Here is a 55,632-nt window from a genome sequence, read left to right on the forward strand (position 1 = left end):
GCGGATGTGGTGGAGGAGGAGGAGAAGTCGGCCATAAAGTCTCAATAAGTTTCAGAAAGTATCATGCGGTAATATAAGACGCTGATATAATTGAATAATGCTGAATCGGGGGTTTCTGGCGGCCCTGTTTCGGTTCAGACAGTCCTTCAATTTCTGTAATACCGGAAGTGATAATCGATGAAACGGCCGAGTCGACTATCGACAACGTTCGTGAACAAAATCAGCCGGCCGGGCCGCTACGGTGACGGTCGTGGCGGCTTCGGGCTGAGCCTTCTCGTAAAGCCGAGGAGCACCGGCGGACTGTCCAAGACCTGGTCGCAACGAATGATCGTGTCGGGCAGGGCGCTCAATATCGGGCTGGGCGCGTATCCCATCGTGACGCTGGCGGAGGCTCGCGAGCGGGCGCTGAACAACCGCCGCGCCGTCGCGAACGGCCACGATCCGCGCCAGAAGCCGCGCTTCGTTCCCACGTTCGCGGATGCGCTGGAAGAAACGATCCGGATTCAGGCCCAGGCGTGGAAGCCGGGGGGCAAGAGCGAACTGCAGTGGCGTTCGAGCATGGGCACTTACGCGCTGCCGCAACTGGGCAAGCGGCCGGTCGATTCGATCGAGCCGCGCGACGTGATGAACGTGCTGCTGCCCATCTGGAGCACCAAGCCGGAATCGGCGCGGCGCATTCGCCAGCGCATCGGTGCGGTCATGAAGTGGGCGGTCGCGCAGGGCTACCGCAGCGACAATCCGGCGGGCGATGCGCTGGGGGCGGCGCTGCCGAAGATCTCGAACGCCCAGACGCACTACCGCGCGCTGCCTTACCGCCAGGTTGCCCCCGCGTTGCGCAAGGCCTGGGCCGCGGGCGCCTACCCGGCGAAGGTACTTTGCCTCGAGTTTCTTACCCTTTGCGCGGTGCGCAACAGCGAAGCCCGCCTGGCGCTGTGGGACGAGATCGACGAGGAGAACGCCACCTGGACGATACCGGCCGGGCGGATGAAGGCCAACCGCGAGCATCGCGTGCCGCTGTCGAGCCGGGCGCTGGAGGTGCTGGCCGAGGCGCGGGCGCTGCGGGACGACACGGGCTACGTGTTTCCGTCGTCACGGGGCCGGCCCATGGGCGAAAACACGCTGGCGAGGTTCTGCCGCGAGCTGAACCTGGGCTGCGTTCCGCACGGGATGCGCAGCAGTTTCCGGGACTGGTCCGCCGAGTGCTCGGACGCGCCGCGCGAGGTTTGCGAAATCGCGCTGGCGCACGTGAACTCGGATCGCGTGGAGCGGGCCTACCGGCGCACCGATCTGTTCGAGCGCAGGCGGACGCTGATGGAGGAGTGGGCGCAGTACCTGAACGGCTCGGGTGGCGCTGACTCCTAGTCGTTCGGGCTTTCCGGCGCGGGCATGCGGTAGCCGACGCCGCGTTCGCTGAAGATCCAGGCGGGGTCCTCGGCGCTGTCGCCGAGCTTGCGGCGCAGGTTCCTCACGATCACGCGCACCCGGTTGACGTCGGCGTCGTCGCCCCGTCCCCACACCCGGTGCAGGAGCGTGTTGTGGCGGACCACGCGGCCGGCCTGGCGCGAGAGCAGGGCGAGGAGTTCGTATTCGGTGGGTGTGAGCGCAACGGGGCGCCCGGACACGGTGACCTTGCGCGACTCGTAGTGAATGGCGAGCCGGCCGTGCACGAACGGCCTGGGGTCTTCGCGACGGCGCAGCGCCGCGCGCACGCGCGCCACGAGCTCGGCCCGGGAGAAGGGTTTGACGATGTAGTCCACGGCGCCTGCTTCGAACGCGCGCACGATGGTCTCGTCGCGGCCGTAGCCGGAGATGAAGATGACCGGCAGGTCGGAAAGCTCCGGAACCTGGCGCAGCAGTTCGATGCCGTCGGCCGCGGGCAGGACCAGGTCGAGCAGCGCGAGATGGGGCCGCTGGGCGCGCACGATGGGGCCGAGGTCCTGCGGCGTTCCGGTGACCAGCGGTTCGAAGCCGGCTTCCGCCAGCGCGTCGCGGGCGAAACGCAGCGTGCGCGGGTCGTCGTCGAGCACCAGGATGCGCGGGGGTTCCGCGGTTCCTGCTTTTCGCGGATCGGAAACGGGTCTGTCGCGAGCGTCCGCCTCCGCTTCCGCAGGGACGGTAAAGGTAATGGTCGTGCCCCGGCCGGGGCCGTCGCTCTCGGCGCGGATACGGCCGCCGTGCGCCTCGACCAGGCCGCGGCAGATCGCGAGCCCCAGGCCGTGGCGCGCCGTGCTGCCGGCCACGCGCTTGCGGAACAGGTGCGGCAGCAATTCCGGAGCGATGCCGCTGCCGGCGTCGGCGATCGAGATGGCCACGTGCGCGCTGTCGCTTGCGGCGGTGATGCGGATGGGCGTGGATTCGGGCGCGTGCCGGGAGGCATTGGCGAGCAGGTTGTCGAGCACCTGCGCGACGCGCCGCCGGTCCGCCATGACCAGGGGCAGGCCGGCAGGAAGGTCCACGACGATTCCATGGCGGCCGCCGCCGGCCAGGAAGGCGGAGCGGGCGCGCTCCACCAGGTCGGCGACCTTCGACGGCTCGGGAAACACCGACAGCGTGCCCGAGTCGATGCGGCCCGCGTCGAGGAGGTCGCTCACGAGGTGGCGCATGTGTCTGGCCTGCTCGGCGATGATGCGGAAGAACTCCCGCATCTCGGCCTGGTCGAGGTCCGAAATGTCCTCGAGCAGCGTGTCCGCCGATCCCTTGATGGCGGCCAGGGGTGCGCGCAGCTCGTGGCTGACGAGCTCCAGGAACTCCGCGCGCATGCGCTCGATCTCGTCGAGCGGCGCGAGGTCCTGCATCGTCACGACCACCGACGCGCCGCGGCCGTCTTCGGCCTCGATCGGGGTGACGTTGATGAGCGTGCGCACGCTGCGCCCGTCCGGAGTGGAGAGAACCACTTCCTCCGAGCGCACGGTCTCGGAGTTCATGAACCGCTCCTCGTGCGGCAGGTCCGCGGGCGATATCTCGCGGCCGTCGCCGCGCCGGAAGGACAGCACCTCCAGTACCTCCTCGACGTTGCGGCCGGGTGTGCGAAGACTCTCGACGATGCGCCGCGCCTCGCGGTTTATCGACAACACCTGGCCGGTGTCCGCTTCGAACACGGCCACGCCGACCGGCGAAGTCTCCACCAGCGCCTCGACATTGGCCCTGGCGCGGCGCTCGCTGCGGTGCGCGCGGGCGTTCGCGACCGAGACCGCCGCCTGGGACGCGAACACCATGAGCAGCTCCTCGTCAGCCTCGGTGAATTCCCCGCCGCCCACCTTCTCGTAAAGGAAGAAGTTGCCCACGTTGACGCCGCCATGGAGCATCGGCGTGTACTGGAAGGCAGTGTCGGGTATCGGCGGCGGCTCAAGTCCGAGCGAGCGGCAGTATTCCGTGGAGTTCGCGTGGCGCACCGGCGCCTCCAGCACCCTGAAGTGCTCGAAAAGGCTCGCGCCGCCGGGCCAGGCCAGGAATTCGCGGTGTTTCTCGGAGGCGACGCCCGAGAAATAGAAGTCGGCGGGAGCGCCCGTTTCGTCCACGGTGGCAATGATTCCCACGCTTGCGCCGGTCAGCGCGCAGGCGCTGTCGATGATCTCGCGCAGCACGGTGTCCAGGTCCAGGCTCGCGCCGATGCGCAACATGGCGTCAGTGAGCGAAAGGTCGTGATCGTTAGGTTTTGGCACTTCTACATGAAATAAACACGAAAAGGGAGATTCTATACATATAAAGCTAACGATATAGCAGGCAAAATCGTAATTGGCACGAAAGGTGCCTGTTTGCGGGGGAAACGCATGTTGAGGAGACGCCGATGAGGAGTAGGTGTGATGCGTTCGGTTCCGGCGCGTCCGTGTTTTGTGTCCGGCGCTTTGCCGCCGGTTCGGGTGCCTGAGCCATGACTCAGGAACGCATGCTGGGCCTGCGGTCGGTCGTGTTGAGGACCGGCCTGAGCAAGAGCACCCTGTACCGACTGATCAAGCAGGGGAGCTTTCCCCCACCGTTGCAGTTGGCGGCCCGCGCCGTTCGATGGCGCTCCGACGAAATCGACGAGTGGCTGTCGAACCGCCCCCGCAGCGGCGGCCCCCCCACCTCCCACAAAATGAACTAACCCCTCCTGATTGACAGCCCGCGCCGCCGGGGGTTATAAAGCGTTCCAGCATCAAGGAAGGACGACAGGCGTTCTTCCAGGGAACTTTCAAGGAGGAATGAGATGCCTCAGGTTTTATTCGATACCCATGCAGCGGCAAGGAAACTGGAAAAGGCCGGCCATACGGCGCAACAGGCCGAGGCAGTGGTGGAAGTCATGAGTGAAGCTACGGAATTCGGTGCGCGGATGCAGCACGATCTGGAGCGCATCAAGTATGTGGTGGAAAACCATATGGCCACGAAGGACGACCTCGCCGACCATCGGGCGGCCACGCAGAACGACATCGCGGAACTCCGGATGGCCACGAAAGAGGACATCGCCGAGCTTCGGGCGGCCACGAAGGAGGACATCGCCGAGCTCCGGATGTCCACGAAGGAGGACATCGCCGAACTTCGCACGGAAATTCGCACGGAATTCGCGAAAATACCGCAGATAGTTCGCGAGGGTGTGAGGCAGGAGACCCCGGTGATACAGCTGCGGTCGGCGATGGCCGCCGGTTCGTTAACGTTCTCCCTGGGCGGGTTTGCCGTGATGGTGTTTACGAATGAACGCCTTGCCGCGATGGCGCTGGAGCACGGGTCCCTCATAGGGCTGATGATGATTATGGCGGGCTCGGCGGTCATGATGTTCCTTGCCTTGGCGGGCAGATCCGGATAGAGCCGCATTGCCGCAAGCCCTCGCTACTCCTTACGCCTGCTTGAATCGGGGTATCGCAGCCCCATATCTCCGCTAGAATCCTTACTGTCGGCCCCGCGCGACAGCCCGGCGCCGCCTTTTTCTAGTCTCTATGGGAGAAACGCCGGATGAGCGATACCAAAATCTTTGTTGACGGTCTGATGGCCGCGGTGCTGCGAGACGGCGTCGTTCGGCTGGAGTTCGGGGAATTCGAAGCCGAAACCGAAGGCGCCGGGGACGACGCGCCGCCGAAAATGATCCCCAAGACCCGGATCGCAATGCCCTGGCCCGGCTTTCTCCGCACCCTGCGCATGATGCAGGAAGTCAACGAGCGCCTGAAACAGGAAGTCGAGAAGCAGCGGGCCGCCCAGGCCAACGGCGGCACCGCCACCTGAGGCGCCTGGGAGCGAGGGCGTCTCGCCCTCGTAAAAACCGGTGAGCAAGCAGCCCGAAAAATCCAACGACGCGGAACGTCCCGCAACGCCGCTTCGCGCCGCGCTGAGCAAATACCGCGGCGGCTTCATCGCCATCGCGGTGTTCAGTTCGCTGGTGAACATCCTGATGCTGGTGTCGCCGGTGTACATGCTGCAGATGTACGACCGCGTGCTCACCAGCGCCAGCGCGGAAACGCTGCTGATGCTCACGCTGATCGCCGTGTTCCTGCTGGCGTGTTTCGGCCTGCTCGAGTGGGTGCGCCAGCGCCTGATGCAGCGCATCGGCCTGGCGCTGGGCCTGAACATGGCCAACGACGTGCTCACCAGCGCCTTCCGCAGCAACCTGGCCAGCCAGGGGCAGGCGGCCAGCCAGCCGGTGCGGGACATCGACAACATCCGCCAGTTCATGGGCAGCCCCACGATATTCGCGTTCTTCGACATTCCGTGGACGCCCATATTCACGGCCGTGATATTCATGTTCCACCCGCTGATGGGCGCGGTGGCCGTGTTCGGCGCGGTCGTGATATTCACGCTGGGCATCCTGGCCGAGTTCCGTTCCCGCCTGCCCATGCGGGCCGCGGCCATGGAGGGACTTCAGTCGCATCAGCTTCTCGAGTCTTCGATGCGCAATTCCGACGCGCTCAAGGCCATGGGCATGTTCGACGGGCTGCTGGGCCGCTGGCAGGGGCGGCACCGCCGTTCCGCATCGTTCCAATCGGCCGCCTCCGGACGCCTGAGCGTGCTGCTTTCCGCCACCAAGGCGTTCCGCTTTTCGGTGCAGGTGGGCATGCTCGGCACCGGCGCCTACCTGGTGCTGGGCGGCGACCTTACCCCCGGCATGATGATCGCCGGCTCCATCATCATGGGCCGGGCGCTGGCGCCGATCGAGCAGGGCATCGGCGCCTGGCGCGGTTTCGTGGGCGCCCGGCAGGCCTGGCGGCGCGTCAACGCGCTGCTGGAGAACTTCGGCGACGAAGACCAGGGCCCCGGAACGGAACTGCCGCGTCCTGCGGGCAAGGTCGAGGCCGAGAATGTCACGGTCGTACCCCCCGGGGCCGAGGTGCCGGTCGTGAACGGCGTCAGTTTTACGCTTGAGCCCGGCAGCATTACCGGGCTGATCGGCCCCAGCGGCAGCGGCAAGTCGTCGCTGGCCAGCGTAATGATGGGCGTGTGGCAGCCGGTGGAAGGCGCGGTGCGGCTCGACGGCGCGGAAATCGACGGCTGGCCGGACCGCCTGCGCCTCAAGCACTTCGGCTACCTCCCGCAGACCGTGGAACTCTTCGACGGCACCGTGGCCGAGAACATATCGCGCCTGGAGGAGCCGGACGACGAAGGCGTGATCGGCGCCGCCCAGCGCGCCGGTTGCCACGAGGTGATCATGCGCCTGGCGAAGAACTACACGACGCCGATCGGCGCCGGCGGCCGCGGACTCTCCGCCGGCCAGCGCCAGCGCGTCGCCCTGGCCCGGGCGCTGTACGGCGATCCGGCTTACGTGGTGCTGGACGAGCCGGACTCCAACCTCGACAGCGAGGGGCAGGAAGTGCTGGGCAAGGTGCTGGAGGCCCTGAAGGAACGGAGCATTACCACCGTGCTGATCACGCACAACGTGCGCCTGCTGAGGCGCGTGGACCAGATCGGCGTAATGCAGGAGGGCAAGATCGTGAACTTCGGCCCGCGTGACGAAGTGCTGGGGCAGTTCGGCGCAGCCAGGCCGCAGGCCGCCCGTCCGGCGCAGGCGCCCGCGGCCCCAGCGGCACCGGCGCGGCCCATACAGGTGAAATACACGCAATGAATATTCAAGTGCAGTCGGCGCCCGACAACTGGCGGACCAAATTGCTGGCGTTCCTGACGCGCATCCTGGAGACGCCGCCGAAGATCGAGGACAACGAGTCGATCGATCCGCTCAAGGACCGCGCGATGTGGATAGGCGGGACCGTCGTGAGCGTGGCCCTGGGCTCGTTCATCCTCTGGGGTTCGCTGGCCCCGCTGGCGCAGGGCGTGGTCGCGATGGGCCTGGTGGAGGTGGACGGCGAGAACAAGACCGTCCAGCACCTGGAAGGGGGCATCGTCAAGATCCTGCACGTGCGCGAAGGCGACAACGTGGCCGCCGGCGACCCGCTGCTGGAACTCGACGACACCAAGCCGCGGGCCGAGCAGGAACTGCTGGAAGCCCGCTACTACAGCGCTCTGGCCCAGATCGACCGGCTCAACGCCGAACTGTACGGCCGTGAGGAAGTGGTTTTCTCCTCGGAGTTCGAGAGACTTGTGGGCGATCCGCGGATCGAGGAAATCAAGCAGGCGCAGGTGGACCTGTTCAAGGAGCGGCGCGGCCAGCACGCCGGCGAAATCGAAATCCTCAAGGGCCGGGTGGAGCAGCTCGGCGAACAGGTCAACGGGCTGACGGCGCGGCGCGACGCCGCCCGCCAGGAGCAGGAGTTGCTGGAGAAGGACGTGGCCGCGCTGGCCAGCCTGGCCGAACGCCAGCTCGTGTCCGAGGACCAGCTCACCCAGCGGCGCCTGAACCTGGCGCAGACGCGCGGCCAGGTGGGGCAGATCATCGCCGAGATCGCCGAGGCGCAACTGTCCATCGGCGAAACGCAACAGCGCATCATCCAGTTGCAGAACGATTACCGCACGGAGCTTTCCACCGACCTGACCGAATCGCAGAACCTCTACTTCGAGACCGGCGACCGCCTGTTCGCCGTGCGCGACCAGGTGGCCCGCACCCGTATCCTGGCGCCGCTGGAAGGGAAGGTGATCAACATGCAGGTGCACACCGTGGGCGGCGTGGTGCCCCCCGCGCAGCCGATCATGAACATCGTGCCGGAGGACGACAAGCTGATCGTGGAGGCCAAGGTCATGCCCACCGACAGGGACAACGTGAACGTCGGACAGCAGGCGCGCCTGCGGATCACGCCGCTGAACCAGCGGGCGACGCCCGAACTGCTCGGCGAAGTCGTGCTGGTTTCCGCCGACATCCTGACCGACAACGAAGCTCAGCAGCAGTATTACATCGCGCGCATCAGCATCCCCGACTCGGAGTACGTCAAGCTGGGCGACAAGGACATCCGTCCCGGCTTCCCCGTCGAAGTAACCTTCAGCGGAGGCAAGCGCACGATGATGCAATACCTGGCGGAGCCGCTGTTCGGCACCCTCCGCCGCGCCATGAAAGAAGAATGACCACTCCGACTCATACCTGGGTGGGAGGGCGTCTCGCCCTCCTCATACTCACTGTCTGCGCTTTCCTCGCAGCCCCCACCACTTACGCTCAACAAGGCGTTGCCGGCGACGCCCCCTACACCCTGAACGAGGCCTTGCGCGACGCCCTCCAACGCGACCCGCGCATCCGCGCCGCCGGCAGCCGCGTGCAGGAGGCCGGCGAAGAGTTCGCCGAGGCCCGCAGCCTGCGCTTCCCGACCGTCAACCTCACCGGAGGCCGGGGCTACGGCTACAACCGCAACGAGGCCCGCAACATCGGCATCTACGAGGGCGAATCGCGGACTTCGGGCCTGCAGGTCACGCAAACCATCTATTCCTTCGGCCGCATCGGGGCGCGCGAACGCGAGGCCCGCGCGATGATCGAGGCCGCCGGTTTCGATGCCGAGGACGTTCGCCAGTCGGTGCAGCGCGACGCGGCGGTGGCCTACGCGGAGCAGATCTACACGCGCAGGATTCTCAACCGCCGTATCGAGTTCGAAAACCTGGTCGCCGAGCAGGAGACCTCGGTGCGCGAGCAACTGGAGCTGGGCAGGTCCGACCAGACGCAGGTGCACGAAGTGCTGCGCTACCTGCACCAGGCGCGCGCGGAGCGGATCGAGGCCGACACCGCCTACCGCCGCGCGCAATACGAACTGGCGCGGCTTACCGGCGCGATCCGCGAAAACCTCGATGCCGAGGGCTTGGTAATGCTGGACCGGGTGCTGCCCGAGACGCTGGACGCAGCCAAAAACCTGGGGATGGACGGCGCGCCGATTGCCGGCAAGGCACGGCAGAACCTCGTGGTGGCGCGCAGCCGGATGGAATTTCAGCGCTCCGAACTCTGGCCCCAGCTTGAACTGAAGCTCGGCGGCTCCGACGGTTACGTGGGCGAGATCCAGACCCGCGACGCCGACGCGCAACTGATGTTGCGCATGCCGATATTCGAGGGCGGCCGGAAGTTCGCGCGTGTGCGCAAGGCGCGCTACGCGATGGAAGCGGCCGAATACGACATGGACGCCGACCTGGAGCAGCTCGAACTGAACATCATCGTGTCCTGGAACCTGGTCAACGGCCTGGCGCAGGCTTGCGAGGAACTGGAGCGCTCGCTGGAAGATGCCGGCGAGATCGTATCCATCGTGGAAGAGAAGCTGCTGATGGGGCGGGGCACGGTGCTCGATCAGCTCGAGGCCGAAGAGATCGTCGCCCAGACCGACGTGACACTGCTCGAGAAACGCATGGAACTCGCCCAGGCCCGCGTCGGCCTCCTGCGCACCCTCGGCACCCTCCGTCCCGCGTTGTAACCTGGGAGTGGGGGCATGTCCCCCACAGCGTCCCGTCCTCCCCGGCGAAGGCGAGACGCCTTCGCTCCCAGGCCCTCGCTACAGCCTTCGGATCGCGTCGCCGACGCTCACCCGGCCCGACTGCACGATCTTCGCATTGATGCCCCGAAAGCAGTGCTTCTTCCCACGCCGCGAGTTCACGAACTTCATCGCTTCCAGCCCGAACCGGGCCGTGAACTTCTTGCAGCCGAGGTGCGGAATCGCAGTGACCTCGATGACGGCCGATCCCATGGCAAGCCGCGTGCCGGCGGGAAGGTTGTCCTTGCCGAGGTCGAGGTCCACGAAGAACTGATCGCCCGCGAGCGCCCAGCGCTCCCTGGACCTTGCCACGAGCGAGATGACCCGCGAGTTCATGATATTGAGCTGCATCTCCGGATGAGCCGATCCATCGGCCGTCATCCGGCTCCCGCGCGAGCGCCAATTGTCTCCGACGAGTCCCTCGGCGACGTCCAGCTCGCCTGAATCCAACACCTCCCGCTGGTCGGTGTCCGGCCGGCGCACGATCATCGAGACGACCCCGTCGTCTTTGGGTGACGCGAGGATTTCCGGCAGCCCCGCTTCGAGTTCGTCCGCGTTCAGAAAAAGCATGATCCTATTCGTAAGTTTCCAGCAACTCCGCCGTGTGCGCCGTCGTCCAGCAGGGATTGTACGAATACCCCCGGATCACCTCCACCGGCTTGAGCGGCAACAATTCCTCGTTGTCCGAATAACCGAACTCGACGCTGCCTTCTCCGGAAAACACGTTGATCGCGCGCGTGTTGCTGATCCGGTTGCGGATCAACTGTTTCGTGGCCGGCACGCTGGGGCTCATGGCCGGGTAGTAGCGAACCGAGTACAGCCAGCCGAACTTCGGCGCGGCATCGTCGTCCTCGCGTTTCTCCAGGCGGACCGACAGGTCCACGATGCGATAGCCCTCGCGGTCCACGACGCCCCTCAGGTTCGAGCCCACGCCCAGCGGCCTGATCACGGGATGGTTGGGCGGGATATGGGTCAGGTGAATGCGGGCGATCTTCTTCGGCCAGCCCATGAAGTTGCCGAAAGTCATCGACCAGTCCTTCGACACCCACATCGCGTTCATGAAGGTGCCGGGCTCGCCCTTGTACGAGCACCGCAAGCCCACCACGCCTTCGGTGTAGCGGGTGCGTTCGGGATTGTCATAGACGAGTTCCGGGTTGTCGCCCGGCACGCACACCAGTTCGTCCACGATCGCGAAGGCGCGGCCGGTGGGATCCGGCTCCAGCGGCGCCGGCAGGTAGCGCGCCACCTGTTCGGGGTCGGCGCGGTAGTCCACAAACAGGAAGTGTCCGCCGTAATGGTGCGGCGTGGGCGTGACCAGCGCCGCCTTGCCCTCCGGCGAGAGGGGATTGCTGTAGCCCTTTAGGTTGAGTTTCCGCATGTTGTACTCCTGGGAGCGAGGGCGTCCCGCCCTCGACAATACCCGCTTTTTTTGTGGAGGGCGGGACGCCGCGAGGGTCATGCCCTCGCTCCCGGGCTAGGTATCCGCTAACTCGGCGAGGATTTCTTCGGTGTGCTGGCCGGCGGTGGGCACGTCGCGGAACAGCGTCGGGCGGCTGCCGCCCACGGACACCGGCAGCGCCGGCAGGGAAGCCTTTTCGCCCGCGTATTCGCCGTCCGGCACGGTCACTTCAAGCAGCCCGCCGGAAGCCGTCAGGTGGGCGTCGTCGAACAGGTCCTCGGGCCGGGTGATGGGCGCGAACGGCAGGCCCGCCTGCGCGCATCGCTCCATCAGTTCGGCCGGCGTCATGGCCGCGAAGGTCTCCTTGATCTTGGGGATGAATTCGTCGCGGCGCGCCACCCGCCCGGAGTTGGTCTTGAGGTTCTCGTCGGCGCCCAGATCGTGCAGCTCGAAGGCCTCGCAGAACCGCACCCACTGCACGTCGCTCACGACGCCCACGAAGATCTGCTCACCAGTCTTCGTGGCGAACACCTCGTAGATGGCCCAGGCCGAAACCCGCGCCGGCATCGGCGTTGCCGCGGTGCCGGTCACGGCCTTCTGCGCCATGTGCTGACCCACGAGGAACACCGCGCTCTCGTAGAGCGTGGCCACGACCTCGCAGCCGCGCCCGGTGCGCTCGCGCTCGTGCAGCGCCGCCAGCACGCCCAGCGAGCCGAACATCCCGCCCTGCACGTCGATCACCGAGGCCCCGGCGCGCAGCGGCTTGCCCGGCGGCCCGGTCATGTAGGCCAGCCCCCCCATCATCTGCGCCACTTCATCCAGCGCCGCGCGGTTCTCGTACGGACCCGCCTGAAAGCCCTTTTCGGTGCAGTAGATCAGGCGCGGATTGCGCTTCGACAGCGTCTCGTAGTCCAGCCCCAGGCGCGCCATCGCCCCGGGCCGGAAGTTCTGTACCAGCACGTCCGAGCGGTCGGCGAGCTTGAGCGCCGCGTCCATGCCCTCCGGCGACTTCAGGTTCAGACAGATGCTCCGCTTGTTGCGGTTGTACATCGGGAAGTAACCCGCGCCCGAGCCCGGCAGCCTTCGGGTCGGATCGCCGCCCGGCGGCTCCACCTTGATCACGTCCGCCCCCAGGTCCGCCAGCACCAGCCCGCACGCCGGCCCCATCACCATGTGCGTAAGCTCCAGGACCTTCAGCCCCGCCAGCGGCCTGCATTCACCCGTATTCACAGCCCGGCAGCGTACCGCGTTTCCCGCCGCCCGCGCAACCACCTGCCGCCGACTCCCCCCGATCGATCGCGCGTGATAGGCTTGCCCTGCCACGGGGAAGAGAACACACGGTGCATTCATGCATACGCGTGCGCGTCCTTGAGACCACGGCATATCGCCCGCCCCGCTCTTTCCACTCACTTCTCAAGGAACTTCACTATGAAACAAATGATGATTGCCGTGGCTCTGCTTTCATTGATTCTTGCTGCTTGCGACGATGCGCGGCTAGCTTCCAATAATTTGTCGAGAGCGGCGGATAATTTTGAAATCGATCGACGCATCGTGTTCTACAACGGCATTACCGATACCTATATGCTCACCATCGAAGGCCGATGCGCGATAACAGATGAACAGAAACAACTGGAAGTGACCTGCAAGATTGGCGAAGACGCCTACAACAAGCATTTTTTGGGACTGTCCGACAACGTAACGTATTTCGCGGAGCAATTGGAAACTGCGGACGTCAGCGCATACCACCACCGGATTGTGTTCAAGCCCCAGGCCATTATTCCCGATTTCGACTTCCGCGGCAGCGCCGAAGAACTGCTCGAAAACGCTTCGGAATTGAATCAGCGATAGTCTCTCAAACCTGGCAGCAGCGGGCCATGTCCAGCTCGTTGATCTTCTGTCTGATCGCGCGCGGCGAGGCGGATGTCTATCCGCGCATGCGACAAAACAATATAAGATACCCATTATGGGGATAACAAATGAGACCACTTTGCCACTGCGCACTGATGCTGCGCGATCCTTGAACGACGCGTTGTTCACTCGCTCGCAACAGCGCGTGTTAGGAATCCTCTTCGGCCAGCCGGAGCGCAGCTTCCACGTCAACGAGATCATCGAGTTGGCCAATATCGGCCGCGGTACAGTCTCGCGCGAGTTATCGCGGCTGCAGTGCAGCCGGATTGCGAAAGTCACAAGGAACGGCAGGCGAAAACTGTATCAGGCGAATCCCGAATCAGCCGTGTTCCCGGAACTATGCTCCCTGGTCAACAAGACGCTTGGCTTTGCCAATTCCATCCGAGAGGCGCTTCAACCCTGCAGGGTCAAAATTGATTTCGCATTCATCTACGGATCGGTCGCAAAGGGAATGGATACCGCCACAAGCGACATTGACCTGCTGGCCGTATCGGATCACCTGCATTCATTTGAATTAAACGTGCCTCTGTTCCCCGCAATGCACGACCTGGGGCGGCAAATTGAACTGCACCATTACACCCGGCGCGAGTTTTCCTCGCGCAATCGATCCAGCGACTGCTTCCTAAGGCGGGTGCTGGACGGCCCCACGATTTTTGTCGTGGGGTCTATGGAAACCGTGCATGAAATCTGCCGAACTTGATAATCTCGTCAAGACAGGACATCTGGTCGAAGAGCCGCCTTTGCCGGGCGAGATTCGAAATGCCCTGGAGCGGGCGGAAAACTTGTTGCTGGATGCCAGCCGCGCTGTTACGCAGGATGGCCGGTTCTCACTAACGTACGACTCCGCGTACGCGTTCGCGCAGGCGGCTCTTAGGAGAAACGGCTATAGAGCTTCCGCGCGCTACATGGCGTTTCAATGCCTGATACACACAACGAACACCTCAGCGGAAGACTGGCGAGTGTTCAACGACGCGCACAAGGCGCGCAACAGAATTGCCTATGACGGCGAACCCTTGGACAAGTTCTCGCTCACAAACACCGGCCTGGTCGAAACCCTGTTGCAGGCCACCGACCGATTAGGCAAATGCCTGCAGGAGTTGGAGCGGGACCGGGAGCAGTAGCTCCGCCTGAATCTCGTTCACAGCGGGCGATGATTAGGGAAGCCAGGGTCAGGCCCAGGGGCGGGCGGTGCGGTCGGATTGCTCGAAGGCTTCGATGGCGGCGGCGTGTTCGTTGAGGGTGAGGGCGATGGGGTCGAGGCCCTTGAGGATCATCTCGCGATCGCGGGGCTTGATGGAGAAGGGCAGGGCCTGTTCGCCTACGCGCTGGACTTCGCAAGTGTGCAGATCGACCGTCAGGCGGAGTTCGCGGCGTTCGGCTTCGGCGCCGAGTGCCTCCACCTGGGATTCCGGCAGGACCACGGCCACGAGGCCGTTCTGCGCGCAGTTGGCCTGGAAGATTTCGCCGAAGCTCGGTGCGATGATCGCGCCTATGCCCCAGTCGGCCAGCGCCCAGACGGCGTGTTCGCGCGACGAGCCGCAGCCGAAGTTATCGCCGGAAATCAATATCTTCGCTTCCCGGTAACGGGCCCGGTTCAGCACGAAGTCCGGCGCTTCCTCGCGCGTCGCAAGGTCGGCGTAGCGCCAGTTGGCGAACAGGCCTTCTCCCAGCCCCTCGCGCGACACGCGCTTCATCTCGCGGCTCGGTATGATCGCGTCCGTGTCCACGTTGCGCCGCATCAGCGGCGCGGCCACGCCGGAAACAACGCCCCTCACGACACGGGCCCCATCAGCTCAGTTTGCGCGGGTCCGTCAGGCGGCCCGCGACGGCGGAGGCGGCCACGGTGGCGGGGCTGGCCAGGTGGGTGCGGGCGCCGGGGCCCTGGCGGTTCTCGAAGTTGCGGTTGGTGCTGGAAACGGCGCGCATTCCGCCGAATCCGTCGCCGCCGGCGTAGAAGCACATCGAGCAGCCGGACTCGTGCCACTCGAAGCCGGCGTTCTCGAACACCCGGTGAAGGCCCTCGGCTTCGGCGGCGGCGCGCACGGCCATGGAGCCGGGAACGCAAATGGCCTTGACGCCCTCGGCCACGCGCCGGCCGTCGAGAAGCTTCGCCGCCGCCCGGAGATCGGACAGCCGCGCATTGGTGCAGGAACCGATGAAGGCCGCACCGATCTCAAGTTCCTCCAGCTTCTGGCCCGGCGCCAGGTCCATGTAGTCCAGCGCCCGGCGCATCGCCTCGCGCCGACCGGCTTCCCCGGAAGGCTCGGGCACCTGCGCGTCCACGCCGATGGAGTGCTCGGGGCTGGTGCCCCAGCTCACCTGCGGCGCCAGGCCTTCGCAGTCCAGTTCCAGTTCGCGTTCGAACCCGGCGCCTTCGTCCGTCTTCAGCTCGCGCCAGGCCGCCATCGCCTGGTCCCACAACGCGCCGCGCGGGGAAAACTCGCGTCCGCTCACGTATTCGAACACGTCTTCGTTCGGCGCCACCATGCCGGTCCAGGCGCCGAACTCGATGGCCATGTTGCAGAGCGTCATCCGGCCTTCCACGCCAAGCGCGTCGATCGTATCGCCGGCGAACTCGACCGCGCAGCCCAGGCCGCCTGTCGCGGAGTGCTTCGCGATCACGGCCAGGATCAGGTCCTTGGCCGTGACCGCCGGGTCCGGGCGGCCGACAAAGTTCACGCGCATCGACAACGGCTTCTCCACCCGCAGCGTGCCGGTGGCCAGCGCGTGTTCGGCCTGAGTGGTGCCGATGCCCCAGGCCAGCGCGCCCAGGCCGCCCACCGTACAGGTGTGGCTGTCGGGACACACCAGCGTCAGGCCGGGCAGGGCGATACCCAGCTCCGGCGAGATGACGTGCACGATGCCCTGGCTGGGGTCGTCGATGTCGAACAGCCGGATGCCGGCCTCGCGCGCCGCCTCGCGCGTGGCGGTGATGAACTCGGCGCCGCCGGGCATGCGGGTCAGCCCGGGCCGTCCGGGCACCGTATCGACGATGTGGTCCATGACGCAGAAGGCGCGATCGGGATGGCGTATCGCCCGGCCGGCCTTCTCCAGCGCCTGCAGCGCCAGCGTGCCGGTGCGCTCGTGCAGGAATACCCGGTCGATGGCGATCAGCGACTGCCCGTCATCGGTCCGCGCCACCTCGTGGGCGGACCAGAGCTTCTCGAACAGCGTGCGCGGCGTGGCGCTCAAGCCGGGCGTCCTCACGGACGCCCCCTCCTGCGGATCCGGAACAGGCCTTCCTGGGCCATGGTCGCGACCCGCGTGCCGTTGCGCGCATAGACCGACGCCCTGGCGAAGCCCCGCGCTCCGCCGGCGCGCGGGCTGTGCAGGTCGAACAGCATCCACTCGTCCACCCGCACCGGGCAATGGAACCACATCGCGTGATCGAGGCTGGCCAGCTGAAAGCCGGTGGGCGGCAGAACGTGCGGGAAGGTTACCGTGCCGATCAGCCCCATGTCGGAGGCGAAGGCCAGAAAAGCCTGGTGCGCCTCGATGTCGTCCGGCAGGCGCGCCGAGGTTCGCATCCACACCATCTGGCGGGGCTCGCGCGCGCCCGTGCCCAGCGTGTGCTCCGGGTCCACCGGCCGGAAATCGAGCGCCTGCGTGAGCCTCAGCAGCTTGAAATAACGGGGCGGCATCCAGTCCGCCTCACCGGCAGTCAGCTCGCGCAGGTCCTTGCATTCCTCGGGCGGCGGCGCGTCGGGCATGGGATCCTGGTGCTCGGGGCCTTGCTGGACGGCCTGGAACGAAGCGGTCATGTTGAAGATCTGCCGGCCGTGCTGAACGGCCACTACCCGGCGGTTGGAGAAACTGCCGCCGTCGCGCGCGCGCTCCACTTCATAGACGATCGGCGCCTGGAAGTCGCCCTCGCGCAGAAAATAGGCATGCAGCGAGTGCGCGACGCGCCCTTCCACCGTGCGCAGTGCGGCGTACAGCGCCTGCCCCAGCACCTGGCCGCCGAACACCCGGCCGGTGCCGAAATCGCGGCTCTGACCCCGGAACAGGTTCTGCTCCAGCGGCTCCAGTTCGAGCTGATCGATCAGTCCGCGCAATGCATCGGCGGTCATTACATCAGCCTCCGTATCCATGGCCGCAAGCGTACCGCATCCGCCGATTCACAGTCCAAGTTCGGCATGCGATCCTATTCGGACGAGCCGGAGCGTGTGCGCATCCGGCTTCTGATAGATGAGTATCAGATCCGGTCGTAGGTGGCAGTCCCGGAAGTCGGTCCAGGGACCGCTGAGCGCATGGTCATGGTGACGCGGATCAAGTGGGGTATCGGCGGCAAGCGCCTGAACAATCTCGGCCAGTCGTTTATCGAGGTCGGCGCGATGCCGGCCGCGGGACTCCCGCTTGTAGTCACACTTGAATCGACGGGTTCGCTCAATCGCCCTCATGCAGGTCGTCGAGAAGACTCCCGACGTCGTCGAACCGCGCGAGATTGCCGGCTCGCGCCTCCTTCATGGCGGCAATGGTTTCGGCATTGGGAACAAGCGGCGCGAACGGCAGCGCTTTCTCTCGCGCCACCCGCGTCAGCAGCAGCCGAACGGCATCGGAGACCGAGAGTCCCATGGCGGCCAGCACGGCCGAAGCCTCTTCCTTGATGTCGCTGTTAACGCGCGCTTGAACGAGTTGATTAGCCATATCGGTTAGCGGAAACGATTCAATTGGTGCATGACATTGTCATACAAAAATGCTGGCCGTTCAAGTCGGCAAGGATTATGAACTCCTTGAGAATGCCGTAAGATAGGTCGCTCGCGTTGGGAGAGGCTCGGGTATGGCCAGACACGGCAGGATGTCCGTAACGCTCGCCAGGATCGGCGTATGGATCTGGGGGGTGGGCGCCGTTGTCGTGGCGGCCAGCATCGGCGGATACCGGCTCGAGATGCTCACCCTGATACCCGCCTTTATCGGTTACGTGGCCAGCGTTGCGATCATGGCCGTGGCGACGCTTTTCCTGCTGGTGGGGATGATCGGCGGGCGCGGCCGGATGGGGGGCTGGGCGTTCAACGCCGTCAGCTGGATCGCGCTGGTCCTGTGCGTCGGAATGACCTTGAACAACCTGCTGTGGCTGCGCCAGGGGCAGGTGTCCCCGCCGATCCACGACATCACGACGGACACGGTTAATCCGCCCGAGTTCGTGGACATCCTGCCGCTGCGCGCCGACGCGCCCAATCCGCCGGATTACAGGGGCAGCGAGGACGCCGAACAGCAGCTTGCGGCCTACCCCGAGATCAAACCGCTGGAACTGGACGTGACGCCGGCCGAGGCGATGGCGCTTGCCGAGAGTGCCGCGCGGGCCATGGAGTGGGAGCTGATCACGGTGGCGCCGGGCGAGGGACGCCTGGAAGCCGTCGCCACGACCGCCTGGTTCGGGTTCAAGGACGACATCGTGGTGCGCATCGTCGAGACCGGCGACGGTTCGCTGGTGGACGTGCGCTCCAAGTCGCGGCTGGGCCTTTCCGACGTCGGGACCAACGCCCGCCGCATCCGGGCGTTCATGGCGCAAATGCAACCGAACTAGCCCGCATTTCTCGCCCTTCGTGCTTCCTCGCCCTTCGTTCGTCCCCCTCCTCGCTGGAGACGCCATCCTGGCTCGATTCTCGCTGTCCTGCTTCAACGCTCCCGCGAGGAGGGGGACGAACAAAGGGCTTTAGCTGGCGCGTTCTCGATTGCGCACCAGGCTGAAATGAAAGACAGAGCCGCGTATATCGACTTTATCGAGCGCCGCTATTTCGGCGGCGTTTCGGCGGGCGACCTGGCCGGGGTGCGGGACTGCTTCGCCGACGATGCCGAGGTACTGATACGCCACGGCGACAACCCCGAACGGCGCTACTCGCCGTCACCGGGGCCCGGGCAGGAGCCGCTGCCGAGCTTTTTCGAGCACCTGTGCGGAAACTACGACTGCTGGTTCGGCGAGTTCCGGCACACGATCGACGTGGAGGGTCAGCGCGCGGCCAGCCGCTTTGTCGTGCGCCTGACGCCCAGGCCCGGCGGGCTCTACGCGGACCAACCGGTGCAGAAGCTGCTGAACTCGAACTTCTTCGAGTTCGCGAACGGGCGGATCACGTTCATGATGATCAACTACTCGAACGCCGCCGGACCGGACACGCCCACCGGCTATCCGCGGGGTTGAGGGCGGGACGCCCTCGCTCCCAGGTTAGATCATGTAGAGGGCGAGGGTCTCGGCGGTGCAGGCGGGCTTTTTCTGGCCCTCGATCTCGACCCTGTGCCGGCAGGTCATCTGTATGCCGCCGAGGCGGGCCCGGGCCTGCAGTACCGTGGTGCGCACCCGCACGCGGCTCGGGCACACGACCATGTTCGAAAAGCGCACCTTGTTCAGTCCCCAGTTGATCGCCCGCTTGAGCGTGGGCATCAGGACGAACTCCTCGGTGGCGCCCGGGATCAGCGACAGCGTGAGGTAGCCGTGGGCGATGGTGGCGCCGGTGTCGAGCTCCTGCGCCGCCCTCTCGGGATCGACGTGGATCCACTGGTAGTCGTCGGTGGCCTTGGCGAAGCGGTCGATCCGGTCCTGGTCCACCAGGATCCAGTCGGATACGCCCACCTCGACGCCTTCCAGCGCCCTTGCGTCTTCGATCGATCGGACCTCGTGAGCCAAGTGATATCCCGCGGCACCCCGTAGTGCCGCGTATTATCACCGGTCGCGTCTGATCAAGGCCAGGAACTCGGCGCGCGCCCGCGCGTCGTCGCGGAATACGCCCAGCATCCTGCTGGTGACCGTTCTCACGTTGCGCTTGCCGACGCCGCGCGTGATCATGCACTCGTGCCCTGCCTCGATGACCACCGCCACGCCGCGTGGCTCCAGCACGGACGTGATGCAGTCGGCGATCTGCGCCGTGAGCTTTTCCTGCACCTGCAGGCGGCGCGCGTAGGCGTCCACCACCCGCACCAGCTTGCTGATGCCCACCACCTTGTCGCGCGGCAGGTACGCCACGTGGGCGTGGCCGATGATCGGCGCGATGTGGTGCTCGCAGTGCGAGTCGAAGTCGATATGGGTTAGCGCCACGATCTCGTCGTAGCCGTTCACTTCCCTGAACGTGCGCGAGAGAAACTCGTACGGGTCCTCGTCGTAGCCGGCGAACCATTCCTCGTAGGCGCGCACGACACGCTTGGGCGTGTCCACCAGGCCCTCGCGCTCGAAGTCGTCGCCGGCCCAGCTCAACAGAACGCGCACAGCCTCCTCGGCCTCATGGCGTGTCGGCTTCTTACGGTCTTTGTCGCTCATAGGGTCGTGGCTCCGCTGCGCTGGTACTTGCGCAGATCGTCAGGACTATTGATGTTCGTAATGTGCATCGGAATCAGTTTCAGTGGCCGGCTTTCCAGGTAACCGCGCGGCGAGGGGCCGGTCCCGCGGGCCGTTTCCTTCGCCAAACCCGCAAGGGTAGCGGGTTCGTAGATCGCGCACAATGGCTGCAGCACTCCGGTGGACGGGTCGCAACAGGCGGTGGCGGCGGCTTTCGGGTCGCGTTCCGCCACCAGGCGCTCAAGTTCCGCGGCGCTGAGAGAAGGCTGATCGCAGGCCAGCGCCAGCCAGGCATGCCCGGGCGCCGAGGCGTGCGCCGCCTCCAGACCGGCCGCCGGCCCCTGGCCCGGATGGCGGTCCAGAAGGCAGCGGTAGCGCGAGCGCAGCGCGTCGGAGGCCTGGTCCGGGCGCACCGATACCCATACGTCGTCGAGGACCGATTCCAGCAGGCGGACCGCGCGTTCCAGCAGGCTCACTCCGCCGATCTCGGCGGCGGCCTTGTCGCTTCCGAAGCGCGTGCTCAGCCCCCCCGCCAGCACCACGCCGGAAATCGGCGCGTCAGCCGGCGCCGTCATCGCGGTAGTCGCTCTTGCCGCCGGTTTTCCTGACCAGCCGCGCCGCCCTGATCTCGATGCCATGGGATACCGACTTCAGCATGTCGTAGACGGTCAGCGCGGCGACCGTGGCCCCGGTGAGCGCCTCCATTTCGGCGCCGGTCTTGCCGGTGACCTTCACCGCGCACTCGATCTCGATCTCGTTGCCGTTGAGCTCCAGTCCGATCCGGCAGCCCTCGAGCTTGAGCGGATGGCAGAAGGGGATCAGCTCGTGGGTGCGCTTGGCCGCCTGGGTGCCGGCAATGATCGCGGTCTGGAACACCGGCCCCTTGTGGGTGTTGATTTCGCCGTTTTCGGCCTGTCCGGCTGCCTCGGCGGGCAGCACGACGACCGCGCGGGCCGTGGCCGTGCGCTCGGTCACGGCCTTGTCGGCCACGTCCACCATGCCGGGGCGGCGCTTCGAATCCATGTGCGTGAGCATCAAATGGGAATTATAGGCGGGCCGGTGTGCTTTGGTTGAGAATATCACTCTTTTTTCAAGAAAAACAAAGTGATAATTGATAAAATATCCGTGTGCACCGCAACATCACGTATCGTCTAATCCCAGGAACTCGGGCCAAGGCTCAGAAGCTCAGTCAGATTGCCGGCGCTTGCCGGTGGGTGTGGAACTACTTCTTGGGCGAGAACAAGCGGCGGTATCGCGAACATGTTGAGACCGAACGTTTCTGCGAGGACACCTTGCTGGGACTGATGTTCGAGCAGCCCGCGAAGCCACCGCTGACGTTCTTCGAACTGGGCAAGCAATTCACGATATTGCGCTCACAAACCGGGTGGCTGCAAGAGCTTCCCTTTACGGTCGTGCGCTATACGCTGAAACGTCAGGCCGACGCATGGCAAAGGGCATTTGCCGGCGGCGGATTTCCAAAGTTCAAGGCTCGGGACGGAAACGACAGCTTCACGCTCCCTCAGGATGTCAGGATACGCGGCGGCAAGTTGTGGATTCCCAGGGTCGGCTGGCTAGTTCTGCGCCGCCGAGGAGGAAACCCTTATGGGGGCTGTAAGCCTGTTCAGGCGGTTGTAAAGCGTGTATTGGGCCGCTGGTACTGCACGGTTTGCTATGCGGTTCCCCACTCAACGCAAGCGCACAACGGTATCGTGGTGGGCGTCGACCGCAACTGTGGTCACGTTGCGGTAAGCGACGGACGCATTTTTGCGCATCCGGACATTCAACGGTTGGAAGCGCGCAAGCGACGCTACGAGCGCATGATGTGCCGGCGGGAAAAGGGATCGAAGCGACGAGCCGTAGCCCGCTATAGGCTGGCGAAAACGCATAGAAAAATCGCCACGATAAGAGCGAATTGGCAGCATCACGTGAGCTGCGAGTTGGCGGACACCGCCGGCACGGTTGTAGTGGAAGCACTGCGCACGAAGAACATGACCCTGTCGGCGAAGGGAACGGCGGATAAACCGGGAGTGGGTGTGGCGAGGAAAGCGGCGCTCAACCGTGCGATATTGGCCACCGGCTGGGCGGGGCTGCACGCGAAGCTGTCCTATAAGGCGGCCGAAGTGATTGAGGTGGCTCCGGCTTATACCAGCCAGCGCTGCAACGCTTGCGGGCATACGGAGGCGGCCAACCGCCGCTCGCAGAGCGAGTTTCATTGCGTGGTCTGCGGCCACGCGGGCAACGCGGACATCAACGCCGCATTGAATGTACTGGCCTTGGGGACTGAGGCAGCTGGGCGGCGAGGAGCGTTCTCGTTGGAGACTCCGAAGAACCGCCAAGAAACATATCCGCAGGGGTTGGCATATGCCGGCTTGGGTATGTGAGTCCCTTATACTTTCCCCCCCGAATCGAGTAGTCAGATGCCGGTAGTAGCGAAGTTTGAAATTACGTATACGCAGTTCTTAGACGAGCACGGTAAAGCGCAGCAAGAATTGCCCGAATTTGCCGCAGACGCGGACGAAATGGCGCGCATGTATCGCTTTATGCACCTGACCCGGGTGTTCGACCAGCGCTGCATAAACCTGCAGCGCACCGGCCAGGTCAACACCATCGCCTCCAGCCACGGCCACGAGGCCGCCCAGATCGGCCTGGCCGCCGCCATGCGGCCCGAGGACGTGCTCGCCCCTTCGTATCGCGAGCACGGCGCCGTGCTCTGGCGGGGCGTGCGCATGAGCCAGCTGCTGGCCGTGTGGGGTGGTGACGAACGCGGCCACGACTGGGACGGCGCCCGCCAAGATTTTCCGTACTGCGTGCCGATCGCCACGCAGTGCCTGCACGCCGCCGGCGCGGCGCTGGCCCTGAAGATGCGCGGCCAGGAGGCCTGCGCGGTGGCGCTGTGCGGCGACGGCGCCACTTCCGAAGGCGCGTTTTACGAGGCCCTGAACGCCGCCGGCGCGATGAATCTGCCGGTGATCTTCTGGGTCACAAACAACCGCTACGCCATCTCCATGAACGTGCAAGACCAGACCGGCGCCGAGACGCTGGCGCAGAAGGCGATCGCCGTGGGCATTCACGGCGAGCAGGTGGACGGCAACGACCTGATCGCTGTGCGCAACGCCGCCGAGATCGCCACGCAGCGGGCGCGCTCCGGTGGCGGCGCCTCGCTGGTCGAGGCCTTGAGCTACCGGCTGGGCGACCACACGACGGCCGACGACGCCACACGCTACCGCCCGGACGAGGAGGTGGAGCAGGCTGCGAGACGCGCTCCGCTTCACCGGATGAAACGTTTCATGCAGGAGCGGTTCGGCTGGACCGACGAGCAGGAAGCATCGCTGATCGAGGAGCTGGAAGCCGAGGTGGAGAAGGAGGTCGAGGCCTACCTGGCGACGCCCCCACCGAGGATCGAGGACATCTTCGACCACCAGTTCGCCAACATGCCGGCCGCGCTTGAGGCCCAGCGGGAAATCGCCCGCAAGTACCCGGTCCCGGACCACGGCTGATGGCCAACCTGACGCTGGTCGAAGCCGTCAACCAGGCGCTGGCCTGGGAGATGGCCCACGACGACAGCGTGGTCGTGTTCGGCGAGGACGTGGGCGTGAACGGCGGCGTGTTCCGCGCCACGGTGGGCCTGCAGGAGAAATTCGGCGCCGAGCGGGTTTTCGATACGCCGCTGGCGGAAGCGATGATCGCCGGCCTGTCCGTGGGCCTGGCCACGCAGGGGTTCAAGCCGGTCCCGGAAATCCAGTTCATGGGCTTCATCTACCCGGCGCTGGACCAGATCGTCAGCCACGCCAGCCGGATGCGCAACCGAACCCGCGGACGGCTGACCTGCCCGATGGTGCTGCGCGCGCCGTTCGGCACGGGCATCCGCGCTCCCGAGCACCATTCCGAGAGCACCGAGGCGATGTTCGCGCACATGCCCGGCGTGCGGGTCGTGATCCCGTCGTCGCCGGTGCGCGCCTACGGCCTGCTGCTGTCGGCGATCCGCGATCCGGACCCGGTGATTTTTCTGGAGCCCAAGCGGATTTATCGCGCCTTCCGCCAGGAGGTGCCGGACAACGGCGAGGGCCTGCCGCTGGACAAGGCCTTCGTGACCCGGCCGGGGACCGATGTGACCCTGATCAACTGGGGCGCGTCGGCGCTGGAGAGCTGGACCGCGGCCGGCGAACTGGCCGACGAGGGCATCGACTGCGAGGTGGTGGACCTGGCCACGGTAAGCCCGATCGACAAGGACACGATCCTGGAGTCGGTGTCGCGCACCGGACGCGCGGTCATCGTTCACGAAGCGGCGGTGAGCGGCGGGCTGGGCGGCGAAGTGGCCGCGATCCTGGCTTCGGAAGGTCTGTACAGTCTGGAAGCGCCGGTGGTCCGGGTGGGCGGCTTCGATGCCGTGCCGCCGCTGGCGCGGATGGAATACGGCTATATTCCCGGCGTCCAGCGGATCAAGGACGCCGTGCACGAGTGCATGGAGAGTTGATCGAGCGTTCGGCGCGGAAATTTGGAATGAGAGAGTTCAAATTACCTGATCTTGGCGAGGGTCTGACGGAGGCCGAGATCGTCGAATGGCATGTTGCCGCCAACGACGACATCAAGCTCAATCAGCCGCTGGTTTCGGTGGAGACCGACAAGGCCGTGGTGGAGGTGCCGTCGCCGGTTACGGGCCGCGTGATCTCGCTGCACGGCGAGGCCGGCGACGTGATCCCCGTCGGCGATGTGCTCGCCCGCTTCGACGTGCCCGCGAAAGAAGGCGCCGCGCCCCCCGGGAGCGAGGAAGCCCCCGGGAGGGAGGACGTCCCGTCCTCCCAAAGTAAGGGAAACACCGCCGTCCCCCAGGCCGACGGCAAGGACGACGCCCCCGGCGTGGTCGGCGAACTTCCCGCCAGCGCCCTGGTGATGAGCGACACGACCGGCTCCGCCGCCGCGGCTCCGAAGAAACAACGGGTCAAGGCCGCCCCTTCCGTGCGCGCCCTGGCCCGCGAACTGGGCGTGGACCTGACGCGGATCGAGGGCTCCGGCCCCGCCGGCCGGATCACGGCCAGGGACGTCGCCGGCGCCGCCAAGGCCGCCGGGGACGCGGCCCCTTCCGCCGCGGGAACCACGGCGCCCCGCCCTCCGTCCGGCGAAGCCGGTTCTACGCCAGCTCCCGCCACCGAAGAAAAACTCGCCGGCCCGCGCCGCGCCATGTTCCACAGCATGACCGCTTCGCACACCGAAGTGGCGCTGTGCACGGTGATGGACGACGCCGACATCCACGACTGGGAGTCGCCGCGCGATTTCACGCCGCGGCTGATCCGCGCGATGGTGGCCGGGGCCCGCGCCGAACCGCGGCTCAACGGCACGTTCAGCGCCGAGACCGGCGTGCTGTCCATGTCCGAAGACGTGCACATGGGCCTGGCCATGGAAACGCCGCACGGCCTGATCGTGGCCACGATCTTCAACGCCGGCAAGCTGAGCCTCGATGAAGTGCGCGACGAAGTGGCGCGGCTGAAGACGGCAGGCGCCGACCGCACGCTCAAGCCCGGGGAGGTGCGCGGCTACACCATCACGCTGTCGAACATCGCCGGCGGATCGTCGCGCTACGCCACGCCGCTGATGGTTCCGCCCACCGTGGGCATCCTGGGAAGCGGCGCGGCCCGCGAGGAAGTCGTGGCCGTGAACGGCGAGATCGCGATCCGCCGCATGCTGCCGCTGTCGCTCACTTTCGATCACCGCTGCGTGGCCGGCGCCGACGCGTCCCGATTCCTGGGCGCGGTGGTGGCGGACCTCAAGCTGGCCTCGTGAAGCCGTCGTATGGCCGGCTGATCCTGTGCCGGCACGGCGAGAGCCTCTGGAACCGCGAGAACCGCTTCACCGGCTGGACCGACGTTGATCTGAGTCCCGCGGGCGAGGAGGAGGCCTGCCGCGCCGGGCGCCTGCTTCGCCAGGAGGGCCTGAAGCCCGAAGTGGCCCACACCTCGGTGCTGACCCGCGCCTTGCGCACGCTATCGCTGATGCTGGCGGAGCTGAACGCAAGCGGCATCAAGGTCCATCGAAGCTGGCGTCTGAACGAACGCCATTACGGCGCGCTGCAGGGTCTTAACAAGGCGGAGACGATGGAAAAGCACGGCGAGGCGCAGGTGAAGATCTGGCGGCGTTCCTACGCCACGCCGCCGCCGGTGCTGGCGCCGGACGACCCGCGCCACCCGCGCCACGACCCGCGCTATGCCGATCTGGACGCGCCGCCGGCCGCCGAGTCGCTGAAGGACACGCTGGTCCGGGTGCAGCCGTACTGGGAAAGCCGCATCGCGCCGGACGTCAAGGCCGGGCGCTGCACGCTGGTGTCCGCGCACGGCAACAGCCTGCGGGCGCTGGTTAAGCTGCTGGAGAATATTTCCGATGACGACATCGTCAGGCTGGAGATTCCGACCGGGGCGCCGCTTCTGTACGAATTCGGCCCCGGCTTTGCGGCCCGGCCGCGCCGCTACGTGGGAGAAGGACAGTGATTTACGACCTCGGTGACCGCAAACCGCGCTCGAAGGCGCTGTTCGTCGCCCCCGACGCCGCCGTGATCGGCAGCGTGGAACTGGGCAAGGACTCGAGCGTCTGGTACGGCGCCGTGTTGCGCGGCGATAACGATCCGATCCGGGTCGGGTCGCGCAGCAACATCCAGGATGGCACCGTGGTGCACACCGATGAAGGCCAGCCCACGATCATCGGCGACGACGTGACCGTGGGGCACAAGGTGATCCTTCATGGCTGCACCGTCGGGGACGGCTGCACCATCGGCATGGGCGCGATCCTGCTGAGCGGCTCGCGGGTCGGCGCCAACAGCCTGGTCGCTGCCGGCGCCCTTCTGCCGGAAGGCCGCGAGTATCCGCCCAACAGCCTGATCATGGGCGTGCCCGCCCGCGCCGTGCGCGAACTCACCGAGGACGAGAGCGCCCGCGTCGCGGAAGGCTCCGAAGTCTACGTCCTCCGCGCCCGCGAACACCGCGACCACCTCCAGGCCCGTATAGACGGAGAGGAGCATTCACCATGAACGAGAAAGCCAAATTCGAGGGCCATTACAAGGGCGCGAAAAGCAGGGAGAACCTGGCCTGGCATCATGCCAGGCCCACGCGCTTCATTCCTTTCGTGCACGAGTCGCGCGCGCAGCCGGGCACCGCACTCGACCTGGGCTGCGGAACGGGTGTCGATACCGTCGGGCTGGCCAAGCTGGGCTGGACGGTCAAGGGCATCGACTTCATGGAGCAGGCCATCGCCATGTCCACGGAACTGGCCGAGAAGGAAGGCGTGGACGTGGAGTACATCCTGGCGGACGTCCTGGAGTGGGAATCGACCGAGAAGTTCGATCTCCTGGTCGATTCCGGGCTCATGCACAACATGCCTCGGGAAAGTCTTCCGGAGTACAAGGGCCGAATCCTCCGCTGGCTGAAGGAGGACGGCGACTTCATCCTGGTCCACTGGGAAAGCCGCGGCGATCACGACCGGCTTTTCGCCGGACCCAGGCGCTCCACCAAAGAGCAGCTGATTGCCTTCATGGCGCCGGAAATGTCGCCCGTGGATCGGTTCGACCGCAAGGAATCCCGCGTTTGCCGCACCTGTACGGGCAAGACCTGCGACCACAACGGCCAGTACTGCCGGGGCGTAGGCCCCGAACTCTCCGTAGCCTACCTCTGGTTCCGCCGCTAGCGGGGGCGATTCCCGCCCTCATCCTGGGAAGGAGGGCGTCCCGCCCTCCGTGAAGGCGAGACGCCTTCACGCCCAGGCATCAGGCCGGACGGTTTGTGTGGTGGGCGGTGAGTTCGGCCATGATGGAGAGTGCGATGGAGGCGGGGTCGTTGGCGCCGATGTCCAGGCCGACCGGGCCGCGCAGCTTGCTCTCGAGGTCGCCGGCGCCGTCGCCCAGTTCGCGCAGCAGGCGCTCGCGCCGCGCCTTCGGGCCCAGCACGCCCACCCAGGGAATCGGCCGGTTGGCCAGCGCGGCCAGGTAGGCGCGGTCCGAGGCCAGGTGGTGGCTCATCACCACGCAGGCGTCCCAGGGATCCAGGTCGAGATGTTGAGCGACACTCTCGGGCCTGAGTTCCAGCACGGACTCGGCGGAGCCCAGGTCCCCGCGCTCCAGGTATGAGCGGCGGTGGTCGCAGACCGTGACTCGCCAGCCGAGGCGTTCGGCGAACTCCACCAGCGGCACGGCGTCCACGCCGGCGCCCAGCACCAATAGCCTCGGGATCGGCGCAAGCGGATAGACCAGCACCTTGCGTGCCGGGTTCTCGAGCGTGTGCAGGCCGTTGGGATGCTCGGCCGGCACCTCGTCATCCAGGAACGTGGCGCCGACCGGCGCCTCGTCGCCCTCCACCACGACCGCGCAGCGCGATGGCCCGGAGCGCATCGCCAGCTCCGCCATCCGCGTTAGCGGCGCCCAGGGATCGTCGCCGCCGGGGGACAGCGGCTGCAGCAGCACCTTGAGCATGCCGTCGCAGCCGACGCCGGTCCCGAACAGGATGTCGTGCTCGCCGCGCATGTCGTAGCAGACCGAACGCGCCTCGCCCGACTCCAGTACGGAAGCGGCATGCTCCGCCAGGTCGCCCTCCAGGCAGCCGCCGCTCACCAGGCCCTGGTAGTTGCCCTCGCCGTCGATCAGCACGCGGGAACCGGACTTGGAATAGGTCGATCCCGCCGTTTCGTACACGGTGCCGAGGACCAGGCGGTCGCCGGCCTGCTTCCAGTCGGCGAACGTTTCGATCAGGTGCTTGAGCGCCATTGCTGACTATGGGAGGGCGAGACGCCCTCCCGCCCGGGTCGTGGACGGCGGGGACGTGGCGAGGGTCATGCTCTCGCTCCCAGGAGGGTGGGGCGGACGGAGAGGAGGGATTCGGCGAGGCGGAGCTGGCCGCGGGCGCGCACGAGGTTGTGCTCGGCGCGCGAGGCGAAGCGCTGCGGATCCCAGCCGAAGTAGCGGTCATTGAGGATGTCGGCGGTGAAGCGCGTGGTCAGTTCCAGCGTGATCCAGAGCGTGGCGTCCACGAGGCACGACCGTTCGTCTTCATTGATGAAGGTGGCCACGTCCAGGTAGCCGGAGCGGGCCGCCTCGAACAGCTCGACCGAAAACGCGGTTTCCTCGCTGTCCTCGCCGACGGGATTGCACCACGAGCGAAAGGCGTCGCCCAGTTCATAGGGCAGGCTCAGGCGTCCCAGCGAGTCCAGGTCCACCATGGCCAGCCCCTCGCCTTCGGGCGAGAACAGCATGTTGTTGATCTTGGGGTCGCCGTGCACCACGCGCAGCGGCGTTTCGGGCATGGCCGGCAGTTGCGCCAGCAGTTGCAGCGTTCGGCGCTGCAGGCGTTCGGCTTCCGCACGCAAGGGATGGCCGTGATGCAAGGCCAGCGCCTGATCCAGCTCCGCAATACGACGGTCCGGTTCGTGAATCGGCCGGCGTTTGCTGGCGAACGGCGCCCGGAAATTCACCAGCGCCATGTGAAAGCGGGCAAGAAGTGCGCCGGCCTGTTCGGCCTGGCCGGTGTTCTCGAGCCGGTTGTGGAACTCGCCTTCGAGCCAGGTGAGCAGGCGCCAGACGCCGTCATCCCGCTCCACGTACAGATCGCCGCCGGATGCGCGCACCAGCCGCGGCGTGGCCATGCCCCACGCGGCGATATGGGCCGTTACGGCCTCGATGTCTGCGTGGATCTCCGCTCCGAGGATGGGGCTCAGGCGCTGCAGCGCATAACTGGAACCGTTCCCGCCGCGAACCCTCCAGGTGCGGTTGATCAGCCCGTGGTCCATGTACTCCAGCGATTCGGCGCGCAGGCCCCAGTCGCCGAGCACTTGTTCGGCGGCCGCGGTTTCGCTGAAATCGGACGAATCGGTCCTGGGCATCGGTTGTTTTTCCCCCGGGGGCAATTTTGCGCGAAACGTCAATGTACATATACTGAGCCGGCGTGGGGAGGGTGAATTCCCTTTTTCTTGCGCGATTCACCGCAATTGTCAACTTCCAGGGGGATAGAACATGACAATTCACGTCTGCTTGCGCCGGTTTGCCGGCATCGCCGCGGTTTCCGCCGCGGCCCTGATGGGCATACAGGACCTCGCTGCCCAGGAATTCGAGGAAATCGTCGTCACGGCGCGCAAGCGCGACGAATCGGTGCTCGAGATTCCGATTGCCGTATCGGCCTACAGCCAGGACGACCTGGACGCGCTGGGCATGAACACCATCGAGCAACTTTCCTCGGTAACGACGGGCTTCACTCTCCAGAACGTCAGCCAGGGCGGAATGGGCGGGCGGCACAACCCCAACATCCGCTTCCGCGGACTGGGCGTTCAGGTGGAAAGCCCCGCGTCGCGCGCCGGTTCGGTGTTCTGGAACGGCGGCTACATTTCCGATGGCGTGGGCATCCTGCCGCTGATCGACCTCGAGCGGGTCGAGATCCTGAAGGGGCCGCAGACCGCGTTCTTCGGCCGCAACACCTTCGCCGGCGCGGTCAACTACATCCCCGCACAGCCGGGCGACGAGTTCGGCGGCAAGGCCTCCCTGTCCTACTCGGCATCCGATGAAAGCAGCCACAACTTCACCGTCGCGGTCGGCGGGCCGATCAGCGACAGCGTGGGCGTGCGCTTCGCGCTGATGCAGGAAAAGGTGGGCGCCGACTACCAGTTCGACAACGGCGATCCCATCGGCGAGCAGAACAACACCGCGTTCACCGCGCTGGCGACGTTCGAGGTATCGGATGCATTCAGCTTCCAGGTATCGGGCTTTTACGTCGATGCCGACGACACGATGGCGTTGCAGTCAGTCGACGCCCCCGTTGCTGCCGGAACCTGCAACCGCACCTACAACGGCACGATCCGGCCCGTGGCCGGCGGCACCGGCGGTACGTTCACCACGGACCTGTCGCAGTCGTTCCGCAATACGTTCTGCGGATCGATTCCCGACTGGGACGCGGTACAGCCGAACTTCTCCGAGGTTGGCAGGATCAACGACAGCACGCCGCTTTTCATGTTCTCCAACCCCTGGTCGTTCATCTCGACGCTGCCGCCCGAACTGGAAGGCTACTCGATCGTTGACGCGCCGGATGGGCTGGGCAACACCTACGAGCTTTGGCGTGTTGACATTTCCGGGGATTACGAACTGGCGAATGGCGCCGTAGTGGGCGCTCAGTTCGCTCGCGGAGAATCCTCAAGCTGGCGAATAATCGACAACAACTTCGGCACGCCGGCGGTATTCTTCTTCAGGAATCCCGGCGCCCCCTGGCTCGCGGGACAGGCCGGCTGGGTGCGCGATACCTATGTCGAAGTCCGCTACACGCCGCAGGCCGGCGAGCGGATGAACTACACGGTGGGCACCAGCTATTATGCGCAGGACAACCGGTCGGTCGCGTTCTCGGGTTTCGGCGCTACCCACAATCTGAACTTCCAGGACGGCGACAACTTCGGCGTGTTCGGTTCCGTGGACTACGCGCTGAACGAGCAGTGGACGCTGTCGCTGGAAGGACGCTGGAACACGGACACCCAGACCATCGTCTATGACGGCGTATCCATTCAGCAGCGCGTCGACCTCACCGCGACCGTGGACGCGGAGCAGAAGTACAGCGCGTTCATGCCGCGCGTGATCATTTCCTGGCAACCTTCGGAGAACACCAATCTCTACGCCCACTACTCACGGAGCAATCTGCAAGGCAACGACACCAACGCAGAAGACTACGGCGAGTCCACGGGTGTGCCGCTGGACATTGGCGTCTTCACCCCGAAGCAGGCGCTGGACGCCTTCGAGGTGGGACTGAAGCAGCGCGTGGGCGGCTGGCTGAACTACGCGCTTTCCGCCTACGTCATGGACTGGGAGAACCAGACCTTCTTCGAATTGAGTCCGGCGCCGTTCTTTACCGCGGCCTACATTGCCGGCGACGCCGAGATCCGGGGGCTGGAAGCAGAGTTCGAACTGACGCCGAACGAATGGTTCAGCCTGAGCGGCGGAGTTACCTACAACGACGTGGAATTCACCGACTTTGCCGGCACCGGTTCGGTGGCAACGGCGGTGCTCGCGCCGCCCCCCACGCTGTCGGTCGGAGAGCAGATTTCCACGACCGGCGGCCGGCCGCGCTACATGCCGGAATGGACCGGCAGCCTGTCGGCGGTGTTACAGCTCGATCAACTCGTGGGCATGGCGAACAATATCTGGCTCAGGGTGGACGGGATCTACCAGGGCCAGTTCTACGTCGACAACTTCAACTGGAACTCGGTGGACGGCTACTGGAAGATCAATGCGCGGGTGCATGCGGACGTGGGCGACACGTTCTCGGTCGAGCTCTACGCGATGAACCTGACCAACGATCTGAGCCCTCTGACGGCGGGCGGCACCACCAGCATATTCGGTCTGCCCCACCGCAAGACCTTTACGCCGCTGCCGTACAAGCGCGAAGTCGGCCTGAAGCTGATCGCCGCCTTCTAGCTTGCCGTCCCCTGGGAGGGCGGGCTAGAGCTAGTTCTTGTAGCCGCCGAAGACCACCCAGTGGGAGAGCGCTCCCATGCTGGGGTCTTCCTTGTCCATCGTTCCCCGTTCGCCGGCAAAGTTCAGGGTGCGCGGCTGGAATCCCTGCACGATGCGGGTGAAGCCGGCGTCCTTCATCGCCTGCTCGAAGTCCACGCAGCCCAGTGAGCCCCAGAAGGGCTCGGCGTTGTAGTAGTTCTGCCAGTCGCGCACGACCACGCCGCCCATGTCCATGCCCTTGTAGCGCAGCGGCACTTCCAGATTGCACATCGCGCCGCCGGGCTTGAGCACCCGGTAGGCTTCTTTCAGGATGGCCGGCATTCCGGTGCGCGAGGTTTCGTGGAACAGGATTTCCGACGTGACCATGTCGAAGCTCTCGTCCTCGAACTTGAGGTTGCGGGCGTCCTGCTGGTGGAAATGCACCCGCTTGCCCAGCGATTCGGCCCGAGCGTGGGCGTAGCGCAACAGCGCGCCGCCGATGTCGATGGCGTGCAGTTCGGCGTCGGGGTACAGGTCGACGAGCGCCAGCGTGCCGTGGCCGACGCCGCAGCCCAGGTCCAGGATCCGTTTCGGCTGCTCGTCGGGGAAGGCGTCCTGGATGAAGGCGCACAGCGTGTGGCCGCGCACGTCGTTGAGTCCGCCCGCGCGGCCCAGGCCGTAGAGCACGGCGCCGCGGTCGTAGATCGCCCCGGCGCGCACGTCGTCGCCGCCGGCGTCATGCAGGTAGCCGCCCGGCTGAATGTGCTGATCGACCAGGGTCAGGTATTCCGGGTTCGGCACGTCCGGGTGCAGCGTCAGGCTGCCCAGCGGCTTGTCGATGGAGCGGAACTTGTCCTCCAGATCGTCCAGTTGCCGGTCGACGGTGTCGGCCACGTAGTCCCACATCAGTTCCTGGGAAGTGCGCAGCAGCGCACCCCAGTGCTGGAAGATGGGCAGTTCCTCGGACTTGCGCAGCACAGCGTCGCGGTCCTCCTCGTCCTCGGGGTCGCACTCGCCCATTTCCGGCATGATCTGCTCGTTGCAGGCGTCGATGGCCTGCGCCATCAATCGCCCGTTGGCATAGGCGCGCAGGCCCAGAAAGTACTTCTGCGCCGCCAGTTCGTCGTGGGTGGCGCCGGCCATCATGCCGTGACGCGGATACACGTCGCTGCGCATGGTTTCCTGGCGTACGCCTTCGGCTTCAAACATCACCATGTTGAACCTCCTTTGAAATGCGGTCGAGTTCGCCGCCGGCCGCTGCGGGTTCCATGTCTTCTTCGAGGTAGCGGAGCACGCGGCCCATCATCTGCTGCCGTATCGGCGCCCGTTCGGCTTCCGCCTCGGCGTCCGGCAGCCATGCGTCCACGGTGTCCTTGCCGAACAGCCCGGCCTTTTCCAGCAGCCGCTCGTGCGTGTCGATGCGCTCGCGGATAACGCTGACCTCGCCCAGCAAGGTAGTCAGCATGGCAAACAGCATGTCCAGGCGCTCGTCGCCGTAGAACGCCGGGCGCTTGCCCAGCGCCCGCCTCGGTCGTGCCTCGGGCTGTGTATTGGTGGGCATAAGCAGTCCTGCTCCGGTTACCGCAGTGTAATCAGTGAATATTAAGCGCGTCTTGCGGCGGAGTAAACGAGTGGTCCAGCGCCTCGGCCACGGCCGGGTTGGTGACGCGACCGGCGTGAATGTTGAGCCCCGCCATCAGACCGGCGTCGTCGCGCATGGCCTGCCGCCAGCCCTTGTTCGCCAGCGCCAGCGTGAACGGCAGCGTGGCGTTGTTCAGCGCCAGGGTGGAGGTGCGCGGCACCACGCCAGGCATGTTGGCCACACAATAGTGAACGACGTCCTCCTCGACGAAGGTGGGGTCGGAATGCGTGGTGGGGTGGCTGGTCTCGAAGGTGCCGCCCTGGTCGATGGCGACGTCAACCAGCACCGATCCGGCGGCCATCTTCCGTACCATTTCGCGGTCCACCAGTTGCGGCGTCGATGCGCCCGGCACCAGGACGGCGCCGATCACCAGGTCCGCCTGTTCGACGTATTCCTCGATGGCCGAGCGGGTCGAATACATCGTGTTCAGGCGCGCGCCGAACTGCAGGTCCAGCTCCCTCAGCCGCGGCAGCGACTTGTCGAGCACCACGACGCGCGCCTCCATGCCCACGGCGATGCGCAGCGCATTGGTGCCCACGACGCCGCCGCCGAGCACCACGACGTTGGCCGCCAGCACGCCCGGAACGCCGCCAAGGAGCTTGCCGCAGCCGCCCATCTCCGTTTCCAGGCAACGGGCGCCAGCCTGCACGGCCATGCGGCCGGCGACTTCGCTCATCGGCGCCAGCAGCGGCAGGTGGCCGTGGGCGTCGGTGACCGTTTCGTAGGCGATCGCCGTGACGCCGGACTCCATCAGCCGCCGCGCCTGGTCGGGATCGGGGGCCAGGTGCAAATAAGTGAAGAGGACCTGGCCCTCGCGCAGCATCCGGCATTCGTCGGGCTGCGGCTCCTTGACCTTCACGATCATCTCGGCCTTGTCGAATACCTCTTCCGCGCTGGAGGCGATCTTCGCGCCCAGGGCCCGGTAATCGTTGTCGCTGCGGCGCAGTCCCGCGCCGGCATCCGCCTGCACCAGTAATTCGTGACCGTTTTCGATTAACTCGCGAGCGCTGCTTAAACTCAATCCTACCCGGTGTTCGTCGGGTTTTATCTCTTTGGGAACGCCTATCAACATGCCCGCATTGTAACGCTCCGCGCGGGTTCGATCCTGGCGCAACGGAAGCCTTTATCGTTCCCGTCCCGTCCGGGAGCGTTGGAGCCATGGATGGCGAAACCGAGCCAGGGATGGCGTCTCCAGGAGGGGACGGGAACGATAAAGGCGAGGGGAAGCGCTAGTGGCCGGGCGGGGGCGCGATGGGGGGTAGCGAATCCATGAATCCGGGCGCGGCCTTTTCGACCTCGCCGAACAGCCGCATTTCCTCGGCGGCGGCGTCGGCCGTATTGTCGGCCACGTAGTCCCAGTCGGAATCGGCGAACTGCGCCTCTTCCTCGGCCAGCGTCGAATGCCGGCTGGCCGAGAGGATGTTGAGAAACACGTCCAGGAAGCGCCTCGCCTCGTCCTCGAAGCCCTCGCGCTCGGACGCGCCGCGGTCCCTCAGCGTGTCGCGCGCAATGACCAGGCCGGCCAGGGCCTGCTCGCTGGCGGCCAGGCGAAATTTCAGCTTGTCCAGCTTGTCGCGGAACACGACGTCATCGGGGCCGGCGTGCGGATTCAGACGTTCCCACAGGCGGTGGTCCTGGGCGTGCAGGCGGTCCAGCGCGTGCTTGAGGTAATCCGAACAGGCCAGGTAAACGGGCACCGGATTGTCCGCGGCCGCCTCGCCGTCCAGCGCAGCGCCCAGCGTGCGGCGGACCATCGACATGCGCATGCGCTCCTGGCGCACGCGCTCGTGTGCAGCGGTGATGTTCATGAGCCTTGGCCTCCTTCTTGAATGGTGCAGACCTGCACGCGGGTGGCGGTGATCGATCCCAGCAGCAGCCTGTCCTGGTAGCGGGCGGCGACGCTGCCGGCGGAATGCATCCGCCCGGAGTCGGACGCGACCAGTTCAAGCTCGCTGCCGTCGGCGTTGAGACGATAGAAGCGGCTGGGCGCCGGGTAGTCCTTGTCGCCGAAGTGCCGGCCCAGCGCCATGCCGTTGGCGTGCTCCGCGACCCACAGTTTGCCGTCGGCGTCCACGTCGATATTGTCCGGAAATCCGGGCATCGGTACCCGCGACTGTTCGGTCAGCCTTCCTTCGGTGTCCGCCGTCATGATCTTCAGCCGCTTGCCCTGGGTCTCGGAGATGATGAATCGGCCGTCGGCGTAGCCGATCCCGGCGCCTCCCGCGAGCCTGTCGGCGGCCACGCGCATGACCTGGCCATCGTAATAGACGGCCCTGGCCAGTCCGGCGCCGAACAGGAACTCCTGGATCTGCTGGAAGCGATTGGCCGCGCCGGTGTCGTTGACCGCGATGAACTGCTCCGCGCCGACGGCCTGGATGTCGTTGGGGCTGTTCATCAGCGGGCTGCGCACGGTGCGCACGTGGTGCAGGAACCCGTCGTCGCGCAGTTCGAATATTTCCACCGCCTCCGGGCCCTCGCCGCGCTCGCGCGGGTGGTTGATCACGAAAAGCCGCGTGTTGCCGGCGGCGTCCTGGTGCAGGCTCATGCCGTGCGGGTGCAGGTGCGAGGGCACTTCCGCCAGGGGCAGGAACTGGCCGATGGGATCGGCGTTCAGGTCCAGCGCCAGGATGACGCCGCGGATGCTGCGGTTGGAAAGCAGCGCGCGCCGGTCGAGCACCGACAGGTAGGCGACGCCGCGCATGCGGTCGATCACGATGTCCTCGGCGCTGCCCGGCAGCGAAATGGCCTCGCAGGCCCAGGGTAGCTCTTCGTCCACGCTGGTGAAGGCGTTCATCCGCGCCATCGAACTCACGCCGGCCAGCAGCAGGAGTCCGAGGATGGCGCCTGTCGCGATCAGGAATTTCTTCATGCCGCCGAGTATAAGCAATAGCGTGCCCGTGCACGGAAAGACCGCCAGCCCGCCGGTGCTGGACACGCAGCCCCCGCGAAGGCGACACTGTGACGGATGAGCATGGCATCCTCATGAGTCGCCGCGCCGTAGCGTTCCTGCTCAAGGATCGCATCACCGCCTCACCCGGATTCAATCGCTGGTGGATTCCGCTGATTTCCGTCGCGCTCCATCTCTGCATCGGATCGGTCTACTCGTGGAGCATCTTCAACCCGGCGCTGACCCGGGAACTCGGCGTCGCGGCAAGCAGCGCCGACGACTGGAGCATCACCGTGATCGTGGGCGTTTTCTCCACCGCCATCGTATTCCTGGGTCTGAGCACGGCGGTGGCGGGCAAGTGGCTGGAGGACGTGGGTCCGCGCTGTGCCGGCGTCTGCGCCGCCGGTCTGTGGGGGATGGGATTCGTGATCGGCGGCGTGGGCATAGAACTGCACGAACTGTGGCTGCTGTACCTCGGGTACGGGGTGTTCGGCGGCGCCGGCCTGGGGCTGGGCTACATCTCGCCCGTATCGACGCTGATTCGCTGGTTTCCGGACCGGCGCGGATTGTCGACCGGACTGGCGATCATGGGTTTCGGCGGTGGAGCGATCATCGCCGCGCCGCTGAAGAAGTTCCTGCTCCAGACCTTCCACGAAGCTCCGCGGTATCTCGGCGCGACGGAGGCTGTGGACCTGGTCACCGAAGGAGGCAGGCAATTCGCCGAGGTGGCCGGCGAATGGCTCGAAGTTGTCGTCGCGGCGCCGGCCGACGTGTCGAGGATGATCGTTCCCGGCCCGGAAGGCGTCTATGTGGTCGGCACGGGGAATACGGGAGCGGCGCTGACTTTCTTCGCGCTGGGACTGGGCTACTTCTGCATCATGCTGGCCGCCGCCTTCTCGTTCCGCCTTCCTCCGAAGGGATGGAACCCGGCCGGGTGGGATGAAGAGGCGGCGCGGGCCGCGGGCAAGCCGGGCAGCGGCTGGCGGGGCATGCCGAGCAGCACCTACGTGCCCGTCCAGCGGGCGCACCGAACGCCGCAGTTCTATCTGATCTGGATCATGCTGTGCTTCAACGTCACGGCCGGGATCGGCGTAATCGGCGTGGCGGAAACGATGATGGTCGACATCTTCGGGCGGACCTTGCCTCACGTGGTTACCCCGGCCTTCGCGGTGACGTACGTGTTGATGATCAGTGTCTTCAACATGGGGGGCCGGCTCGCCTGGGCGACGGCTTCCGACTACATCGGGCGACGCAACACCTACCACTGCTTCTTCGCGCTCGGCGCGGCGCTGTACTGCTCGGTACCGCTTATCGCCAACGCCGGCAGCGTCAGCGCGAGCGCGGGCTGGCTGGTGGCGTTTTACGCCGTAACGATGGTGGCCTTCACGATGTACGGCGGCGGGTTCGCCACGCTTCCCGCCTATCTAGCCGACGTCTTCGGGACACGGCATGTGGGTGCGATACATGGCCGCTTGCTCACGGCCTGGAGCGTCGCCGGCGCGCTCGGGCCATTGCTCATCACCCAGCTTCGCGAGTTCTCGCTGGAACAGGCGGTCCGCGCGCTGGCGGCCAGGATCGATCCGGCGGCGTTCGAGGCGCACTTCGGCGCGCCCATGAGCAATCTCAATGAGCTGGTGGCGGCCAACACCGTGACCATCGGCAGGCTCATGGAAATTGTGCCGGCGGGCACTCCGGACCCCACGCCGGGCATCTATAACCTCACGATGTACGTGATGGGAGCGCTGCTGGCCATCGCCCTCCTGGCCAATCTGCGGATGCGCCCGGTATCGGAGCGGTTCGTTACGCGCGTCGCGGGTGACTGAACCCGCGCCCGTTATCGGATCCGCGAATACTCCCTCACTACAACAGGATCACCGCCGAAAGCGCCAGGCGGTAGAGCGCGAACGGCCACAGGCCCCAGCGCGCCACCAAGCGCAGCAGCAGGCCCATGCAAAGGAAGGCGGCCACGCCCGCCACGATCATGCCCAGCGCCAGCGCGCCCCAGTCGGCGGCGGCCGGGGCCGCGCTCAGGTTCACCGTCTCGAGGGCGGCGGCCGCCAGAATCACGGGGATCGCCAGCAGGAAGGACAGGCGGGCCGCGGCCGGGCGCGCCATGCCCAGGACCCGGGCGGCGGTAATGGTCACGCCGGACCGCGACGCGCCGGGAATCAGGGCCAGCGCCTGGCCGCAGCCGATCCAAAGCGCCTGCTTCCACCCGATCTCGCGCACCCGCGTCAGGTATTGCGGCCGGCGGTCCGCCCAGACCATCAGGATCGCGAACAGCGCGCCGGCTACGGCAATCAGCCGCGGTTCGCGGAAAGACGCCTCCACGGTGTCGTGCAACAGGAGTCCGAGCGCACCGATCGGCAGCGTCGCCAGCACGATCATCAGGCCCAGCCGCGCCGCCGGTCCCGGGGTCGCGCGGTACAGGAGCCAGGCGCGCCATTCGCCCAGGATCGCGGCGATTTCCCGGCGCGAGAACGCGATCACGGCGATCAGGCTGCCGAAGTGCACGGCCACGTCGAAGGCGATGCCCTGGTCGGCCCAGCCCAGCCAGGCCGGCACCAGGATCAGGTGGGCCGAGCTCGATATCGGCAGGAACTCGGTGACGCCCTGCAGCAGGGCCAACAGGACGATCTGCCAGAAGCTCATGCGCGCGCCGCCTCAGCCGCACGCTCCGGTACGCGCGCCGGGTTCAGCGACGCAATGAGGTCGCGCCCGCCGAAACCGCTCGGCGCCCCGATCCCTTCCGTCGCCAGTCCCAGGAACTTGAAGGCCTCGCCCATGCCGCCCGGCAGCATCAGCCGGCGTAACTCGGCCGCGTCCTTTGCCGACGGGGGCGATCCGGCCAGTTCCAGGATGCCGGCCGCCAGCAGGAACTGGGTCTGGTTGGTATAACCCGCCGTTGTCAGTCCCGCCGCCTCCGCCGCGCGCGCAATGGCGGTGAAGTCCACCCAGGCGGTGATGTCCTCGCGCCCCGGCCGGCGAAAGGGATCGTCGTGCCAGTGCTGTCCGGAGTGGCAGCCCAGCGTGCCTTCGCTGCGTTCGGCCAGGTACAGCTCATGGCGCGGCAGTCCATAGTCGGCCAGCAGCACCAGGCCGGCTTCCAGCGTCTGGGCGAGCTCCCCGATAAACTCATCCTGATTCAGCCGGATTTCCGAGCAATAGCCGTTCGGCAGCGTCCAGGGCAGTTCCGCCTGCAATCCGTCAAGCGCCTGCTCCAGCGCGGCGTCCGCGCGCCGGTCTTCCCAGCGCAGCCCCTGCTCCCCGCCCAGGCTCACGCCGCGCTCCAGCCAGGCGCCCCGTTCGCGCCGGAAACACTTGCAGGGCAGGGCGTCGAGCACCTCGTTGGCGATGATCGTGCCCCGTATGCGTTCGTGCGTGAGCCGGTCCACCCACTCAAGCCGTTCGAGAAGGTCCGGGTGCGTTCTCCCCAGGCGCTCCCGCTGCACGGCCCGCAGGCCGGGCGCGGGCTCGACCAGGAGGTAGCGCTGCGGCAACTTGCCCGCCTCCTTGAGTTCGCCCAGTACGACCTCGGCAAGCCGGCCGCTTCCCGGGCCCAATTCGACGATTTCACCGTCCGGGCAGGCGGTAAGGACCTCGGCGCATTGCCCCGCCAGGGCGCGTCCGTAAAGCGCCGACGTTTCGGCGGCGGTGTCGAAGTCTCCTCCCTCGCCGATTCGGGCCCGGCCCGCGCCGTAATAGCCTTCTTCGGGGTGGTACAGCGCCAGTTCCATGTAGCGGTCGAACGCCAGCCAGCCGCCCGCCTCGGTGATCGCGGTCAGGATGTGCCCTGGCGGGGCCTGCAATGGGGCTGTTTTCATCGCGGGTTCATATAATGCCGCCTCCGGGCAACAAAGGGCGGCGCAAGGGCAATGACGACGGCGAAAGTCGCACTGGTGACCGGCGGCGCCAAGCGCGTGGGCGCGGTGATTGCCGGGGAACTGCATGCCGCCGGATTCACACTGGCGGTGCACTGCAATCGCTCGCTCGCCGACGCCGACGAACTGGTAGCGCGTCTCAACGGAATCCGCTCCGATTCCGCGTTTGCCCTTCAGGGCGACCTGCTTGAGGAGGGCGCCTGCGAGCGCCTCGCCGCCGAAACGCTGGAGCGCGCCGGGCGCCTCGACTGCCTGGTGAACAATGCTTCGACGTTCTATCCCACGGCGGTGGGCGAGATCACCGAGGACGACTGGCATAGCCTGGTGGGCAGCAACCTCAAGGCGCCGGTGTTCCTGTCGCAGGCCCTGGCGCCGGCGCTTAAGGCCTCGCGCGGCGTCATCATCAACATGGTGGACATCCATGCCCGCAACCCGCTTCGGGGCTACCCGGTGTATAGCGCGGCCAAGGCGGGGCTGGCGGCCCTGACGCTCAGCCTGGCCGGCGAACTGGCGCCGGAAGTGCGGGTCAACGGCATCGCGCCGGGCATGGTCATGTGGGCCGATCCGCCGCCGCCGGAGAACGTGAAGAAGGCCATTCTTTCGAAGACCCCGCTCGGGCGGGCCGGCGAGCCGCGCGACGTGGCCCGGCTGGTGCGTTTCGTGGTCTGCGACGCGCCCTTCGTGACCGGCCAGATCATCGCCGTGGACGGCGGCCGCAGCATCGGCTGGTAGCCTGGGAGCGAGGGCGTCCCGCCCTCGACGAAGGCGAGACGCCTTCGTTCCCGGACCTCACGCAGGCGAGAAGGGCGTTACTTCGTTGATGTTCCAGCGCGGGCGGGCGTCGGGCGCCGCCGGGCCGGGAGCGCCGCCGGACAGGCGCAGGCAGCCGGTGAGCGCGATCATCGCGCCGTTGTCCGTGCAGTACTCGGCGCGCGGGTAGTAAAGGCCCACGCCCGACTCTTCGCACATTTCCTTCAACCGCGACCGCAGCCGGCGGTTGGCGCCCACGCCGCCCGCCACGACCAGGCTGCCGTGCCCGGACTCGTCCAGCGCGCGCGCGGTGCGGTCGAGCAGCGATTCGACGATGGCCGTTTCCAGCGCCAGCGCCAGCGAGGCCCGGTCCGTTTCGCCGAGCGGCCCGTTGGCGGTCAGGTCGCGCACCTTGTACAGCAGCGCGGTCTTGAGTCCGGAGAAGCTGAAATCGAGGTCCCTGCGCCCCCGCATCGGCGTCGGCAGGGTGAAGCGCCCCGGCTCGCCCTCATCGGCCAGCCGGGCGATTTCCGGACCGCCCGGATAGCCGAGGCCCAGCAGCTTGGCGCCCTTGTCGAAGGCCTCGCCTGCCGCGTCGTCCAGCGATTCGCCCAGCACCGCGTAGTCGCCGTAGCCGCGCACGTCCACCAGCAGGCTGTGGCCGCCGGAAACCAGCAGCGCCAGGTACGGAAATTCCGGCGAATCGCCTTCCAGCAACGGGGCGAGGAGATGCGCTTCCATGTGATGCACGCCGACCAGCGGCACGCCCAGCGCACGCGCCAGTCCGCCGCTGAACACGAGCCCGGCCAGCAGCGCGCCGATCAGGCCCGGCCCGGCGGTGCAGGCGACGCCGCTCAGGTCGGATTTGCGCAATCCCGCGTCGTCGAGGGTCCCGTTCACCAGCCCGGCGAGGCGCTTGATATGGTCCCGCGATGCCAGTTCCGGCACCACGCCGCCGAATTCCGCGTGCTGCCGCGCCTGGCTATACAATCGGTGCGCCAAAAGACCCCGGCGGGCCTCGTAAATCGCCACGCCGGTCTCATCGCAACTCGTTTCAATTCCCAGAACACGCACCCGAGGAATTTTAATCTTCGATGCCGCAAATGACCGACAGAATCATCATTCAGGACCTGCGCGTGAAAGCTATCGTGGGCGTCAACCGCTGGGAGAAAGCCGCGCCGCAGGTGGTGGGAGTGGACCTCGAGATCGGAGTGGACGCGGCGAAGGCGGCGGAAGCCGACGAGATTGCCGCCACGGTCGATTACAAGCGCGTGTCGCGCGAAATTGCGGCGCTGGCCGAAAGCCGCAGCTACGAACTGATCGAGACCCTGGCGGAAGCCATCGCGGCGCTGGTCCTTGGCGAGCACGGCGCGCAATGGGTGCGCGTGACGGCGCGCAAGCCCTTCGCGCTGCGCAATGCCCGCGACGTGGGCGTGGTGATCGAACGCGGGAATCGAACCATCGGGGACGCGTGAATCCGGCGGCCCGCGTATTCGTCAGCGCCGGCAGCAACATCGATCCGCGCGCGAACCTCGAAACCGCCTGCAGGGCGCTGAAGCGACACTACGGCGAGATTGAACTGTCGCCGTTGTACCAAAGCCCGGCGGAGGGCTTCAGCGGCCCGGACTTTCTCAACCTGGTGGCGGGCTTCGAAACGGAGGAATCGCCCGGTGAAATACGCAAGCGGCTGGCGGAACTGGAAGCCCGGGCGGGCCGCGACCGGACAGGCGGCAAGTTCTCCTCGCGCACGCTGGACCTGGACCTGCTGCTGTACGACGACCGCGTCGATGCGTCGCTGAAGCTGCCTCATCCCGACATCGAACGCTACGCCTTCGTCCTCAAGCCGCTCGCCGACCTCGCGCCCGACCTCCGCCATCCCGTCTCCGGCGCCACCATCGCCGAACTCTGGCGCTCCTTCTCCGGCCCTCGCCACTTGAGGCTTTGCTCTCCACCGCTGGCATGGAGCGTCGGCGACAGGGATGTCGCCGCCGAGCCCCATGGAGGGGTTCATGCGCCTCCAGGCAAGGGGTGGAGAGCAAAGCCGTAGGGCTGATCGAGAGTTAGAGCCAGGCGGCGATGCGTTCGCGTTGATCGGAGTCGGGCAACGGGCCCAGGGCGGCGCCGAGGTTGTCCACCATGTGCTTGACCTTGGTCGTGGCCGGGATCACGCAGGTCACCGCCGGGTGCGCCAGGATCCACTTGAGGAACAGCTGGCCCGGGCTGTCGCAGCCCAGTTCCGCGGCCACGTCCGGCAGCTCCTTGTTGCCCACGCGGCGGAACAGGTCGCCGCGCACGAACGGCCGGTTCACCATGACCGCCATGCCCCGCTCCTGCGCCAGCGGCAGCAGCCGCTGTTCGGCTTCGCGCTCGCCCAGGCTGTAGTTGAGTTGCACGAAGTCCCAGTCGGCGGCCTGCATCACGCGTTCGAAGTCCGCGAACTGCCGCGGGTTCGAGGTCGTGATGCCGATGTAGCGGAAGGTGCCGTCGGCCTTCATCTCGCGCATGGTCTCGAGATGGACCTCCCAGTCCACCAGGTTGTGGACCTGCATCAGGTCGATCCGGTCCAGGCCCATCTTCTCCATCGATTCCCTCATCTGCCTGACGCCGGATTCGCGCCCCTCGGTCCAGACCTTGGTGGCGCAGAACATCGTTTCGTTGCCGGCCGCCAGCGGAAGCAGCTCGCCCAGGTGGGTCTCGGAATTGCCGTACATCGGCGAAGTGTCGACCAGCGTGCCGCCGGCGAACAGCGCTTCCAGCACTTCGACGAGCGCGGCGCGCTGGTTTTCTCCGCTGACGCTGTTGAACACGCGCGACGTGCCCAGGCCCACGGGCGGCAGGGCCTCGCCGCTCGAGGGGATGTGGTGCATGCGGACGTCGGCGGCGCCGGACGGCGGCAGGCTGAGCGCGAGGCCGGCTGCGCCTGCGCCTATGAGCGCGTCTCTGCGGGTGATTCTTCGGATCATGGTGTTCTCTCCTGCTTCTCAGGGTCAGGTTTCTGCGATGGCGGCGATGCGGCGGCGGCGCAGCTCGTCGCCCAGGCGGGCGCCTTCGTAGCCTTCGTCGGCCAGGTCCGCGCCCGAAACGGCGCTCGCGGCGGCGAAGGCGCGGCGGAAAACGTCGGCGGCGGGATAGGCGTCCTCGGTCATGCCCAGGCGGCCGCGGTAGTCCGCCTCGCAGGCCACCAGGAAATCCTCCAGCAGGCTGTCGGCCCGAAACGCACCCAGCGATTCCAGCACCTTGAGCTTCGTGTCGGGACGCAGTTCGTCGGCGCGGTGGCAGACGCCGTGGTAGCGCGCGACCTTTTCCGCCAGCGTCCGGAACCGCTTCGGCGCGCCCAGCCGTTCGCACATCTCGCCCACCAGGCGCACGCTGGCCGCCTCGTGCCCGCTGTGCCGCGGCCAGTACTGCTCGGGCGTGACCCCCTTGCCGAGATCGTGGGTGAGCGCCGCAAACCGCACTTCCACGCTGGGCGAAAAACGGGCCGCCTGCTCGAGCACCATCATTACGTGCACACCGGTATCGATCTCCGGGTGCCAGCGTTTCGGTTGCGGCACCCCCCAGAGGCGGTCGATCTCCGGAAAAATAACCTTCAGGGCGCCGCATTCGCGCAATACCTCGAAGAAGCGCTGCGGCGCGTCCTCGCCCAATGCCCGCACCGTCTCCTGCCAGACGCGCTCCGGCACCAGCGCCGCCGCCTCGCCCCGTGACACCATTTCGCCCATCAGCGCCATCGTATCCGCGGCAATCGCAAAACCCAGGCCATCGAAGCGCGCCGCGAAGCGGGCGACGCGCAGGATCCGCACCGGGTCTTCGCGAAATGCGGGCGAAACGTGCCGCAGCACTTTCTCCGCGAGGTCCCGCTCGCCGCCGTGGGGGTCCACAAGGCGCCCGTCGTTGTCCTCGGCCATCGCGTTGATGGTCAGGTCGCGCCGCAGCAGGTCTTCCTCAAGCGTGACCTCGGGGCCGAAATCGACCTCGAAACCCCGGTAGCCGGGAGCGGTCTTGGTTTCGCGCCGCGCCAGCGCGTATTCCTCCTGCGTATCCGGGTGCAGGAAAACGGGAAACGAGCGCCCGATCTCCTTGTAACCCTGCTTGAGGAGTTCATCGGCGGTGGTTCCCACCACCACCCAGTCGCGCTCGCGCACCTCAAGGCCGAGGAGCCGGTCCCGTACCGCGCCCCCTACCAGGTATGACTTCATGCTGGGCTATGCGCTGCTAAAGGCCGCATCCGCACCCGTCCTTCCGGAACCTTCCGAAGCCAGGGATGGCTGAGGAGAGCCCACAGGGATGTGCTTGCCGGCGTGTTCCGGAAGGACGGGTGCGGATGCGGCCGCAGGGCCGGCTAGCCCCGCACCGTGATGACGACCCTGCGGTTGCCGCGGGCGAGATGGAGCACCAGCAAGGACCGGTTTTCGGCCGCCGCCTTCATCTGCTCCACGTTGCGCACGTCGGTGCGGTTGACCCGGAAGATCACGTCCTCGGCCTCAAGGCCGCTGTTCTCGGCGGCGCTGCCGGGTGCGATGGATTCCACCAGGATTCCCTGGTAACCGCCCTCCTGGCCGTTGACCAGCGTGGCGCCGGCCAGGGCCGGATGGACCTCGTCGCCGCTGGAGGTCACCATGCCTCCCAGAACCACCTCGACCAGCTTGAGCTGGCCGTCCTTGCCGACGATCTGCAGCGACACCTCTTCGCCCACGGAACGCAGGCCGACGGTATTGACCAGATCGCTGCTGCCCTCGATTTCCTTGTCGTTCACCCTGACGATCACGTCGCCCGGTTCGATTCCGGCTTCCTCCGCGGCCGAGTCCGGAATGACCTCGCTGACGAAGGCGCCGGCCGAGGAGGCCAGGTCCAGCGCCTGGGCCACGTCCTCGCTCACGTCCTGCACGAACACGCCCAGGCGGCCGCGCCGGATTTCACCGAATTCCACCAGTTGGCGCATGATCTCGCGCGCGATGGAGGTCGGAATGGCGAAGCCGATGCCGATGTTGCCGCCGGAGCGGGACAGGATGTTGGAGGGGATGCCGACCAGTTCGCCGCGCATGTTCACCAGCGCGCCGCCGGAGTTGCCGGGATTGATCGACGCGTCGGTCTGGATGAAGTCCTCGATGGGGCTGGGCGCACCCGCTGCGCGGGCCCGCGGGATGGACCGGCCCACCGCGCTGACGATGCCGGAGGTCACGGTGTGGGTCAGGCCGAACGGATTGCCGATGGCCACCACGAAGTCGCCCACCTGCACCGCTTCGGAATCGCCCAGCGGCATCTCGGTCAGGTCGTCCGCCTCGTCCAGTTCCAGCACGGCCACGTCGGTGCCGGCGTCCGATCCCACCACCGAGGCGGCGATGGTCCGGCCGTCGCTCAGGGTCACTTCGATCTCGGACGCGTTCTGGATCACGTGATGATTGGTGAGCACCAGCCCGCGTCCGGCGTCCACGATCACGCCGGAACCCGTGGGCTGCGGCTGCGGCTCCTGCTGCTGTTGCTGGGGCTGCTGCCGGCGGCGCGGGTTGCCGAAGAAGCGCTCGAAGAAGGGGTCGCCCTGGAAGGGGCTGCGGAAACTCCTGGCCGGCCGGGCTATTGCGATGCTCACGACCGCCGGCGTGGTGGCCTGGACCAGCGGCGCCAGGCTGGGAAAGGCCTGTCCGTCCAGTTCCAGCGGCAACGAGGCCGGGGCCGTTCGTTCCTGGGCGTACGAGGGCGTCGGCGCGCCGCCCGACAGCAATGCGCCCGCGCCGGCAAGGACCAACGCCAGCGTCGATAGTCCGATCAAGATCCTGCGTCTCATCTTCCTGTTCCGTATGTCAGTAAATTGCATTGGCGAAGTATCCCAATTGATGCGCATATGCCGCAAACAGTCGCGCCGCGCCGGCGGCCCGCTCGTCGGAAAACGGCGGTTTCATTGTAATCCAGAGCGGCTGTTGCAATTGCCAATCGCGGGGGTTAAAAATTCGCTCAGGTCAGCGCTGAAATAACGCTGGATCAAGGGGACAGCGCACGCGACTTTCCGGTTTCCGCAGTCTGGGAACGGAAAGCGGAAAATATTGGGGGAGTCTATGGGGCAACCGGTCAAGCTGGCACATTTCGGCGATGACAGAGAGGAGATTTCCTTACAGCCAGCCTCCCTCGACATCTGGGATTCCAAATACCGGTTAAAGACCAAGAAAGGCGAAGTCCTCGACGAAGACGTTCACGCCACCCACGCCCGGGTGGCGCGCACCCTGGCCGAAGTCGAACCCGAGGACGTCCGCGAGAAGTGGTTCGAGTCCTTCCTCTGGGCCCTGAGCCACGGCGCGGTCCCCGCCGGCAGGATCGTCTCCAACGCCGGCGCCCAGGAGCACAAGCCGGCCACGTCCACGATCAACTGCACCGTGTCGGGCACCGTGCGCGACTCGATGAACGGCATCCTGGAGATGGCGCACGAAGCGGGGCTGACGCTCAAGGCCGGCTGCGGCATCGGCTACGAGTTCTCCACGCTGCGTCCGCGCGGCGCCTACGTGGCCGGCGCCGGCGCCTATACCTCGGGGCCGCTGTCGTTCATGGACATCTACGACAAGGTCTGCTTCACGGTGTCGTCCGCGGGCGGACGCCGCGGCGCGCAGATGGGCACCTTCGACGTCGGTCATCCCGACGTCAAGGAGTTCATCACGGCCAAGCGCGAGGACGGGCGCCTGAGGCAGTTCAACCTGTCGCTGATGATCACCGACGAGTTCATGCAGGCCGTCGAGTCCGAGGGCGACTGGGTGCTGGCCTTCCCGCTGGACCCGCTGGAGGCCGAGGAGGACGATGTCGATCTGACCGACGGCCAGGCCGTCGTCTGGCGCGACTGGCCGGTAACGGAAGGCTATATCACGGACAGGGAAGGGCGGGTGGCCTGCAAGGTCTATGGAACCCTCCCGGCCCGGGAACTGTTCGATCTCATCATGCAGTCCACCTACGACTTCGCCGAGCCCGGCTTCATCCTGATCGACCGCGTCAACGAGATGAACAACAACTGGTACGTGGAGAACATCCGCGCCACCAACCCCTGCGGCGAGCAGCCCCTGCCGCCGTACGGCGCCTGCCTTCTCGGTTCCGTGAACCTGACCCGCTTCGTGCGCGAACCGTTCACGGAAGGGGCCTGGTTCGACTGGGACGAGTTCAACGCGGTCGTGGCGATCTTCACCCGCATGCTCGACAACGTCGTGGAGATCAACGGCCTGCCGCTCGACACCCAGGTCAGCGAAATCCTGCGCAAGCGGCGCCACGGCATGGGCTTTCTGGGGTTGGGATCGACGCTCACCATGCTGCGCATCCGCTACGGCGGCGACGACTCCACCGGATTTACCGAGCGGGTCGCGCGCGAACTGGCCGTGACCGGATGGCGCGTGGGCCTGGAGCTGGCGCGCGAGAAGGGTCCGGCGCCGATCATGGACGAGGAGTTCGAGGTGACCCCGCAGATGCTGCGCCGCCGTCCCGAAATGGCCGAAGACGGCGTCAGGGCCGGCGACAGGCTGCCCGGCAAGGTGTTGATGGCGCGCTACAGCCGCTACATGCAGCGCGTGGCCGGCGAGGACCCCGAACTGGTGGCCGCCATCGCCGAGGACGGCGCGCGCTTTACCCATCATTCGTCGATCGCGCCCACCGGCACCATCTCGCTGTCGCTGGGCAATAACGCCAGCAACGGCATCGAGCCCAGCTTCGCCCACCACTATTTCCGCAACGTGATCCGGGAGGGGCGCAAGACCAAGGAGAAGGTGCCCGTTTACTCGTATGAACTGCTCGCCTACCGCGAGCGGATCAATCCCGGGGCCAATCCCGAAGGCGAGGGCGAGCAGGCGCTGCCCGACTACTTCGTTACGGCCGACGACGTTTCGCCGTCGGAACACGTCGCGATCCAGGGCGCGGCCCAGAAATGGGTCGATTCGTCCATCTCCAAGACCGCCAACGTGCCGTCCGACTACCCGTACGACCGGTTCAAGGACATCTACATCGAGGCCTGGAAGAGCGGCCTGAAGGGCTGCACCACCTTCCGCTTCAACCCCACCGCCTTCCAGGGCGTGCTGGTCAAGGAAAAGGACCTGAAGAGCACCTTCTACGTCTTCCAGCTCGAAGACGGCAGCGAGGTCCGGTTCGCCGGCGACGAGGAAGTCGAGTACGACGGCCAGGTGCATACCGCCGCCAACCTCTTCGACGCGCTCAAGGAAGGCTACTACGGGAAATTCTGAACAATGACAGATACCGCCAGGAAAATCGCCGGCAAGATCGTCGGCTACCGCGTCGAGCAACCTGACGCTTCGGAGGCGGCCGCCGCCGAACAACCCGCCCCCGCTCCCGAGGCGCCCGCCAAGCCCGAGGCGCCCAGGGCGCCCGCCGCGCGCCTGCCGCTCAGCGCCAGCGAGGACGGCAAGGTTGTGCGCATGCACGAGGGCCTGGAGCGCCCGGAGCGCCTGGAAGGCACGACCTACAAGGTCAAGACTCCGGTGTCCGATCACGCCATGTACGTGACCATCAACGACATCATTCTGAACGAGGGTACGGCCGACGAGCGCCGGCGGCCGTTCGAGATCTTCATCAATTCCAAGAACCTCGATCACTACCAGTGGATCGTGGCGCTGACCCGGGTCATGTCGGCCGTGTTCCGCAAGGGCGGCGACGTGGCCTTCCTGGTGGACGAGCTCAAGGCCGTGTTCGATCCGCGCGGCGGCTACTGGCAACCCGGCGGCGTGTACATGCCGTCGATCATCGCCGAACTGGGCTGCGTGGTGGGCGACCATCTGGAGCGGATCGGATTTCTCGGCGAGCACTCGCTCGACCCGGCCGAGCGCCGGGCGCTGGAAGCCAAGCGGCAGGACTTCGAGGACGCCCAGCGCCAGGAGGACGCATTCGCCCGGAACTCCTTCCCCGCCGGCGCGCAGCTTTGCGGGCGCTGCCACACCGCCGCCGTCGTGATGATGGACGGCTGCCTGACCTGCCTCAACTGCGGCGATTCGAAGTGTAACTAGCCTCGTGTCCCGGACACGACGCTAGCCCCCTTTACAGGACGGCGCCGCAGTGAACGATCTGTTCGATCTTCGCGGCAAGACCGCGCTGGTTACGGGTTGCAGGCGCGGCATCGGCAAGTCGATGGCCATCGGGCTTGCCGAGGCGGGTGCGGACATCATCGGCGTTTCAGCCACGCTCGAAACCTCCGGATCGGAGGTTGAAGAGGCCGTCGGAAAGGCCGGCCGGACCTTCAGCGCCTATCAATGCGACTTCGGGCAGCGGGCCCGGCTCTACGAGTTCATTGCGGATGTCCGGGAACGGCACGGCGCGCCGGATGTGCTCGTGAACAACGCCGGGACGATTGGGCGGGCGCCTGTCGTGGAGCATGGCGACGACTGCTGGGACCGGGTGCTGGAGGTGAACCTGAGCGCCCAGTTCATCCTGAGCCGCGAATTGGGCCGCGACATGGTCGAAAGGGGCTCGGGCAAGATCATCTTCACGGCCTCGCTGCTGTCGTTTCAGGGCGGGATCACCGTTCCCGGTTATACAGCCAGCAAGGGCGGGCTCAAGCAACTCATAATGGCGCTCTCGAATGAATGGGCGGGCAAGGGCTTGAACATCAACGGCATCGCGCCCGGTTACGTGGAGACCGACAACACCGAGGCCCTGCGCGAGGATGCGCAGCGGTCCAGGTCGATCCTGGAGCGGATCCCGCAGGGCCGCTGGGGAACGCCGGACGATTTCAAGGGCGCGGCCGTGTTCCTGGCTTCGCGGGCCTCGGACTACGTGAACGGCAGCATCGTGCTCGTTGACGGCGGCTGGATGGGGCGCTGAGAGCATGAAGTCCGCAGTGGCCTTGTGGCTCGGTGCATTGCTGGCGCTTGCCGGACCGCTCGCGGATGCGCAGGAGATCATCCGGCTGCGGGCCGCCGATGTCCAGGACGCCGGTTACCCGACCGTCCGCGGCATGGAAGCCATGGCGGCTGTGCTCGACCGGGAAACCGGCGGCCGAATCCAGGTCAAGATTTACCCTGGGGCCCAACTCGGCGACGAGCGCGACATGCTGGAGATGACGATCTTCGGCGGCATCGACATCAGCCGCACCAGCATCGCTCCGCTCAATTCGATCGCCCCGGAGACCGGCGTGTATTCGCTGCCGTTTCTGTTTCGTTCCACGGAACACATGCGGCGCGTCCTCGACGGTCCGATCGGCGATGAAATACTTGCCGCCCTGGAGGTCCACGGGCTGGTGGGGCTGTGCTACTACGACGCCGGCGCGCGCAGCATGTACAACAACCTCCGCCCGATCCACTCGCCGGCCGACATTCGGGGAATGAAAGTCCGGGTGATGAATTCGGAAGTCTTCGTGGACATGATCGCGACGCTGGGCGGCAACGCCACGCCCATGGGGTTCGGACAGGTGTACGAGTCGCTGGCCCTGGGAACGATCGAAGCGGCGGAGAACAACTGGCCTTCCTACGAGTCCTCCCGGCACTTTGAAGTGGCGCCGTACTACAGCGTAACCCAGCATGTGATGGTGCCCGAAGTGCTGCTCATGTCCCGCTACCGGTGGCGGAAACTGTCCCCGGAGGACCAGGCCCTGATCCGCCGGGCGGCAAAGGAATCGGTGCCGGTGATGCGCGAACTCTGGGACGCGCGAGTGACGATATCCCGCAACGCCATGGTGGAAGCCGGCGTGCAGATTGTCGACAACGTCGACAAGCAACCCTTCATGGACGCGATGCAGCCGCTGTATGAACAGTACCTGAAGGATCCGAAGCTCGAGAACCTGGTGGAGAGAATCCGTGCGGCGCCTTGAGCAGCGGCTGGACCGTGCGATCGGGAAGGTTGCCGATTTCGTCCTGAAGGTCGCCGCCGCCGGACTGGTCGCGATGACGCTGGTGATCGCCTGGCAGGTGTTCGCGCGCTACGTGCTGAACGACAGCCCGCCCTGGTCCGAAGCGGCCGCCCTGATCGTGATGGTCAGTTTTGTGCTGCTGGCCGCGGCCGTGGGCGTGTACGAGAAATTCCACCTGGGATTCCGGTGGCTGGTGACCAGGCTGCCGATGCAATCGCGGCGGGCCGTTTTCGTTTTCGGCCAGGTGCTGATCCTAGTATTCGGCGCCGCCATGGCCTTCAACGGAATGGCGCTGGTTGACTACACGGCAACGCACATCATCCCCACGCTGGGCATATCCCGGTCGGTGGCCTACTGGCCGTTCGTCGTGTGCGGCGTACTCATGATGCTGTTCGCCTGCGTCAACTGCCTGAACGTTTTTCTCGCAAGGAGGGATGCCGACCCATGGAGCTAGCGATCCTGTTCGGTACCTTCGTGGTCCTGCTGGCCCTGGGAGTGCCGGTCGCCTTCTGTCTCGGCCTGTCGGCGCTGGCCACGCTGCTGTACCTGGACATTCCCCTGATCGTGGCCTTCCAGCGGATGGCGGCCGGCATCGACGTGTTCGCGCTGCTCGCCATTCCTTTCTTCATATTCGCCGGCGAACTCATGAACCAGTCGGGCATCGCGGCGAAACTGGTGCGCCTCGCGGAATCGATGCTGGGCAGGGCCCGGGGCGGGCTGGGGCAGGTGAGCGTGCTCTCCTGCATGATGTTCGGCGCGGTCTCGGGTTCGGCCGTAGCCAGCGTTTCCGCGATGGGATCGGCATTGACCCCGATCATGCGCGAGAAGGGTTACACGCGGGATTTCGCGGTCAACGTCACCGCGACCGGCTCGGCCACGGGTCTGCTCATACCGCCCTCGCACAACATGATCATCTACTCGATCGCGGCGGGCGGCAGCGTTTCCATCGTTTCGTTGTTTCTCGCCGGCGTGCTGCCGGGAATACTGCTGGGCCTCGCCCTGATGGCCGCCACCTGGCTGGTTGCCGTCAGGCGCGGTTATCCGGGCGGCGCTTTCCCGGGGTGGCGCCAACTCCTCGTTGCCTTCATGCAAGCCGCGCCCGGCCTGCTTTCCGCGATCATCATCGTGGGCGGAATCCTGTCGGGCGTGTTCACCGCCACCGAATCTTCGGCGATCGCCGTCGTCTATACGGTCGTCATCGCGGTCCTCGTCTATCGAAGCCTGAACTGGTCGAAGTTCGTGACGGCCACCCGCAATGCCGTAAGGACCACGGCCATCGTGATGCTGATCATTGCCGCGGCCTCGGCCTTCGGCTGGCTGATGGCGGTCGCGGAGGTGCCGTTGCGCATGTCGGAGGCGCTGCTGGGCATCAGCGAGAACCCGCTGGTGCTGTTCCTGATCATCAACCTGATCCTGCTGATGCTGGGCACTTTCATGGACATGGCGCCGCTGATCATCATCACCACGCCGATCTTCCTGCCGGTGGCGACCCAGCTCGGCATGGACCCGGTGCAATTCGGCGTCGTGATGATCCTGAATCTGGGCATCGGCCTGGTCACGCCGCCGGTGGGGGCGGTCCTGTTCGTGGGCTGCGCGGTGGGCGGCATCACGATAGAGAAGAGCCTGCGCTCCATCTGGCCCTTCTATTGCGCGATGCTCGTTGTGCTGTTGCTGGTGACCGCGGTTCCCTCCATCTCGCTGGGGCTGCCCGGTCTGTTCGATTAGCCAGCACTGCTCGCGAGATTTGCCCGGTTGCGGGATGTTGCGATAATTGCCCGTGCCGTGATTCCCGACTACTCGAAAGCACACATCCTGGTGGCGGGCGACGTCATGCTCGACGAGTACTGGCTGGGGACGGCAACGCGCATTTCGCCTGAAGCGCCGGCGCCCGTCGTGCGGGTCGAAAGCCGCGATTACCGTCCGGGCGGCGCGGCCAACGTGGCCTGCAACCTGGCCGGGCTGGGCGCGCAAGTGACGCTGCTGGGAATTGTCGGCAAGGACGACGAGGCCGAGGCGCTGGACGCCGCGATGCGGGGCGCCGGCGTGACCTGCGAATGGCTGCATTCGGAGTCTCGCCCGACCGTCCGCAAGCTTCGGGTCCTGAGCCGCAATCAGCAGGTCATCCGGCTGGACCGCGAAACGCCTTTCGGCGCCGATGACGCCTCGCGCCTGATGGTGCGCTATGCCGAATTGCTGGCCGGGTGTTCGGCGGTGGTGCTGTCGGACTATGCCAAGGGCAGCCTGGCCGACGCCGGCACGCTGATCGAGGCCGCGCGCGCCGGCGGAACGCCGGTCCTGGTGGATCCCAAGTCCACCGATTTCGGGACCTATCGTGGCGCCGGCCTTCTGACGCCGAACCGCGCCGAATTCGAGGCGGCCCTGGGGGGATCGGGGGAGACGCCTGAGGAGATGGCCTCGCGGGCGCAGCGGGTTTGCTCGCTGCTCGAGATCGGCAGTATGGTGGTTACGCTGGGCGACCAGGGATTGCTGGTGGCGCCGGCCGCCGGGCCTTCCCGTCACATGCCCGCCCGCACCAGGGAGGTCTACGACGTCACCGGCGCCGGCGACACCGTGACGGCGGTGCTGGCCGCCGGTCTCGCGGTCGGCGCGGAACTGGAGGATTCGGCGCACCTGGCCAACGTCGCCGCCGGCGTGGTTGTGCGCCGCGTGGGCGTGGCGCCGATTCGTCTGCGCGACCTCGCCGAGGAACTTCGCGAGCCGGGAACGGCCGGCTCCGCGATCGTCGATGCTGCGGAGGCCGCGGCCATCGGCCGGCGGCTGCGCGACTCGGGCAGGACCCTGGTCATGACCAACGGCTGCTTCGACCTGCTGCACGCAGGCCATACCGCCTGCCT

The 55,632-nt window shown here is 66.3% G+C and carries 57 protein-coding genes (1 of these 57 only partly in view); 31 read left to right on the forward strand and 26 right to left on the reverse strand.

Translation table 11 applies throughout. From position 1 onward, the window contains the following. Positions 1-177 precede the first annotated feature (177 nt). Complete coding sequence (locus F4036_05510) at positions 178-1,362, forward strand: tyrosine-type recombinase/integrase (GenBank protein MYK37197.1); 1,185 nt, start codon at positions 178-180, stop codon at positions 1,360-1,362. Here F4036_05510 and F4036_05515 read toward each other — a convergent pair. Beyond that, positions 1,359-3,620, reverse strand: coding sequence for a response regulator (locus tag F4036_05515; GenBank protein MYK37198.1), 2,262 nt, complete (start codon positions 3,618-3,620; stop codon positions 1,359-1,361). The two genes, F4036_05510 and F4036_05515, sit on opposite strands and share 4 nt — an antisense overlap. 251 nt (positions 3,621-3,871) lie before the next feature. On the opposite strand from F4036_05515, the gene F4036_05520 reads away from it, so the two are divergent. From F4036_05520 to F4036_05545, 6 genes are all read left to right on the forward strand, one after another. Next, positions 3,872-4,084: an AlpA family phage regulatory protein gene (locus F4036_05520; GenBank protein MYK37199.1), complete on the forward strand. Its 213-nt coding sequence runs from the start codon at positions 3,872-3,874 to the stop codon at positions 4,082-4,084. Between the two features lie 102 nt (positions 4,085-4,186). Next, positions 4,187-4,780 carry a DUF1640 domain-containing protein gene (locus F4036_05525; protein ID MYK37200.1) on the forward strand — a complete coding sequence of 198 codons (594 nt, stop codon included), beginning with the start codon at positions 4,187-4,189 and terminating at the stop codon, positions 4,778-4,780. Positions 4,781-4,926: 146 nt separating this feature from the next. After that, a complete protein-coding gene (locus tag F4036_05530; GenBank protein ID MYK37201.1) occupies positions 4,927-5,193 on the forward strand; it encodes a hypothetical protein in 267 nt (88 codons plus the stop codon). A 40-nt stretch (positions 5,194-5,233) separates the two neighbouring features. After that, positions 5,234-7,024, forward strand: coding sequence for a type I secretion system permease/ATPase (locus F4036_05535; protein ID MYK37202.1), 1,791 nt, complete (start codon positions 5,234-5,236; stop codon positions 7,022-7,024). Continuing rightward, positions 7,021-8,412: an HlyD family type I secretion periplasmic adaptor subunit gene (locus tag F4036_05540; GenBank protein ID MYK37203.1), complete on the forward strand. Its 1,392-nt coding sequence runs from the start codon at positions 7,021-7,023 to the stop codon at positions 8,410-8,412. Before F4036_05535 ends, F4036_05540 begins: the two co-directional genes overlap by 4 nt. Then, entirely contained in the window at positions 8,409-9,731 is a 1,323-nt protein-coding gene (locus F4036_05545) for a hypothetical protein (protein MYK37204.1), read from the forward strand. The genes F4036_05540 and F4036_05545 overlap by 4 nt, the downstream gene beginning before the upstream one ends. Positions 9,732-9,809: 78 nt before the next feature. Here the strand turns inward: F4036_05545 and F4036_05550 are convergent, their stop codons facing one another. Genes F4036_05550 through F4036_05560 form a run of 3 tightly spaced genes read right to left on the reverse strand, consistent with a single transcriptional unit; the run spans position 9,810 to position 12,537 of the window. Next, positions 9,810-10,358, reverse strand: a complete 549-nt coding sequence (locus F4036_05550) for an MOSC domain-containing protein (protein ID MYK37205.1) — start codon at positions 10,356-10,358, stop codon at positions 9,810-9,812. A 4-nt stretch (positions 10,359-10,362) separates the two neighbouring features. Then, the gene (locus F4036_05555) at positions 10,363-11,247 is read right to left on the reverse strand and encodes a hypothetical protein (GenBank protein ID MYK37206.1); all 885 of its coding nucleotides are present in this window, start codon (positions 11,245-11,247) and stop codon (positions 10,363-10,365) included. 15 nt (positions 11,248-11,262) lie between these two features. After that, positions 11,263-12,537: a CoA transferase gene (locus tag F4036_05560; GenBank protein ID MYK37207.1), complete on the reverse strand. Its 1,275-nt coding sequence runs from the start codon at positions 12,535-12,537 to the stop codon at positions 11,263-11,265. Positions 12,538-12,615: 78 nt separating this feature from the next. Here F4036_05560 and F4036_05565 point away from each other — a divergent pair, with 78 nt between their 5' ends. The 3 genes from F4036_05565 to F4036_05575 all read left to right on the forward strand — a co-directional run bounded on the left by F4036_05565 (position 12,616) and on the right by F4036_05575 (position 14,216). Next, a complete protein-coding gene (locus F4036_05565; protein ID MYK37208.1) occupies positions 12,616-13,035 on the forward strand; it encodes a hypothetical protein in 420 nt (139 codons plus the stop codon). A 115-nt stretch (positions 13,036-13,150) separates the two neighbouring features. Beyond that, positions 13,151-13,795, forward strand: a complete 645-nt coding sequence (locus F4036_05570; GenBank protein MYK37209.1) for a transcriptional regulator — start codon at positions 13,151-13,153, stop codon at positions 13,793-13,795. Next, complete coding sequence (locus F4036_05575) at positions 13,776-14,216, forward strand: hypothetical protein (GenBank protein ID MYK37210.1); 441 nt, start codon at positions 13,776-13,778, stop codon at positions 14,214-14,216. The genes F4036_05570 and F4036_05575 overlap by 20 nt, the downstream gene beginning before the upstream one ends. 48 nt (positions 14,217-14,264) lie before the next feature. Here F4036_05575 and leuD read toward each other — a convergent pair whose 3' ends face one another. The 5 genes from leuD to F4036_05600 are packed head-to-tail and all read right to left on the reverse strand — an operon-like array spanning position 14,265 to position 17,742. Beyond that, positions 14,265-14,834 (reverse strand): 3-isopropylmalate dehydratase small subunit, encoded by a 570-nt coding sequence (gene leuD, locus F4036_05580; GenBank protein MYK37211.1) that lies wholly within the window; start codon positions 14,832-14,834, stop codon positions 14,265-14,267. 49 nt (positions 14,835-14,883) lie between these two features. After that, positions 14,884-16,287 carry a 3-isopropylmalate dehydratase large subunit gene (locus F4036_05585; protein ID MYK37212.1) on the reverse strand — a complete coding sequence of 468 codons (1,404 nt, stop codon included), beginning with the start codon at positions 16,285-16,287 and terminating at the stop codon, positions 14,884-14,886. A gap of 11 nt (positions 16,288-16,298) precedes the next feature. Next, positions 16,299-17,165, reverse strand: a complete 867-nt coding sequence (locus F4036_05590) for an acyl-CoA thioesterase II (protein MYK37213.1) — start codon at positions 17,163-17,165, stop codon at positions 16,299-16,301. A 48-nt stretch (positions 17,166-17,213) separates the two neighbouring features. Then, positions 17,214-17,495, reverse strand: coding sequence for a type II toxin-antitoxin system YafQ family toxin (locus F4036_05595; protein ID MYK37214.1), 282 nt, complete (start codon positions 17,493-17,495; stop codon positions 17,214-17,216). Further along, positions 17,482-17,742 (reverse strand): type II toxin-antitoxin system RelB/DinJ family antitoxin, encoded by a 261-nt coding sequence (locus tag F4036_05600; GenBank protein ID MYK37215.1) that lies wholly within the window; start codon positions 17,740-17,742, stop codon positions 17,482-17,484. Before F4036_05600 ends, F4036_05595 begins: the two co-directional genes overlap by 14 nt. Before the next feature lie 133 nt (positions 17,743-17,875). Between F4036_05600 and F4036_05605 the strand changes: the two genes are divergently transcribed. After that, the gene (locus F4036_05605) at positions 17,876-18,622 is read left to right on the forward strand and encodes a DUF1499 domain-containing protein (GenBank protein ID MYK37216.1); all 747 of its coding nucleotides are present in this window, start codon (positions 17,876-17,878) and stop codon (positions 18,620-18,622) included. Positions 18,623-18,787: 165 nt separating this feature from the next. Beyond that, positions 18,788-19,234, forward strand: a complete 447-nt coding sequence (locus F4036_05610; protein MYK37217.1) for a nuclear transport factor 2 family protein — start codon at positions 18,788-18,790, stop codon at positions 19,232-19,234. Between the two features lie 24 nt (positions 19,235-19,258). Here F4036_05610 and F4036_05615 read toward each other — a convergent pair whose 3' ends face one another. Genes F4036_05615 through moaC form a run of 4 tightly spaced genes read right to left on the reverse strand, consistent with a single transcriptional unit; the run spans position 19,259 to position 21,397 of the window. Next, positions 19,259-19,696 carry a MaoC family dehydratase gene (locus F4036_05615; protein MYK37218.1) on the reverse strand — a complete coding sequence of 146 codons (438 nt, stop codon included), beginning with the start codon at positions 19,694-19,696 and terminating at the stop codon, positions 19,259-19,261. 57 nt (positions 19,697-19,753) lie between these two features. Next, positions 19,754-20,344 carry a GTP cyclohydrolase I FolE gene (folE, locus tag F4036_05620; protein MYK37219.1) on the reverse strand — a complete coding sequence of 197 codons (591 nt, stop codon included), beginning with the start codon at positions 20,342-20,344 and terminating at the stop codon, positions 19,754-19,756. Next, positions 20,341-21,000 carry a molybdenum cofactor guanylyltransferase gene (locus F4036_05625; GenBank protein MYK37220.1) on the reverse strand — a complete coding sequence of 220 codons (660 nt, stop codon included), beginning with the start codon at positions 20,998-21,000 and terminating at the stop codon, positions 20,341-20,343. The genes folE and F4036_05625 overlap by 4 nt, the downstream gene beginning before the upstream one ends. Next, a complete protein-coding gene (moaC, locus tag F4036_05630) occupies positions 20,921-21,397 on the reverse strand; it encodes a cyclic pyranopterin monophosphate synthase MoaC (GenBank protein ID MYK37221.1) in 477 nt (158 codons plus the stop codon). The genes F4036_05625 and moaC overlap by 80 nt, the downstream gene beginning before the upstream one ends. Before the next feature lie 92 nt (positions 21,398-21,489). Here moaC and F4036_05635 point away from each other — a divergent pair, with 92 nt between their 5' ends. Genes F4036_05635 through F4036_05665 form a run of 7 tightly spaced genes read left to right on the forward strand, consistent with a single transcriptional unit; the run spans position 21,490 to position 28,030 of the window. Continuing rightward, positions 21,490-22,743 carry a transposase gene (locus F4036_05635; protein MYK37222.1) on the forward strand — a complete coding sequence of 418 codons (1,254 nt, stop codon included), beginning with the start codon at positions 21,490-21,492 and terminating at the stop codon, positions 22,741-22,743. A gap of 36 nt (positions 22,744-22,779) precedes the next feature. Next, positions 22,780-23,859, forward strand: coding sequence for a pyruvate dehydrogenase (acetyl-transferring) E1 component subunit alpha (gene pdhA, locus F4036_05640; GenBank protein MYK37223.1), 1,080 nt, complete (start codon positions 22,780-22,782; stop codon positions 23,857-23,859). Next, a complete protein-coding gene (locus F4036_05645; GenBank protein ID MYK37224.1) occupies positions 23,859-24,836 on the forward strand; it encodes an alpha-ketoacid dehydrogenase subunit beta in 978 nt (325 codons plus the stop codon). Before pdhA ends, F4036_05645 begins: the two co-directional genes overlap by 1 nt. A 26-nt stretch (positions 24,837-24,862) precedes the next feature. Next, positions 24,863-26,140: a 2-oxo acid dehydrogenase subunit E2 gene (locus F4036_05650; GenBank protein ID MYK37225.1), complete on the forward strand. Its 1,278-nt coding sequence runs from the start codon at positions 24,863-24,865 to the stop codon at positions 26,138-26,140. Further along, on the forward strand, positions 26,137-26,841 hold the full coding sequence (gene gpmA / locus F4036_05655; protein ID MYK37226.1) for a 2,3-diphosphoglycerate-dependent phosphoglycerate mutase: 705 nt from the start codon (positions 26,137-26,139) through the stop codon (positions 26,839-26,841). Before F4036_05650 ends, gpmA begins: the two co-directional genes overlap by 4 nt. After that, complete coding sequence (locus F4036_05660) at positions 26,838-27,377, forward strand: gamma carbonic anhydrase family protein (protein ID MYK37227.1); 540 nt, start codon at positions 26,838-26,840, stop codon at positions 27,375-27,377. The genes gpmA and F4036_05660 overlap by 4 nt, the downstream gene beginning before the upstream one ends. Next, positions 27,374-28,030, forward strand: a complete 657-nt coding sequence (locus F4036_05665; GenBank protein MYK37228.1) for a class I SAM-dependent methyltransferase — start codon at positions 27,374-27,376, stop codon at positions 28,028-28,030. The genes F4036_05660 and F4036_05665 overlap by 4 nt, the downstream gene beginning before the upstream one ends. Positions 28,031-28,109: 79 nt before the next feature. Here the strand turns inward: F4036_05665 and F4036_05670 are convergent, their stop codons facing one another. Beyond that, positions 28,110-29,102 (reverse strand): XdhC family protein, encoded by a 993-nt coding sequence (locus F4036_05670; protein ID MYK37229.1) that lies wholly within the window; start codon positions 29,100-29,102, stop codon positions 28,110-28,112. 65 nt (positions 29,103-29,167) lie between these two features. Further along, entirely contained in the window at positions 29,168-30,214 is a 1,047-nt protein-coding gene (locus F4036_05675) for an aminoglycoside phosphotransferase family protein (protein ID MYK37230.1), read from the reverse strand. Positions 30,215-30,344: 130 nt separating this feature from the next. Between F4036_05675 and F4036_05680 the strand changes: the two genes are divergently transcribed. After that, positions 30,345-32,780, forward strand: coding sequence for a TonB-dependent receptor plug domain-containing protein (locus tag F4036_05680; protein MYK37231.1), 2,436 nt, complete (start codon positions 30,345-30,347; stop codon positions 32,778-32,780). Positions 32,781-32,810: 30 nt separating this feature from the next. Here the strand turns inward: F4036_05680 and F4036_05685 are convergent, their stop codons facing one another. The 5 genes from F4036_05685 to F4036_05705 form a co-directional block, all read right to left on the reverse strand. Further along, complete coding sequence (locus F4036_05685) at positions 32,811-34,013, reverse strand: class I SAM-dependent methyltransferase (protein ID MYK37232.1); 1,203 nt, start codon at positions 34,011-34,013, stop codon at positions 32,811-32,813. Beyond that, positions 34,000-34,359 (reverse strand): hypothetical protein, encoded by a 360-nt coding sequence (locus F4036_05690; GenBank protein ID MYK37233.1) that lies wholly within the window; start codon positions 34,357-34,359, stop codon positions 34,000-34,002. The genes F4036_05685 and F4036_05690 overlap by 14 nt, the downstream gene beginning before the upstream one ends. A gap of 31 nt (positions 34,360-34,390) precedes the next feature. Continuing rightward, positions 34,391-35,512 carry an alanine dehydrogenase gene (ald, locus tag F4036_05695; GenBank protein ID MYK37234.1) on the reverse strand — a complete coding sequence of 374 codons (1,122 nt, stop codon included), beginning with the start codon at positions 35,510-35,512 and terminating at the stop codon, positions 34,391-34,393. 157 nt (positions 35,513-35,669) lie between these two features. Further along, the gene (locus F4036_05700; GenBank protein ID MYK37235.1) at positions 35,670-36,248 is read right to left on the reverse strand and encodes a hypothetical protein; all 579 of its coding nucleotides are present in this window, start codon (positions 36,246-36,248) and stop codon (positions 35,670-35,672) included. After that, positions 36,245-37,375 (reverse strand): hypothetical protein, encoded by a 1,131-nt coding sequence (locus F4036_05705; protein ID MYK37236.1) that lies wholly within the window; start codon positions 37,373-37,375, stop codon positions 36,245-36,247. Before F4036_05705 ends, F4036_05700 begins: the two co-directional genes overlap by 4 nt. 47 nt (positions 37,376-37,422) lie before the next feature. Here F4036_05705 and F4036_05710 point away from each other — a divergent pair, with 47 nt between their 5' ends. Continuing rightward, a complete protein-coding gene (locus tag F4036_05710) occupies positions 37,423-39,150 on the forward strand; it encodes an OFA family MFS transporter (protein ID MYK37237.1) in 1,728 nt (575 codons plus the stop codon). Between the two features lie 37 nt (positions 39,151-39,187). On the opposite strand, the gene F4036_05715 is transcribed toward F4036_05710, so the two are convergent. Together F4036_05715 and F4036_05720 are read right to left on the reverse strand one after the other, a co-directional pair. Then, positions 39,188-39,979: an undecaprenyl-diphosphate phosphatase gene (locus tag F4036_05715; GenBank protein ID MYK37238.1), complete on the reverse strand. Its 792-nt coding sequence runs from the start codon at positions 39,977-39,979 to the stop codon at positions 39,188-39,190. Further along, complete coding sequence (locus tag F4036_05720) at positions 39,976-41,277, reverse strand: SAM-dependent methyltransferase (GenBank protein ID MYK37239.1); 1,302 nt, start codon at positions 41,275-41,277, stop codon at positions 39,976-39,978. The genes F4036_05715 and F4036_05720 overlap by 4 nt, the downstream gene beginning before the upstream one ends. On the opposite strand from F4036_05720, the gene F4036_05725 reads away from it, so the two are divergent. Then, a complete protein-coding gene (locus F4036_05725; protein MYK37240.1) occupies positions 41,203-41,940 on the forward strand; it encodes a pteridine reductase in 738 nt (245 codons plus the stop codon). The genes F4036_05720 and F4036_05725 overlap by 75 nt on opposite strands. Before the next feature lie 57 nt (positions 41,941-41,997). On the opposite strand, the gene tsaD is transcribed toward F4036_05725, so the two are convergent. Further along, positions 41,998-43,032 carry a tRNA (adenosine(37)-N6)-threonylcarbamoyltransferase complex transferase subunit TsaD gene (gene tsaD / locus F4036_05730; GenBank protein MYK37241.1) on the reverse strand — a complete coding sequence of 345 codons (1,035 nt, stop codon included), beginning with the start codon at positions 43,030-43,032 and terminating at the stop codon, positions 41,998-42,000. Positions 43,033-43,052: 20 nt separating this feature from the next. On the opposite strand from tsaD, the gene folB reads away from it, so the two are divergent. Both folB and folK read left to right on the forward strand, forming a co-directional pair. Further along, a complete protein-coding gene (gene folB, locus F4036_05735) occupies positions 43,053-43,433 on the forward strand; it encodes a dihydroneopterin aldolase (GenBank protein ID MYK37242.1) in 381 nt (126 codons plus the stop codon). Beyond that, a complete protein-coding gene (gene folK / locus F4036_05740; protein ID MYK37243.1) occupies positions 43,334-44,005 on the forward strand; it encodes a 2-amino-4-hydroxy-6-hydroxymethyldihydropteridine diphosphokinase in 672 nt (223 codons plus the stop codon). The genes folB and folK overlap by 100 nt, the downstream gene beginning before the upstream one ends. Before the next feature lie 13 nt (positions 44,006-44,018). On the opposite strand, the gene F4036_05745 is transcribed toward folK, so the two are convergent. From F4036_05745 to F4036_05755, 3 genes are all read right to left on the reverse strand, one after another. Continuing rightward, positions 44,019-44,921, reverse strand: a complete 903-nt coding sequence (locus F4036_05745) for an aldo/keto reductase (protein MYK37244.1) — start codon at positions 44,919-44,921, stop codon at positions 44,019-44,021. A gap of 24 nt (positions 44,922-44,945) precedes the next feature. Next, positions 44,946-46,157 carry a multifunctional CCA addition/repair protein gene (locus F4036_05750; protein ID MYK37245.1) on the reverse strand — a complete coding sequence of 404 codons (1,212 nt, stop codon included), beginning with the start codon at positions 46,155-46,157 and terminating at the stop codon, positions 44,946-44,948. 143 nt (positions 46,158-46,300) lie between these two features. Next, positions 46,301-47,800, reverse strand: a complete 1,500-nt coding sequence (locus tag F4036_05755) for a Do family serine endopeptidase (GenBank protein ID MYK37246.1) — start codon at positions 47,798-47,800, stop codon at positions 46,301-46,303. A gap of 211 nt (positions 47,801-48,011) precedes the next feature. Here F4036_05755 and F4036_05760 point away from each other — a divergent pair, with 211 nt between their 5' ends. The 7 genes in view from F4036_05760 to hldE are tightly spaced (at most 57 nt apart) and all read left to right on the forward strand, a layout consistent with a single transcriptional unit that may run on beyond the window. Further along, complete coding sequence (locus F4036_05760) at positions 48,012-50,162, forward strand: adenosylcobalamin-dependent ribonucleoside-diphosphate reductase (protein ID MYK37247.1); 2,151 nt, start codon at positions 48,012-48,014, stop codon at positions 50,160-50,162. A 3-nt stretch (positions 50,163-50,165) separates the two neighbouring features. Next, positions 50,166-50,939: an NrdJb gene (locus F4036_05765; GenBank protein MYK37248.1), complete on the forward strand. Its 774-nt coding sequence runs from the start codon at positions 50,166-50,168 to the stop codon at positions 50,937-50,939. Positions 50,940-50,988: 49 nt separating this feature from the next. Beyond that, a complete protein-coding gene (locus F4036_05770) occupies positions 50,989-51,753 on the forward strand; it encodes an SDR family oxidoreductase (protein MYK37249.1) in 765 nt (254 codons plus the stop codon). A 4-nt stretch (positions 51,754-51,757) separates the two neighbouring features. Then, positions 51,758-52,738 carry a TRAP transporter substrate-binding protein gene (locus F4036_05775; protein MYK37250.1) on the forward strand — a complete coding sequence of 327 codons (981 nt, stop codon included), beginning with the start codon at positions 51,758-51,760 and terminating at the stop codon, positions 52,736-52,738. Then, positions 52,725-53,231, forward strand: a complete 507-nt coding sequence (locus tag F4036_05780; GenBank protein MYK37251.1) for a TRAP transporter small permease — start codon at positions 52,725-52,727, stop codon at positions 53,229-53,231. Before F4036_05775 ends, F4036_05780 begins: the two co-directional genes overlap by 14 nt. Then, entirely contained in the window at positions 53,222-54,502 is a 1,281-nt protein-coding gene (locus tag F4036_05785) for a TRAP transporter large permease (GenBank protein ID MYK37252.1), read from the forward strand. Before F4036_05780 ends, F4036_05785 begins: the two co-directional genes overlap by 10 nt. Positions 54,503-54,559: 57 nt before the next feature. Continuing rightward, positions 54,560-55,632 carry the 5' portion of a bifunctional D-glycero-beta-D-manno-heptose-7-phosphate kinase/D-glycero-beta-D-manno-heptose 1-phosphate adenylyltransferase HldE gene (hldE, locus tag F4036_05790; protein ID MYK37253.1) on the forward strand. The gene runs 346 nt beyond the window's last position, so the window shows 1,073 of its 1,419 coding nt (coding positions 1-1,073); the start codon lies at positions 54,560-54,562; its stop codon lies off the right edge, out of view.

Source organism: Gammaproteobacteria bacterium, from assembly GCA_009845905.1.
Classification (GTDB): domain Bacteria; phylum Pseudomonadota; class Gammaproteobacteria; order Steroidobacterales; family Foliamicaceae; genus Foliamicus.

Excerpts from the sequence above, each read along its gene's own strand:
- ald (MYK37234.1), bottom strand. The coding sequence starts at position 35,512 with ATGTTGATAGGCGTTCCCAAAGAGATAAAACCCGACGAACACCGGGTA.
- F4036_05570 (MYK37209.1), top strand. The coding sequence starts at position 13,151 with ATGGGGATAACAAATGAGACCACTTTGCCACTGCGCACTGATGCTGCG.
- F4036_05605 (MYK37216.1), top strand. The coding sequence starts at position 17,876 with ATGGCCAGACACGGCAGGATGTCCGTAACGCTCGCCAGGATCGGCGTA.
- F4036_05775 (MYK37250.1), top strand. The coding sequence starts at position 51,758 with ATGAAGTCCGCAGTGGCCTTGTGGCTCGGTGCATTGCTGGCGCTTGCC.
- F4036_05540 (MYK37203.1), top strand. The coding sequence starts at position 7,021 with ATGAATATTCAAGTGCAGTCGGCGCCCGACAACTGGCGGACCAAATTG.
- F4036_05545 (MYK37204.1), top strand. The coding sequence starts at position 8,409 with ATGACCACTCCGACTCATACCTGGGTGGGAGGGCGTCTCGCCCTCCTC.
- F4036_05755 (MYK37246.1), bottom strand. The coding sequence starts at position 47,800 with ATGCGCATCAATTGGGATACTTCGCCAATGCAATTTACTGACATACGG.
- F4036_05785 (MYK37252.1), top strand. The coding sequence starts at position 53,222 with ATGGAGCTAGCGATCCTGTTCGGTACCTTCGTGGTCCTGCTGGCCCTG.
- F4036_05550 (MYK37205.1), bottom strand. The coding sequence starts at position 10,358 with ATGCTTTTTCTGAACGCGGACGAACTCGAAGCGGGGCTGCCGGAAATC.
- F4036_05555 (MYK37206.1), bottom strand. The coding sequence starts at position 11,247 with ATGACCCTCGCGGCGTCCCGCCCTCCACAAAAAAAGCGGGTATTGTCG.
- F4036_05675 (MYK37230.1), bottom strand. The coding sequence starts at position 30,214 with ATGCCCAGGACCGATTCGTCCGATTTCAGCGAAACCGCGGCCGCCGAA.
- F4036_05645 (MYK37224.1), top strand. The coding sequence starts at position 23,859 with ATGGCCAACCTGACGCTGGTCGAAGCCGTCAACCAGGCGCTGGCCTGG.
- F4036_05525 (MYK37200.1), top strand. The coding sequence starts at position 4,187 with ATGCCTCAGGTTTTATTCGATACCCATGCAGCGGCAAGGAAACTGGAA.
- F4036_05515 (MYK37198.1), bottom strand. The coding sequence starts at position 3,620 with ATGTTGCGCATCGGCGCGAGCCTGGACCTGGACACCGTGCTGCGCGAG.
- moaC (MYK37221.1), bottom strand. The coding sequence starts at position 21,397 with ATGCTCACGCACATGGATTCGAAGCGCCGCCCCGGCATGGTGGACGTG.
- F4036_05565 (MYK37208.1), top strand. The coding sequence starts at position 12,616 with ATGAAACAAATGATGATTGCCGTGGCTCTGCTTTCATTGATTCTTGCT.
- F4036_05720 (MYK37239.1), bottom strand. The coding sequence starts at position 41,277 with ATGCAGTTCCCCGGCAATCACCGCGCCCACGCGCTTGGCGCCGCCGGT.
- F4036_05725 (MYK37240.1), top strand. The coding sequence starts at position 41,203 with ATGACGACGGCGAAAGTCGCACTGGTGACCGGCGGCGCCAAGCGCGTG.
- folK (MYK37243.1), top strand. The coding sequence starts at position 43,334 with ATGGGTGCGCGTGACGGCGCGCAAGCCCTTCGCGCTGCGCAATGCCCG.
- folB (MYK37242.1), top strand. The coding sequence starts at position 43,053 with ATGCCGCAAATGACCGACAGAATCATCATTCAGGACCTGCGCGTGAAA.
- F4036_05715 (MYK37238.1), bottom strand. The coding sequence starts at position 39,979 with ATGAGCTTCTGGCAGATCGTCCTGTTGGCCCTGCTGCAGGGCGTCACC.
- F4036_05745 (MYK37244.1), bottom strand. The coding sequence starts at position 44,921 with ATGATCCGAAGAATCACCCGCAGAGACGCGCTCATAGGCGCAGGCGCA.
- F4036_05665 (MYK37228.1), top strand. The coding sequence starts at position 27,374 with ATGAACGAGAAAGCCAAATTCGAGGGCCATTACAAGGGCGCGAAAAGC.
- F4036_05520 (MYK37199.1), top strand. The coding sequence starts at position 3,872 with ATGACTCAGGAACGCATGCTGGGCCTGCGGTCGGTCGTGTTGAGGACC.
- leuD (MYK37211.1), bottom strand. The coding sequence starts at position 14,834 with ATGCGGCGCAACGTGGACACGGACGCGATCATACCGAGCCGCGAGATG.
- F4036_05670 (MYK37229.1), bottom strand. The coding sequence starts at position 29,102 with ATGGCGCTCAAGCACCTGATCGAAACGTTCGCCGACTGGAAGCAGGCC.
- F4036_05650 (MYK37225.1), top strand. The coding sequence starts at position 24,863 with ATGAGAGAGTTCAAATTACCTGATCTTGGCGAGGGTCTGACGGAGGCC.
- F4036_05750 (MYK37245.1), bottom strand. The coding sequence starts at position 46,157 with ATGAAGTCATACCTGGTAGGGGGCGCGGTACGGGACCGGCTCCTCGGC.
- F4036_05530 (MYK37201.1), top strand. The coding sequence starts at position 4,927 with ATGAGCGATACCAAAATCTTTGTTGACGGTCTGATGGCCGCGGTGCTG.
- F4036_05765 (MYK37248.1), top strand. The coding sequence starts at position 50,166 with ATGACAGATACCGCCAGGAAAATCGCCGGCAAGATCGTCGGCTACCGC.
- F4036_05700 (MYK37235.1), bottom strand. The coding sequence starts at position 36,248 with ATGAACATCACCGCTGCACACGAGCGCGTGCGCCAGGAGCGCATGCGC.
- F4036_05575 (MYK37210.1), top strand. The coding sequence starts at position 13,776 with ATGAAATCTGCCGAACTTGATAATCTCGTCAAGACAGGACATCTGGTC.
- F4036_05600 (MYK37215.1), bottom strand. The coding sequence starts at position 17,742 with ATGGCTAATCAACTCGTTCAAGCGCGCGTTAACAGCGACATCAAGGAA.
- F4036_05685 (MYK37232.1), bottom strand. The coding sequence starts at position 34,013 with ATGGTGATGTTTGAAGCCGAAGGCGTACGCCAGGAAACCATGCGCAGC.
- F4036_05610 (MYK37217.1), top strand. The coding sequence starts at position 18,788 with ATGAAAGACAGAGCCGCGTATATCGACTTTATCGAGCGCCGCTATTTC.
- F4036_05560 (MYK37207.1), bottom strand. The coding sequence starts at position 12,537 with ATGAATGCACCGTGTGTTCTCTTCCCCGTGGCAGGGCAAGCCTATCAC.
- F4036_05760 (MYK37247.1), top strand. The coding sequence starts at position 48,012 with ATGGGGCAACCGGTCAAGCTGGCACATTTCGGCGATGACAGAGAGGAG.
- F4036_05625 (MYK37220.1), bottom strand. The coding sequence starts at position 21,000 with ATGGCATCGAGATCAGGGCGGCGCGGCTGGTCAGGAAAACCGGCGGCA.
- F4036_05710 (MYK37237.1), top strand. The coding sequence starts at position 37,423 with ATGAGTCGCCGCGCCGTAGCGTTCCTGCTCAAGGATCGCATCACCGCC.
- F4036_05690 (MYK37233.1), bottom strand. The coding sequence starts at position 34,359 with ATGCCCACCAATACACAGCCCGAGGCACGACCGAGGCGGGCGCTGGGC.
- F4036_05590 (MYK37213.1), bottom strand. The coding sequence starts at position 17,165 with ATGACCGCCGATGCATTGCGCGGACTGATCGATCAGCTCGAACTGGAG.
- folE (MYK37219.1), bottom strand. The coding sequence starts at position 20,344 with ATGAGCGACAAAGACCGTAAGAAGCCGACACGCCATGAGGCCGAGGAG.
- pdhA (MYK37223.1), top strand. The coding sequence starts at position 22,780 with ATGCCGGTAGTAGCGAAGTTTGAAATTACGTATACGCAGTTCTTAGAC.
- F4036_05680 (MYK37231.1), top strand. The coding sequence starts at position 30,345 with ATGACAATTCACGTCTGCTTGCGCCGGTTTGCCGGCATCGCCGCGGTT.
- F4036_05595 (MYK37214.1), bottom strand. The coding sequence starts at position 17,495 with ATGAGGGCGATTGAGCGAACCCGTCGATTCAAGTGTGACTACAAGCGG.
- F4036_05510 (MYK37197.1), top strand. The coding sequence starts at position 178 with ATGAAACGGCCGAGTCGACTATCGACAACGTTCGTGAACAAAATCAGC.